The 56,751-nt window shown below is 73.1% G+C and carries 51 protein-coding genes, 1 pseudogene and 1 riboswitch (2 of these 53 cut by a window edge); of the genes and pseudogenes, 23 read left to right on the forward strand and 29 right to left on the reverse strand.

The window, feature by feature from the left end; all coding sequences use genetic code 11:
* The 4 genes from ABT026_RS13460 to ABT026_RS13475 all read right to left on the reverse strand — a co-directional run.
* On the reverse strand, positions 1-242 hold the 5' portion of the coding sequence (locus tag ABT026_RS13460) for a 2-hydroxyacid dehydrogenase (RefSeq protein WP_351114396.1). 775 nt of this gene lie to the left of the window's left edge; only the first 242 of its 1,017 coding nucleotides appear in the window; its start codon is at positions 240-242; its stop codon lies off the left edge, out of view.
* 101 nt (positions 243-343) lie between these two features.
* Entirely contained in the window at positions 344-1,009 is a 666-nt protein-coding gene (locus tag ABT026_RS13465) for a response regulator (RefSeq protein WP_351114397.1), read from the reverse strand.
* 32 nt (positions 1,010-1,041) lie between these two features.
* Positions 1,042-2,238, reverse strand: a complete 1,197-nt coding sequence (gene macS / locus ABT026_RS13470; RefSeq protein WP_351114466.1) for a MacS family sensor histidine kinase — start codon at positions 2,236-2,238, stop codon at positions 1,042-1,044.
* Positions 2,239-2,600: 362 nt separating this feature from the next.
* Complete coding sequence (locus ABT026_RS13475; protein ID WP_502967969.1) at positions 2,601-3,353, reverse strand: lysophospholipid acyltransferase family protein; 753 nt, start codon at positions 3,351-3,353, stop codon at positions 2,601-2,603.
* 174 nt (positions 3,354-3,527) lie between these two features.
* Here ABT026_RS13475 and ABT026_RS13480 point away from each other — a divergent pair, with 174 nt between their 5' ends.
* Together ABT026_RS13480 and ABT026_RS13485 are read left to right on the forward strand one after the other, a co-directional pair.
* The gene (locus tag ABT026_RS13480; protein WP_351114399.1) at positions 3,528-4,334 is read left to right on the forward strand and encodes an alpha/beta hydrolase; all 807 of its coding nucleotides are present in this window, start codon (positions 3,528-3,530) and stop codon (positions 4,332-4,334) included.
* Complete coding sequence (locus ABT026_RS13485) at positions 4,327-4,956, forward strand: hypothetical protein (RefSeq protein WP_351114400.1); 630 nt, start codon at positions 4,327-4,329, stop codon at positions 4,954-4,956. Before ABT026_RS13480 ends, ABT026_RS13485 begins: the two co-directional genes overlap by 8 nt.
* A 135-nt stretch (positions 4,957-5,091) precedes the next feature.
* Here the strand turns inward: ABT026_RS13485 and ABT026_RS13490 are convergent, their stop codons facing one another.
* The gene (locus ABT026_RS13490) at positions 5,092-6,891 is read right to left on the reverse strand and encodes an AMP-dependent synthetase/ligase (RefSeq protein ID WP_351114401.1); all 1,800 of its coding nucleotides are present in this window, start codon (positions 6,889-6,891) and stop codon (positions 5,092-5,094) included.
* 307 nt (positions 6,892-7,198) lie between these two features.
* Here ABT026_RS13490 and ABT026_RS13495 point away from each other — a divergent pair, with 307 nt between their 5' ends.
* The 6 genes from ABT026_RS13495 (at position 7,199) to ABT026_RS13520 (ending at position 12,102) form a co-directional block, all read left to right on the forward strand.
* Positions 7,199-8,017 carry a metallophosphoesterase family protein gene (locus tag ABT026_RS13495; RefSeq protein WP_351114402.1) on the forward strand — a complete coding sequence of 273 codons (819 nt, stop codon included), beginning with the start codon at positions 7,199-7,201 and terminating at the stop codon, positions 8,015-8,017.
* 94 nt (positions 8,018-8,111) lie between these two features.
* A complete protein-coding gene (locus tag ABT026_RS13500; RefSeq protein ID WP_351114403.1) occupies positions 8,112-8,555 on the forward strand; it encodes an SRPBCC family protein in 444 nt (147 codons plus the stop codon).
* 20 nt (positions 8,556-8,575) lie between these two features.
* Complete coding sequence (locus ABT026_RS13505; protein ID WP_351114404.1) at positions 8,576-9,754, forward strand: ArsA family ATPase; 1,179 nt, start codon at positions 8,576-8,578, stop codon at positions 9,752-9,754.
* Positions 9,755-9,839: 85 nt separating this feature from the next.
* Positions 9,840-10,319, forward strand: coding sequence for a DUF5304 domain-containing protein (locus ABT026_RS13510; protein ID WP_351114405.1), 480 nt, complete (start codon positions 9,840-9,842; stop codon positions 10,317-10,319).
* Between the two features lie 53 nt (positions 10,320-10,372).
* Positions 10,373-11,326, forward strand: coding sequence for an ROK family glucokinase (locus tag ABT026_RS13515; RefSeq protein ID WP_351114406.1), 954 nt, complete (start codon positions 10,373-10,375; stop codon positions 11,324-11,326).
* Between the two features lie 11 nt (positions 11,327-11,337).
* A complete protein-coding gene (locus ABT026_RS13520; protein ID WP_351114407.1) occupies positions 11,338-12,102 on the forward strand; it encodes an endonuclease/exonuclease/phosphatase family protein in 765 nt (254 codons plus the stop codon).
* A gap of 9 nt (positions 12,103-12,111) precedes the next feature.
* Here the strand turns inward: ABT026_RS13520 and ABT026_RS13525 are convergent, their stop codons facing one another.
* Positions 12,112-13,437 carry a glycosyltransferase 87 family protein gene (locus tag ABT026_RS13525; protein WP_351114408.1) on the reverse strand — a complete coding sequence of 442 codons (1,326 nt, stop codon included), beginning with the start codon at positions 13,435-13,437 and terminating at the stop codon, positions 12,112-12,114.
* A gap of 44 nt (positions 13,438-13,481) precedes the next feature.
* Between ABT026_RS13525 and ABT026_RS13530 the strand changes: the two genes are divergently transcribed.
* Complete coding sequence (locus tag ABT026_RS13530; protein WP_351114410.1) at positions 13,482-14,624, forward strand: glycosyltransferase family 4 protein; 1,143 nt, start codon at positions 13,482-13,484, stop codon at positions 14,622-14,624.
* Positions 14,625-14,708: 84 nt separating this feature from the next.
* Here the strand turns inward: ABT026_RS13530 and ABT026_RS13535 are convergent, their stop codons facing one another.
* The 5 genes from ABT026_RS13535 to ABT026_RS13555 form a co-directional block, all read right to left on the reverse strand.
* Positions 14,709-15,818: a hypothetical protein gene (locus ABT026_RS13535; RefSeq protein WP_351114411.1), complete on the reverse strand. Its 1,110-nt coding sequence runs from the start codon at positions 15,816-15,818 to the stop codon at positions 14,709-14,711.
* Between the two features lie 97 nt (positions 15,819-15,915).
* Positions 15,916-16,968 carry a C40 family peptidase gene (locus tag ABT026_RS13540; RefSeq protein ID WP_502967966.1) on the reverse strand — a complete coding sequence of 351 codons (1,053 nt, stop codon included), beginning with the start codon at positions 16,966-16,968 and terminating at the stop codon, positions 15,916-15,918.
* Between the two features lie 269 nt (positions 16,969-17,237).
* Positions 17,238-18,257 carry a C40 family peptidase gene (locus ABT026_RS13545; protein ID WP_351114413.1) on the reverse strand — a complete coding sequence of 340 codons (1,020 nt, stop codon included), beginning with the start codon at positions 18,255-18,257 and terminating at the stop codon, positions 17,238-17,240.
* 295 nt (positions 18,258-18,552) lie between these two features.
* Complete coding sequence (locus ABT026_RS13550) at positions 18,553-19,902, reverse strand: NYN domain-containing protein (RefSeq protein WP_351114414.1); 1,350 nt, start codon at positions 19,900-19,902, stop codon at positions 18,553-18,555.
* A gap of 50 nt (positions 19,903-19,952) precedes the next feature.
* A complete protein-coding gene (locus tag ABT026_RS13555) occupies positions 19,953-20,192 on the reverse strand; it encodes a hypothetical protein (protein ID WP_108953804.1) in 240 nt (79 codons plus the stop codon).
* Between the two features lie 193 nt (positions 20,193-20,385).
* On the opposite strand from ABT026_RS13555, the gene ABT026_RS13560 reads away from it, so the two are divergent.
* Positions 20,386-21,117 carry a rhomboid family intramembrane serine protease gene (locus ABT026_RS13560; RefSeq protein ID WP_351114415.1) on the forward strand — a complete coding sequence of 244 codons (732 nt, stop codon included), beginning with the start codon at positions 20,386-20,388 and terminating at the stop codon, positions 21,115-21,117.
* A complete protein-coding gene (locus ABT026_RS13565; RefSeq protein WP_108953802.1) occupies positions 21,114-21,395 on the forward strand; it encodes an Lrp/AsnC family transcriptional regulator in 282 nt (93 codons plus the stop codon). Before ABT026_RS13560 ends, ABT026_RS13565 begins: the two co-directional genes overlap by 4 nt.
* A 137-nt stretch (positions 21,396-21,532) precedes the next feature.
* Here ABT026_RS13565 and ABT026_RS13570 read toward each other — a convergent pair whose 3' ends face one another.
* The 6 genes from ABT026_RS13570 to ctaE all read right to left on the reverse strand — a co-directional run bounded on the left by ABT026_RS13570 (position 21,533) and on the right by ctaE (position 28,970).
* Positions 21,533-22,903, reverse strand: a complete 1,371-nt coding sequence (locus ABT026_RS13570) for an aminotransferase class V-fold PLP-dependent enzyme (protein ID WP_502967970.1) — start codon at positions 22,901-22,903, stop codon at positions 21,533-21,535.
* 393 nt (positions 22,904-23,296) lie between these two features.
* Positions 23,297-23,413, reverse strand: a riboswitch (SAM riboswitch).
* A 96-nt stretch (positions 23,414-23,509) separates the two neighbouring features.
* Positions 23,510-24,574, reverse strand: a complete 1,065-nt coding sequence (gene trpD, locus ABT026_RS13575) for an anthranilate phosphoribosyltransferase (RefSeq protein ID WP_351114416.1) — start codon at positions 24,572-24,574, stop codon at positions 23,510-23,512.
* Between the two features lie 189 nt (positions 24,575-24,763).
* A complete protein-coding gene (gene qcrB / locus ABT026_RS13580; RefSeq protein WP_351114417.1) occupies positions 24,764-26,404 on the reverse strand; it encodes a cytochrome bc1 complex cytochrome b subunit in 1,641 nt (546 codons plus the stop codon).
* Positions 26,401-27,471 (reverse strand): cytochrome bc1 complex Rieske iron-sulfur subunit, encoded by a 1,071-nt coding sequence (gene qcrA, locus ABT026_RS13585; RefSeq protein WP_351114418.1) that lies wholly within the window; start codon positions 27,469-27,471, stop codon positions 26,401-26,403. The genes qcrB and qcrA overlap by 4 nt, the downstream gene beginning before the upstream one ends.
* Positions 27,468-28,277 carry a cytochrome bc1 complex diheme cytochrome c subunit gene (gene qcrC, locus ABT026_RS13590; RefSeq protein ID WP_351114420.1) on the reverse strand — a complete coding sequence of 270 codons (810 nt, stop codon included), beginning with the start codon at positions 28,275-28,277 and terminating at the stop codon, positions 27,468-27,470. The genes qcrA and qcrC overlap by 4 nt, the downstream gene beginning before the upstream one ends.
* A 72-nt stretch (positions 28,278-28,349) precedes the next feature.
* Positions 28,350-28,970, reverse strand: coding sequence for an aa3-type cytochrome oxidase subunit III (ctaE, locus tag ABT026_RS13595; protein ID WP_108953796.1), 621 nt, complete (start codon positions 28,968-28,970; stop codon positions 28,350-28,352).
* A 231-nt stretch (positions 28,971-29,201) separates the two neighbouring features.
* On the opposite strand from ctaE, the gene ABT026_RS13600 reads away from it, so the two are divergent.
* The gene (locus tag ABT026_RS13600) at positions 29,202-29,603 is read left to right on the forward strand and encodes a response regulator (protein WP_351114421.1); all 402 of its coding nucleotides are present in this window, start codon (positions 29,202-29,204) and stop codon (positions 29,601-29,603) included.
* Between the two features lie 95 nt (positions 29,604-29,698).
* Here the strand turns inward: ABT026_RS13600 and ABT026_RS13605 are convergent, their stop codons facing one another.
* The 4 genes from ABT026_RS13605 to ctaC form a co-directional block, all read right to left on the reverse strand.
* Complete coding sequence (locus ABT026_RS13605; protein WP_351114422.1) at positions 29,699-30,967, reverse strand: L,D-transpeptidase; 1,269 nt, start codon at positions 30,965-30,967, stop codon at positions 29,699-29,701.
* 164 nt (positions 30,968-31,131) lie between these two features.
* Positions 31,132-31,530: a cytochrome c oxidase subunit 4 gene (locus ABT026_RS13610; RefSeq protein WP_351114423.1), complete on the reverse strand. Its 399-nt coding sequence runs from the start codon at positions 31,528-31,530 to the stop codon at positions 31,132-31,134.
* Positions 31,527-33,260, reverse strand: a complete 1,734-nt coding sequence (gene ctaD / locus ABT026_RS13615; protein WP_351114424.1) for an aa3-type cytochrome oxidase subunit I — start codon at positions 33,258-33,260, stop codon at positions 31,527-31,529. The genes ABT026_RS13610 and ctaD overlap by 4 nt, the downstream gene beginning before the upstream one ends.
* Complete coding sequence (gene ctaC / locus ABT026_RS13620) at positions 33,257-34,219, reverse strand: aa3-type cytochrome oxidase subunit II (protein WP_351114425.1); 963 nt, start codon at positions 34,217-34,219, stop codon at positions 33,257-33,259. The genes ctaD and ctaC overlap by 4 nt, the downstream gene beginning before the upstream one ends.
* 345 nt (positions 34,220-34,564) lie before the next feature.
* On the opposite strand from ctaC, the gene ABT026_RS13625 reads away from it, so the two are divergent.
* Positions 34,565-35,983 carry a cysteine desulfurase/sulfurtransferase TusA family protein gene (locus ABT026_RS13625; protein ID WP_351114427.1) on the forward strand — a complete coding sequence of 473 codons (1,419 nt, stop codon included), beginning with the start codon at positions 34,565-34,567 and terminating at the stop codon, positions 35,981-35,983.
* Positions 35,984-36,255: 272 nt separating this feature from the next.
* Here the strand turns inward: ABT026_RS13625 and nadA are convergent, their stop codons facing one another.
* A complete protein-coding gene (gene nadA, locus ABT026_RS13630) occupies positions 36,256-37,440 on the reverse strand; it encodes a quinolinate synthase NadA (protein ID WP_351114428.1) in 1,185 nt (394 codons plus the stop codon).
* 303 nt (positions 37,441-37,743) lie between these two features.
* Here nadA and ABT026_RS13635 point away from each other — a divergent pair, with 303 nt between their 5' ends.
* Positions 37,744-38,100: a HesB/IscA family protein gene (locus ABT026_RS13635; protein WP_108953788.1), complete on the forward strand. Its 357-nt coding sequence runs from the start codon at positions 37,744-37,746 to the stop codon at positions 38,098-38,100.
* 81 nt (positions 38,101-38,181) lie between these two features.
* Here the strand turns inward: ABT026_RS13635 and ABT026_RS13640 are convergent, their stop codons facing one another.
* A complete protein-coding gene (locus ABT026_RS13640; protein WP_351114429.1) occupies positions 38,182-39,666 on the reverse strand; it encodes a hypothetical protein in 1,485 nt (494 codons plus the stop codon).
* Positions 39,667-39,842: 176 nt separating this feature from the next.
* On the opposite strand from ABT026_RS13640, the gene ABT026_RS13645 reads away from it, so the two are divergent.
* Positions 39,843-40,817, forward strand: coding sequence for a carbohydrate kinase family protein (locus ABT026_RS13645; protein WP_351114431.1), 975 nt, complete (start codon positions 39,843-39,845; stop codon positions 40,815-40,817).
* Positions 40,818-40,940: 123 nt separating this feature from the next.
* Here the strand turns inward: ABT026_RS13645 and ABT026_RS13650 are convergent, their stop codons facing one another.
* Positions 40,941-44,126 carry an efflux RND transporter permease subunit gene (locus tag ABT026_RS13650; RefSeq protein WP_351114432.1) on the reverse strand — a complete coding sequence of 1,062 codons (3,186 nt, stop codon included), beginning with the start codon at positions 44,124-44,126 and terminating at the stop codon, positions 40,941-40,943.
* A 453-nt stretch (positions 44,127-44,579) separates the two neighbouring features.
* On the reverse strand, positions 44,580-45,860 hold the full coding sequence (gene cobT, locus ABT026_RS13655; protein ID WP_351114433.1) for a nicotinate-nucleotide--dimethylbenzimidazole phosphoribosyltransferase: 1,281 nt from the start codon (positions 45,858-45,860) through the stop codon (positions 44,580-44,582).
* Positions 45,861-46,008: 148 nt separating this feature from the next.
* On the opposite strand from cobT, the gene ABT026_RS13660 reads away from it, so the two are divergent.
* The gene (locus ABT026_RS13660) at positions 46,009-46,557 is read left to right on the forward strand and encodes a methyltransferase domain-containing protein (RefSeq protein ID WP_351114434.1); all 549 of its coding nucleotides are present in this window, start codon (positions 46,009-46,011) and stop codon (positions 46,555-46,557) included.
* A 33-nt stretch (positions 46,558-46,590) separates the two neighbouring features.
* Here the strand turns inward: ABT026_RS13660 and ABT026_RS13665 are convergent, their stop codons facing one another.
* The gene (locus ABT026_RS13665) at positions 46,591-47,799 is read right to left on the reverse strand and encodes a bifunctional adenosylcobinamide kinase/adenosylcobinamide-phosphate guanylyltransferase (RefSeq protein WP_351114435.1); all 1,209 of its coding nucleotides are present in this window, start codon (positions 47,797-47,799) and stop codon (positions 46,591-46,593) included.
* Between the two features lie 204 nt (positions 47,800-48,003).
* On the opposite strand from ABT026_RS13665, the gene ABT026_RS13670 reads away from it, so the two are divergent.
* The gene (locus ABT026_RS13670; RefSeq protein ID WP_351114436.1) at positions 48,004-48,267 is read left to right on the forward strand and encodes a hypothetical protein; all 264 of its coding nucleotides are present in this window, start codon (positions 48,004-48,006) and stop codon (positions 48,265-48,267) included.
* Between the two features lie 52 nt (positions 48,268-48,319).
* Here ABT026_RS13670 and ABT026_RS13675 read toward each other — a convergent pair whose 3' ends face one another.
* The 3 genes and pseudogenes from ABT026_RS13675 to ABT026_RS13685 form a co-directional block, all read right to left on the reverse strand.
* Positions 48,320-49,390, reverse strand: coding sequence for a S1C family serine protease (locus ABT026_RS13675; RefSeq protein WP_351114437.1), 1,071 nt, complete (start codon positions 49,388-49,390; stop codon positions 48,320-48,322).
* A gap of 75 nt (positions 49,391-49,465) precedes the next feature.
* Positions 49,466-50,179 (reverse strand): class I SAM-dependent methyltransferase, encoded by a 714-nt coding sequence (locus ABT026_RS13680; protein WP_351114470.1) that lies wholly within the window; start codon positions 50,177-50,179, stop codon positions 49,466-49,468.
* Positions 50,180-50,292: 113 nt separating this feature from the next.
* Positions 50,293-50,924 (reverse strand): annotated as a pseudogene (locus ABT026_RS13685) (DUF3043 domain-containing protein).
* Between the two features lie 218 nt (positions 50,925-51,142).
* Here ABT026_RS13685 and ABT026_RS13690 point away from each other — a divergent pair.
* The 6 genes from ABT026_RS13690 to sucB form a co-directional block, all read left to right on the forward strand.
* On the forward strand, positions 51,143-51,931 hold the full coding sequence (locus ABT026_RS13690) for a PspA/IM30 family protein (protein WP_351114438.1): 789 nt from the start codon (positions 51,143-51,145) through the stop codon (positions 51,929-51,931).
* A gap of 49 nt (positions 51,932-51,980) precedes the next feature.
* Positions 51,981-52,259, forward strand: a complete 279-nt coding sequence (gene pspAA, locus ABT026_RS13695; protein WP_351114439.1) for a PspA-associated protein PspAA — start codon at positions 51,981-51,983, stop codon at positions 52,257-52,259.
* A 91-nt stretch (positions 52,260-52,350) separates the two neighbouring features.
* Positions 52,351-53,163 (forward strand): adenosylcobinamide-GDP ribazoletransferase, encoded by an 813-nt coding sequence (locus tag ABT026_RS13700; RefSeq protein WP_351114440.1) that lies wholly within the window; start codon positions 52,351-52,353, stop codon positions 53,161-53,163.
* 130 nt (positions 53,164-53,293) lie between these two features.
* A complete protein-coding gene (locus ABT026_RS13705) occupies positions 53,294-54,844 on the forward strand; it encodes a leucyl aminopeptidase (RefSeq protein ID WP_351114441.1) in 1,551 nt (516 codons plus the stop codon).
* Between the two features lie 287 nt (positions 54,845-55,131).
* Positions 55,132-56,520: a dihydrolipoyl dehydrogenase gene (gene lpdA / locus ABT026_RS13710; RefSeq protein ID WP_351114442.1), complete on the forward strand. Its 1,389-nt coding sequence runs from the start codon at positions 55,132-55,134 to the stop codon at positions 56,518-56,520.
* Positions 56,521-56,576: 56 nt separating this feature from the next.
* Positions 56,577-56,751, forward strand: partial view of a 2-oxoglutarate dehydrogenase, E2 component, dihydrolipoamide succinyltransferase gene (gene sucB, locus ABT026_RS13715; RefSeq protein ID WP_351114444.1) — the 5' end (the start) only. The gene runs 1,667 nt beyond the window's last position; the window shows 175 of its 1,842 coding nt (coding positions 1-175); the start codon lies at positions 56,577-56,579; its stop codon lies off the right edge, out of view.

The raw sequence follows: 56,751 nt of genomic DNA on the forward strand, positions 1-56,751 counted from the left end.
GTGGAGCGCTGGGCGATCAGCCGGGTGCCGCCGGCCGCGAGCGCTCCCAGCACCTCGCGGTCCAGCTCCGCGTTGACCGGGCTGACCACCACCTCGTGGTCGAGGGCCAGGGCGGCGGTGTCCGCGTCGAGATTGACGTCCAGACAGCGCAGTTCGTGCCCGAGCGGGCTCACCGCCTCGGCGAAGGCCGCCTCCAGGAGCGGCTTCTCGTCGTACTGGACTCCGAACGCGAGGATCTCCATGCAGCCGACCCTACGAGCCCTCCGCCGCGATCGCGAGCCGCCCAAGGGCCCTTTCGGCCAGGGCCGGCCGGCCCTGGCCACGCTCCGACGCAGCTCCCGGGTCAGTCCTCGTCCAGGCCCGTCTCGATGGCGTAGCGCACCAGCTCCACCCGGTTGTGGAGCTGGAGCTTGCCGAGGGTGTTCTGCACGTGGTTCTGGACGGTCCGGTGGGAGATCACCAGCCGCTCGGCGATCTGCTTGTACGACAGCCCCTTGGCGACCAGGCGCAGCACCTCGGTCTCGCGGTCGGTGAGCCGGGGAGCGGGCGTGGCGGGGGCCGGCTCGGCCGGTCCGGCGGCCAGTCGCCGGAACTCGCCGAGCACCAGTCCGGCCAGGCCGGGGGTGAAGACGGCCTCGCCGACGGCGGTGCGGCGGACCGCGTCGAGCAGTTCCTCGGTGGACGCGGACTTCACCAGGTAGCCGGTGGCGCCGGACTTCACCGCCTCCAGCACGTCGGCGTGCTCGCCGCTGGCCGACAGCACCAGCACCCGCAGCGAGGGGTCGGCGCCGACGAGTTCGCGGCAGACCTCCACACCGGGCTTGAGCGGCAGGTTGAGGTCGAGCACCAGCACGTCGGGCCGCACCGCGCGGGCCCGCCGCACCGCCTGCTCGCCGTCGCCGGCGGTGGCCACCACCTCGAGCCCGGCTCCCGCCAGGTCCCGGGCGACCGCGTCGCGCCACATCGGGTGGTCGTCGACCACCATCACCTTCAACGGGCTCTCCCCCATCGGTTCAGCTCTCCTCGCCTGTTCGCAGGCCCTCAGGCCTTCGGGACCCTCAACTCGACCTCGGCTCCCTGGCCGGGGACCGAGAACAGCTCCGCGGTGCCGCCCAGGTCGCGCAGCCGGCCGCGGATGGACTGGGCGACGCCCAGTCTCCCCTCCCGCTCGGCCGCGTCCAGCCGTCCGGCCGGGATGCCGGGGCCGTCGTCGCGGACGGTGACGATCACCTGGTCCGGTTCGTCCTCCAGCAGGATCCAGGCCCGCGCCTCCTCGCCGGCGTGCGCCCGGACGTTGTCCAGCGCGGCGCCGACCGCGGCGGCCAGTTCACGGGCCACGCCGGCCGGCAGCTCGACCGGGGTGCCGGGCTCGGCGAGGGCGATCCGGGAGCCGGTGGCGTGCCCGGCCAGCAGGGCGCGCACGTCGACGGGGGTGTCCGGGTCCTCCTCGCCGTGGTCCGCGCCCGAGTCCGCGGCACCGCGGGAGCCTCCCGGCAGGGCGCGCGGGGCGGCGTCGCGGGGGCCGGGCAGTCCGCGGGAGATCAGGGCGCGCAGCGCGGACTCCTGCTCCCCGGCCAGCCGCACCAGTTCCACGGTGTCGGCGCCGCCGCCGGTGACGCCGTCGGCCGCCCGCCTGCGGATCATGGCGAGCACCTGGAGCACGCCGTCGTGGATGTCGCGGGCCAGCCGCTCCCGCTCGCGGGTGGCGGCCTCGATCTCCAGGGCGCGGGCCAGGGTCCGCTCGGAGGCGCGGGCCACCTCGACGACGTAGCCGATGGCGATGGCGGCGACCCAGACCAGGACGACGTTGTGCAGGGTGTCGCGGGTGGGCGCGCCACGTTCCACCAGGTTGGCGGCGGCCACCAGGGTGGAGGCGAAGGCCGCCCACCGCCAGCCGCCCTTGACCGCGAAGGCGAGCACCGATCCGGCGGTCCATATCGACGGCAGGGTGGGCCCGCCGGCGTGGATGCGGGCGGCGGAGTCGGCGAGCGGGGTGAGCAGGATGCCGACGACGGCGATCGTCAGGTCGACGCCCAGGAAGGCGCGGGTGCAGCTGCGGGCGTCGGAGACCTTGCGCACGGTGGCCAGGGTCCACCCCGCCAGCACCACGTAGTAGCCGACGGCCAGGCCCGGCCGGACGAACTGGTGGTAGGCGGCGGCGAACAGGCCGACGGCGTACAGCATCGTCAGCACCCGGTAGGCGGTCAGCGCCTGCCAGAGCGGCTGCTCGACCGACATCCTGCCGCGGGATTCCCCCGTCACGTCGTCTCCCCCGTACGACCGGCGCGTCTCCGCCCGGCTCCCCCGTACGACCGGCCAGTCCCTGGCCGGTCTCCCCTGCACCACCGGCCTGCACCTCGGCCGGTCTCTCCGTCCGGCCGTCCTCGGCCGGTCCCCTCCGTGCGGCCCGTCCTCGCCCGGCTCGCCTCCGTGCCGGCCGTCCTCGGCCGGTCCCCTCGTGGACAACCGGCCCGCGGCAGGCGCTGCGCATCCGGTCCGGTCCTCCGGTGCCGGTTGTCCGTGCTCGGCCGGTCTCCCTTGCGTCGGCCCGGCCGTGACCGGTCTCTCCCGCTCCCGGCGCGGGCGGCGCCGGGTACGAGTCAGCTGCCGTCCGCCGCCTTGGTGGAACCGGCGGTCGCCTCCGCGCGCTCGGCCGCCTTCGCGGCCTTGGCGGCCTCCGCCAGCTGCCGCTTGGCGGCGGTGGCGTACATGTCGACGTACTCCTGGCCGGACAGCTTCATCAGCTCGTACATGACCTCGTCGGTCACCGCGCGCAGCACGAAGCGGTCGTTGTCCATGCCCTGGTAGCGGCTGAAGTCCAGCGGCTTGCCGATCCGGATGCCCGGGCGCATCAGCTTGGGCATCGCCCGGCCGGGCGGCTGGATCTTCTCGGTGTCGATCATCGCGACCGGGATGACGGGGGCGCCGGTGGCCAGCGCCACCCGGGCCAGGCCGCCGGGCTTGCCGCGGTAGAGCCGGCCGTCGGGCGAGCGGGTGCCTTCGGGGTAGATGCCGAAGAGGCCGCCGTTCTCGATCACCTTGATGCCGCTGCGGATCGCGGCCTCGCCGGCGCCGCGGCCGCCCTCGCGGTCCACCGGGAGCTGGCCGACGCCCTTCATGAAGGCGGCCGTGAGGCGGCCCTTGACGCCGGGGGTGGTGAAGTACTCCGCCTTGGCGATGAAGGTGACCTTCCGGTCGAGCATCACGGGCAGGAAGATGGAGTCCGAGAAGGACAGGTGGTTGCTCGCGAGGATCGCGGGCCCCTCGGCCGGGACGTTCTCCAGGCCCTCGACCCAAGGCCTGAACGCGACTTTCACCGGTGCCCCGATGATCGCCTTCATTATTTCGTAGATCACCCGACTGCCCTCCTGTGCATCGGGTCCGAACCTTATCCCGAGGCCGCGGCAAACGCTCGACGCCCCTGGCCGGTGCAGGCACGGTCGCGTACGGTGAAGTACCCACTTCAATCCCCGTGCCGTGCGGGTACCCGCTACCCGGCGGCACGACTCAGTCACGAGGAGACCGAAGTGCCGGTCCTTCCCGGAGCCGAGCCGTTCCGCCACGACGGCGGGGAGATCGGCGTCCTGCTCTGTCACGGCTTCACCGGTTCGCCGCAGTCGATGCGTCCCTGGGCGGAGTACCTCGCCGGGCGCGGCCTGACGGTGTCCCTGCCGCTGCTGCCGGGACACGGCACGCGGTGGGAGGACATGCAGGTCACCGGCTGGCAGGACTGGTACGCGGAGGTCGACCACGCGCTGCGGGAGCTGACCGCGCGGTGCGAGAAGGTCTTCGTCTTCGGCCTGTCGATGGGCGGCGCGCTGACCCTGCGGCTGGCCGCGAAGCACGGCGACGCGATCAGCGGTCTGGTGCTGGTCAACCCGCTGAACAAGATCCACGGGGCGGCCGCCCGGGTACTGCCGGTGGTGCGGCACCTGGTGCCCACCACCAAGGGGCTGACCAGCGACATCAAGAAGCAGGGCGTGCTGGAGACCGGCTACACGAAGGTGCCGCTGCACGCCGCGTACTCGCTGGCGGTGTTCCTGCGGATGCTGGACGGCGAGCTGCCTCAGGTGACGCAGCCGCTCCTGCTGCTGCACAGCACGGTCGACCACGTGGTCTCCCCCGCGGACTCGGCGCGCATCCTCGCGCGGGTCTCCTCGGTGGACACCACGGAGATCGTGCTGGAGGACAGCTACCACGTGGCCACGCTGGACAACGACGCCGAGCGGATCTTCGAGGAGAGCGCGGCGTTCGTGGAGCGGCTGACTTCCGGGGCGCGGGGCGAGGGGCCCGGCGATCCGGGCGACCGGGAAGGGACGGCCCCCGTTGGCTGAGGACGGCACCGGGCGGGACCCGGACCAGGAGCAGGACCCCGACCTTCCCGCCTTCGACGAGAAGGCCGCGTGGGAGGCGATCGTCGCCTCCTACGGCGAGGAGCCGCCGGACCCCCCGGGGGTGAGACCGTACCGCCCCGTGCAGGACCTGGCGCTGCCGGAGCCCGATGCCGACGGGACCGGAACCGGGGGTGACGCGGAGCTCGCCGTCGCACCCGCCGGTGCGGAGGGCGACGCGGCCACCGAGCCGGAGCCGGACCCCGAGGCGCGGCCGCTGGGCGGGTCCGTGACGTTCGCGCCTGGTGTGGGCGCCGGGGCCACGGCGACGGCGCCGCCGGCCGGTCCGCGGGACTTCGAGCTCACGGAGCCGGCGGACGAGGACCACTTCGTCCCGCCGGAGCCGCCGCCGCTGCCGGAGGCGGACGCGACGGCCAAGTTCGCCTGGCTCGGGGTGATCGGCGGGCCGGTGTTGCTGCTGCTGGCGGTGCTGCTGGGGTGGCACATGTCGTGGTGGCTCACGACGGTGTGCGTCGGCGGGTTCCTCGGCGGCGCGGCCGCCCTGGTCCTGCGCATGGACCCCGACGCCGACGACGACGACCCCGGCCGCGGCGCCGTCGTCTGACCCCCGGCATCCTCCCGGGACACCTCCGCGCCCCTGCGGGCGGCGGGAGAAACGACGGGAAAGGGGCCCGGACCATGACGGTCCGGGCCCCTTTTCCCTGCGCTCATGCCCTCATGCGCTCACGCGCCCCTGCGGTCAGCGCTGGTAGAGGGCCTCGATCTCGTCGGCGAAGTCCTTCGCGACGACGTTCCGCTTCAGCTTGAGGGACGGCGTGAGGTGCCCCGACTCCTCGGAGAACTGGCCCGGCAGGACGCGGAACTTCCGCACCGACTCCGCCTTGGAGACCGCCGCGTTCCCGTCGTCGACCGCCGACTGGATCACCGCGAGCAGGTCCGCGTCGTCGCGCAGCTCGGCCGGGGTGGTCCCCTCCGGCTTGCCGTGCTCCGCGCACCAGCGGCCGAGGAACTCCTCGTCCAGCGTGACCAGCGCGGCGACGAACGGCCGGCCGTCGCCGACGACCATGCACTCGGCGACCAGGGCGTTGGCCCGGATGCGGTCCTCGATCACCGCGGGGGCGACGTTCTTGCCGCCGGCCGTGACGATGATCTCCTTCTTGCGGCCGGTGATCCGCAGGTAGCCGTCCTCGTCGAGGGTGCCGAGGTCGCCGGTGTGGAACCAGCCGTCCTCCAGCGCATCCGCGGTGGCGGCCTCGTTGTTCCAGTAGCCGGAGAAGATGTGCTCGCCGTGCAGCAGCACCTCGCCGTCGTCGGCGATGCGGACGACCGACCCCGGCAGCGGCTGGCCGACCGTGCCGATCTTCTGCTTGTCCCACGGGTTGAAGGCGGTCGCCGCGGCGGACTCGGTGAGGCCGTAGCCCTCGAGGATGGTGAAGCCGATGCCGCGGAAGAAGTGGCCGAGCCGCTCGCCCAGCGGCGCGCCGCCGGAGACCGCGTACTCGCCGCGGCCGCCGAGGACGGCGCGCAGCTTGGAGTAGACGAGTTTGTCGAAGACCTTGTACTTGACGCGCAGGCCGAAGGACGGGCCCGACGGGTCGTCCAGGGCGCGGCTGTAGGCGATGGCCGTGGCGGCGGCCTTGTCGAAGATCTTGCCCTTGCCGTCGGCCTGTGCCTTGGCGCGGGCCGAGTTGTAGACCTTCTCGAAGACCCGCGGGACGCCGAGTATCAGCGTCGGGCGGAACGAGGCCAGCTCGTCGGTGAGGTTCTTGATGTCCGGGACCAGGCCCAGGCGGATCGGCGCGAGCATCGCCGCGATCTCGACCAGGCGGCCGAAGACGTGGGCGAGCGGGAGGAACAGCAGCACCGAGCAGCGGCCGGTGTCGAACAGCGGGCCGAGGCGCTCGACGGCGTTGCCGGCCTCCGCGAACCAGTTGCGGTGGGTGAGCACGCAGCCCTTGGGGCGGCCGGTGGTGCCGGAGGTGTAGACGATGGTGGCCGGGTCGTCGGCCTTGGCGAAGCGGCCGCGCTCCTCGAGGGTGTCCTCGGAGACGTCCTGGCCGAGCCGGCCGAGCTCCTCGACGGCGCCGTCGTCGAGCTGCCAGACGTGCTTGAGCTCCGGCAGGGCCCCGCGGACCTGCTCCACGGCGGCCGCGTGCAGCGGCGTCTCCACGACCACGGCGGTCGCGCCGGAGTCGCCGAGGATCCACTGGATCTGCTCGGGGGAGCTGGTCTCGTAGACCGGCACGGTGACCGCGCCCGCGCTCCAGATCGCGAAGTCCAGCAGCGTCCACTCGTAGCGGGTGCGGGAGATCAGCGCCACCCGGTCGCCGGGCTGCACGCCCGCGCCGATGAGGCCCTTGGCCGCGGTGTGCACCTCGTCGAGGAACCTCTTGGCCGTGACGTCCTGCCAGGCGCCGGCGTCGTCCTTGCGGGCGATCACCGCGGTGTCCGGGTGCTGCGCGGCGTTTCTGCGGACCAGATCGGTCAGGTTGCCGTCCGCGGGGACTTCGTAGAGAGCCGGAAGGCTGAACTCGCGCAAGACTGCTGCTCCTCATTGGCGCCGACGCCACGACGTTGTGTGAGTGCGACGGTGCGGTCCATGGCTGGGGGCGCGTGCCGGGAAGGGTTCGGACATGGTCCGCCCCTGGACCTGGCACTACGGGACTGTCCGGACGTTACTCCTGGGTATGTTCGCTCCGAAAGAGCGTCCGGCTCCGATGTTCGCCGCGTCACACGACTGGTGTTCCATTGCGCACAGTAGTCCACGCCATTCTTGAGGTGCCAGAGTAACCGCAGGTCCGACCGCCTCTGTTCACGGTTGCACCACACGCCTAGGCTTCGTCGGCATGGCAGCGACACCCCTCGGTGACCGGGTCGGACGCCCCGGCACCCGCAGCACCCGCGTGCACGTGGTGAGCGACGTGCACGGCAACACCCGTGACCTGGCGAGGGCGAAGGACGGCGCGGACGCGCTGGTCTGCCTCGGCGACCTGATCCTGTTCCTGGACTACGCCGACCACTCCCGCGGCATCTTCGGCGACCTGTTCGGCCGCGAGAACGCCGATCGCATCGTCGCGCTGCGCACCGCCCGCCGCTTCGAGGAGGCGCGGGAGTTCCAGGCGGCGCTGTGGGCGACCAAGGACGAGGACCGGTCGGTGCTGATCGAGCGGGCGGTCCGCCGCCAGTACGCCGAGATGTTCGCGGCCATGCCCACCCCGACGTACGCCACCTACGGCAACGTCGACGTCCCCCGGCTGTGGCCCGAGTACGCCCGGGAGGGCACCACCGTCCTGGACGGGCAGCGGGTGGAGATCGGCGGCTGGACCTTCGGCTTCGTCGGAGGCGGCCTGCGCACCCCGATGCGCACGCCCTTCGAGATCGACGACGAGGAGTACGAGGCCAAGCTGGCCGCGCTCGGCGAGGTGGACGTGCTGTGCACGCACATCCCGCCGGAGGTCCCCGACCTGGTCTACGACACGGTGGCGCGCCGCTTCGAGCGCGGCAGCCGTGCCCTGCTGGACGTGATCCGCCGCACACGGCCCCGCTACTCGCTCTTCGGCCACGTCCACCAGCCGCTGCGGCAGCGGATGCGCGTCGGGTCCACCGAGTGCGTGAACGTCGGCCACTTCGCGAGCACCGGCCGGCCCTGGGCCCTGGAGTTCTGAGCCGGCCGCCCCGACGCGGCTCCGGCACGTCCGTCCGCGCGCGGTAGCCTGCAACCGCAGACCTGCCCGGCCCGGATCTGGAGGAGCTACGGCGATGGCGGAACACACCAGCTCGAACATCACGATCGGGGCCGCACCGGCCGCTGTGATGGAGGTGATCGCCGACTTCGCCCGCTACCCCGAGTGGACCGGTGAGGTGAAGGAGGCCGAGGTCGTCGCGACGGACGGCCAGGGCCGCGCGGAGCAGGTCAGGCTGGTGATGGACGCCGGCGCGATCAAGGACGACCAGACCCTGGCCTACACCTGGAAGGGCGCCGACGAGGTGTCCTGGACGCTGGTGAAGTCGCAGATGCTGCGCTCCCTCGACGGCACCTACGCCCTGCGCGACCTGGGCGACGGCTCCACCGAGGTCACCTACACCCTCACCGTGGACGTCAAGATCCCCATGCTGGGCATGATCAAGCGCAAGGCCGAGAAGGTCATCATCGACCGGGCGCTGGCCGGCCTGAAGAAGCGCGTCGAGTCGAAGGCGGCCTAGGACCCGGGCCTCCCCCGCTCATGCGGACCCTGCTGATCACCGGCCCCGGCGGATCCGGCCGGACCACCATGGCCGCCGCCACCGCCCTGCGCGCCGCCCGCGAGGGCGCCCGCACCCTCCTGCTGACCTGCGACGACGCCCTGCCCGCAGGGCTCGTTCCCGGCGACGTGCCCGGCCTCGCCGTGCGCCGGACCGACCCCGCCGAGGGGTTCCGCGACGTGCTCGACGCCCTCCAGGGGCAGGCCGGGGCCGCCTTCGACCTGCTCGGCGCGCGCCCGCTGGAACGCGACGAGATCACCCCGCTGCCCGGCGCCCGCGAGCTCGCCGTCCTGGCGGCCCTGCGCGAGGCGGCGCGCTCCGGCGCCCACGACCTGCTGGTCGCCGACCTCCCCGCCGCCCCCGAGGCGCTGGCCCTGCTCGCGCTGCCCGGCGAGCTGCGCCGCTACCTGCGCCGGCTGCTCCCGCAGGAACGGCAGGCGGCCCGTGCGCTGCGGCCGCTGCTGGGCCGGCTGGCCGGGGTGCCGATGCCCTCGGAGCGCCTGTACGAGTCCGCCGCCCGCTGGGAGGAACAGCTCGCCGAGGTCGAGGACCTGCTGGGGCGGGCCGAGGTGCGGCTGACCGCCGAGCCCGGACCGTCCGCCCTGGAGGCGGTGCGCGCCGCGGTGCTCGGTCTCGCCCTGCACGGCCTGCGCCCCGGGGCGCTGCTGGCCACCCGGGTGGTGCCCGACGCGAGCTCCGACACCTGGCTGACCACGCTCGCCGCCCAGCAGCGCAAGGCCCTCGACGAGTGGGCCGCGGCGGGCCTGCCCGTCCACCCCGTCCCGCACCTGGGCCGTGAGCCGCGCGGCGCCGACGACCTGACCGCCCTCGGCGTGCCGGGCGCCGACGCCACCGCGACGTCTCCCGGGGCCCGGGCGGCCGGGTCCTGGGCCGTCGAGCGGCCGGTGGAGGACCGGACCGCCGAGGACGGCTCCCTGGTCTGGCGGATCCCGCTGCCCGGCGCGGTCCGCGAGGAGCTGGAGCTGGTCCGCCGGGGCGACGAGCTGCTGCTCGCCGCGGGCCGCTTCCGCCGGGCCCTCGCCCTGCCCCCGGCGCTGCGCCGCTGCGCGGTGACCGGGGCGGCGCTGCGCGAGGGCGTGCTCGCCGTGCGGTTCGTCCCGGACCCCGCGGTGTGGCCCCGCCCTTCCGCCGAGCGCTGAACGGCGCGGGGGCGTTGGCGGTACCGTCGAAGGTGTCCGAGCCCCGTCGAGCGGGGCACGACGAGGAACGGGAGAAGGGTCCGGGATGAGCGAGAAGCCAGAGGGACGCACCGGCGACTCCGACGCCTGGGCCGACGCCTGCGCCGAGGACCTGCGGGCCGAGCAGGAACGCCACCGCGAGCGCCGGGGCGCCGGTGAGGCGACGGGGTCGGCCGCCGAGGAGCTGCGCAAGCTGGCCTCCGCGGTCGCCGACCGGCTGGCCTCCTTCCAGGGGCAGGCGCAGCTGCTGGGCGCCGCCGAGCAGGTCGTGCGGCAGGCCAGGGCCGCGGTGGAACCGGTGGTCGAGCGCAACCCGGACGTCTTCCGTCATCTGTCCGCGGCCGGCTCCGAGCTGCTGGCGGCCTACCGCAGCGCCGTGCAGTCCCAGGAACGCCGCTGGACCGCAGGTGAGGAGCCTCCCGCCGGGCGTCCCGGCGGTTCCTCCCGGGCCCCTTCCGCCGACCGTCCCGAGGACGACGGCGAGGACGGCGGGCCCGCCGGAGGGCAGCGGATCGACGTGGACTGATCGCCCTCCGGTACGGTAAGCCCCAGCGGGCACGACCATTTACCGAGGGACACATGGGACTCACCATCGGCGTCGACATCGGCGGCACCAAGATCGCGGCGGGAGTCGTCGACGAGGATGGCAACATCCTCTCGACCTTCAAGGTGCCGACCCCCGACACGGCCGAGGCCATCGTCGACGCCATCGCGTCCGCGGTGGACGGCGCCCGGGCCGGCCATCAGATCGTCGGCGTGGGCATCGGCGCCGCCGGCTACGTCGACCGGCAGCGGGCCACGGTCTATTTCGCGCCCAACATCGACTGGCGTCAGGAGCCGCTCAAGGCGAAGGTGGAGGCCCGCGTGGACCTCCCCGTCGTCGTCGAGAACGACGCGAACGCGGCGGCCTGGGGCGAGTACCGGTTCGGTGCCGGCCGGGACAACCACAACGTCATCTGCATCACCCTGGGCACCGGCCTGGGCGGCGGCATCATCATCGGCGACAAGCTGCGCCGCGGTCACTTCGGCGTGGCCGCCGAGTTCGGCCACATGCGGATGGTGCCGGACGGCCTGCAGTGCGGCTGCGGCAAGCAGGGCTGCTGGGAGCAGTACGCCTCCGGGCGCGCCCTGGTCCGCTACGCGAAGCAGCGCGCCTTGGCCACCCCGGGCAACGCCGAACTGCTGCTCGCCCTGGGCGACGGCACGCCCGAGGGCATCGAGGGCAAGCACATCTCCACCGCCGCCCGTCAGGGCGACCGGGTCTCGGTGGACTCCTACCGGGAGCTGGCCCGCTGGGTCGGCGCGGGCCTGGCCGACCTGGCCTCCCTCTTCGACCCGGAGGCCTTCATCATCGGCGGCGGCCTCTCCGACGAGGGCGAGCTGCTCATGGAGCCGGTCCGCAAGTCCTACCGGCGCTGGCTGGTCGGCGGCACCTGGCGTCCGGTCGCCGAGGTGAACGCGGCGACGCTGGGCGGCAAGGCGGGCCTGGTGGGCGCGGCCGACCTGGCCCGGCAGCCCGCGGCCCCGATGTAGGTCCGCGCACGGTGACGGCCGACGCGCCCGCTCCGCTCCCGGCGTCCCGGACCGAGGCCGACGGGTCGGCCGTGGTCCGGGCGCTGTCCTACAACGTGCGGTCGATGCGCGACGACACGGCGGCGCTGGCCCGGGTGATCCGGGCCTGCGCACCGGACCTCGTGCTGGTGCAGGAGGCCCCCCGGTTCACGGGCTGGCGCGGGCGGCTGGCGCGGCTGGCCCGCGAGTCGGGCCTGGTGGTCCTCTCCGGCGGCGCCCCCGCCGCCGGGCCGGCCCTGCTGTGCTCCCTGCGGACGGCGGTCGAACGCACCGTGGACGTCCTGCTGCCGGTGACGCCGGGCCTGCACCGGCGGGGGTTCGCGACGGCGGTGGTGCGGTTCGGGCCCGCCGCCCGGCTCGGCGTCCTCAGCTGCCACCTCTCCCTGGCGTCCGCCGAGCGGTACGAGCAGGGGGGCATGCTGCTGGAGCGGGTCCGCTCGCTGGGGGTCCCGCACGTCCTGGCGGGCGGCGACCTCAACGAGCGGCCCGGCGGCCGTACCTTCCGCCGGGTCGCGGCCGAGCTGCGGGACTGCCGTCCGGCGGCCCCGTGGGGCGGCGAGTTCACCTCCCCCGCGCACGACCCGGTCCAGCGCATCGACGCCCTCTTCACCACCCCGGGCGTCGAGGTCCTCGGCTGCGGCGTCCCCACGGACCTGCCCGGCCTCGCCCCGTCCGACCTCCGCGCCGCCACCGACCACCTCCCGGTCCTGGCGGCGCTGCGGGTGCCCGCGTCCTGACGGGCGGGCTCAGCCGGTCCGCACGGACTCCCGCGGGGGCTCCGCCTCGCCGGCGGGCCCCTCGGTCTCCCGTTCGGGGGTGTCCGCGCCGCCCACCGTGACCTCCCACAGGCGGTCGGCGGCCATCAGGGTCGCGGCGACCAGCAGCCCGTTGCGCAGGAACAGCAGCACGAGCCCGAGCGGCGTGCTGCCGACGACGTCGCCGAAGTAGAGCGGGAACTCCACCAGCGTCACCCCGCTCGCCGCGACCAGCACCCAGGCGGCCGGCCCCACCCCGCTGCCGCGGAAGGTCACGCACACCGCGGCGACGCCCACCAGCCACACCAGGTACTGGGGGCTGATCACCCGGCTGGTGACGGTGAACATCAGGACCGCCACCAGCCCGGCCAGCGCCGGGACCGCCGGCCCCCACACGATCCGTTCCGAGGACGCCTTCAGCGCCCCGGGCCGGCCCCGCCAGCGCCAGAACAGCAGCCAGCCGAAGACGGCCACGGTGAGCAGCATGGCCCCGCGGCTCACCGTCTCCACGTGCGGGCCGATGAACTCCATGGAGCCGTAGTTGAGCAGGACCTGCCCCTGCCACCCGTACTGCCGGGCGACGTGCAGGACCAGCGCGCCCAGCGACTCGACCTCGGTGCCGCGGTCGCGCTGGAAGGTGAGGAAGGCGAAGGCCCCGGGCATCGCCAGCGCGAACCCGGCCGCCACCACGGCCGCGGTGACCACCGTCCACACCCAGGTGGTCCTGCGGACCACACCGGCCAGCAGCAGCGCGGGCCACACCTTGAGCATCGCGCCGAACCCGATCAGCGCCCCCGCCAGCCGGGGCCGGCGTGCCAGGGCGAGCAGGCCGCCGACGGCGACGACGGTGACCATCACGTCGTAGCGGGCGTACACCGTGGGGCCGAGCAGCGGCACGCCGGCCGTCCACACCCAGGCGCCGTGCCGGGAGCGTCCGCTCCCCCGCCCGGCCCGCAGCAGCAGCGCGAAGCCGACCGCGTCGGCCAGGAAGGCGAGGACGAAGAACGCCTGCGCGTACTCCAGCCAGGGCAGCACGGCCGGGGAGAGGATCGCCAGCGCGGCGGCCGGCGGGTACTGCCAGGTGATGTCCGTCTGGGGGAACGTTCCCTCACCCAGCACCCGGTACCAGTTCTGGTACGTCACGTGGACGTCGGAGGTGACGTCCGGACCGGGCATCACCCACACCTTGAAGACCAACAGGAGCAGCACCGCCCTGGAGGCGAGCCACAGTGCCCACAGGGCGGCCGCCGGGCGGGCCGCCGGGCCGGCGGCGGGGACGGTGGCGGACGGGGGGTGCGTGGGGCCCTTGGTCTGCATGCGGCCATGATTCCCCATGCGCCCGTTGGATAGGGTCGTCCGCGATGCACAAGACGCTGATCGTGACCAATGACTTCCCGCCGCGCCCCGGCGGCATCCAGGCGTTCCTGCACAACATCGCGCTGCGCCTCGATCCGGAGCGGTTCGTGGTGTATGCGTCGACCTGGAAGCGCAGCCGGGAGGGCGTCCAGGCGACCGCCGCCTTCGACGCGGAGCAGCCGTTCCGGGTGGTGCGGGACCGCACCACGATGCTGCTGCCCACGCCCGGCGCCACCCGCAGGGCCGTCGGCCTGCTGCGCGAACACGGCTGCACCTCGGTGTGGTTCGGCGCCGCCGCCCCGCTGGGTCTGATGGCCCCCGCCCTGCGGAAGGCGGGCGCCACCCGGCTGGTCGCCACCACCCACGGCCACGAGGCGGGCTGGGCGCAGCTGCCCGCGGCCCGGCAGCTGCTGCGGCGGATCGGCGAGTCCACCGACGTCATCACCTACCTGGGCGAGTACACGCGCTCGCGGATCGCCGACGCGCTCACGCCCGAGGCCGCCGCCCGGATGGTCCAGCTGCCGCCGGGCGTCGACGAGAAGACCTTCCACCCGAGCTCCGGCGGCGACAGGGTGCGCGCCCGGCTGGGGCTCACCGACCGGCCGGTGGTGGTCTGCGTGTCGCGGCTGGTGCCGCGCAAGGGGCAGGACACGCTGATCCGGGCGATGCCGCGCATCCTGGCCGCCGAGCCGGACGCGGTGCTGCTGGTGGTCGGCGGCGGCCCGTACGAGAAGGACCTGCGGGGGCTCGCCCGGGAGACCGGGGTGGAGCGCTCGGTGGTCTTCACCGGCTCCGTGCCGTGGTCGGAGCTGCCGGCCCACTACGGGGCGGGCGACGTGTTCGCCATGCCGTGCCGGACCCGGCGGGGCGGGCTCGACGTCGAGGGCCTGGGCATCGTCTACCTGGAGGCGTCCGCGACGGGCCTCCCGGTGGTGGCCGGCGACTCCGGCGGCGCGCCGGACGCGGTCCTCGACGGGGAGACCGGCTGGGTGGTCCCCGGCGGCTCGCCCGGGGACGCCGCGGAACGCATCGTCACGCTGCTCGGTGACGCGGAGCTGCGCCGCCGGATGGGTGAGCGGGGCCGCGCCTGGGTCGAGGAGCGGTGGCGCTGGGACCTCCTCGCCGACCGCCTCCGCGACCTGCTCTGACCGCGGTGCGGCCGGGACGGGGCGCGGTGCGGCCACGGCGGGACCGCCACCGCGCGCCTGGCCGCCGTCCGGGCCCCGGTGCGCTCAGCCGCCCAGGTCGCGGCGCAGCGCGTCCCGCCAGAGGGCGGTGAAGCCGTCGCGGTCGACGTCCAGGACGCGGCGGAGGGCGGCCTCCTCGCCGTCGGTCCCGGCGGCCTCGTAGAGGTCGCGGACGGCCTCGTCGCCCCAGCGGTCGGCGACCAGGCGGCAGGCCAGCCAGGCGCCCTCGTAGGCCCGGCCGACCGTCCCCGCGTCGCCGCCGAAGGCGAAGTCGCCGTCGGCGGGCAGCCGTCGCGGGACGTCGCCGTCGCGGACCGCCCGGGCGAGGGCGGGCGCGGTGCGGGCGGGGTCCTGCCGGGAGGTCCGGTAGGCGGTCCAGTCGGCGCAGCCCTCCGAGAGCCACATCGGGGTGCGTGGGGTGGTACGGGCGCGCAGCGCGACGTGCGCGGTCTCGTGGGTGAGGACCACCTGCCGCGCCTCCTCGCCGAGCGCCTGCCACGCCTCGGGGTTGACCACGACCCGCGGCGCCTCGCCCGGGGTGGTGACGGCGGCGGTGTCGCGGTAGGTCCCGGTGGGCGCGCCGAGCAGGCGGGCCATCGCGTCGGTGGAGTCCGGGACGACGATCACGGGCCGCACCCCGGTGTCCCAGGCGGCCCGCACGGCGCGTGCGGCGGCGTCCCCGGGTCCGGTCCAAGCGCCGGGGTCGGCCGGGCCGGAGGCGACCACCAGGGTGCGCGCGGTGACGGCGGTGCGCAGGGCGGCGCCCTGGTCCCAGAGCTGTTCGGGCTCCCCGGGGGCGGGCCGGTCCGCGGTGACCCGCCAGGAGCCGTCCGCGTCCCGCGCGAGGGTGAGGACGCGGCGCGCGGTGGCGGCCCGGGCGTCCCGCTCCAGCCGGTAGCGCAGTTCGGCCTTGACGGTGGCGCCGTCCTCCCCCTGCCGCCCGGTCACCCGGTAGCGCCAGGCGGCGAGCGGGAGGGCGTGCTGGGGCTTCCACAGGGCGGGGGCGCCGGTGGCCGTGAAGGCGGCGCGGTCCCCGTCGAGCAGGGCCCGCGCCCGGCGGTCGAGCAGGGCCTGCGCGTCGGGCGGGGCGGCGGCGCACGCCGCGAGCAGCGCCCCGAGCGCGACGGCGGCGGCGAGCGCCCGGTTCCTCTTCACCCGCCCGATCGTAGGCGGCCTCCCGCCCCGGCCTCACGACCCGCCCCCTCGCCCAGGCGATCGGGGCCGGCCCGCCGGTACAGGGGCGGCCCCGCGGTCAGGGGCGGGTGACGGAGGCGATGGGCAGCATGCCGACCGGGTCGTAGCGGACCGCGGCGCCCGGGCGCGGGGCGTGGATGACCTGGCCGTTGCCCGCGTAGAGGGCGACATGGCTGGCGTCGGACCGGTACGTCACCAGGTCCCCCGGCCGCGCCTGCGAGAGCGGCACCTGCTGTCCCGCCGTCCGCTGCGCCTGCGAGGTCCGCGGCAGGGAGACTCCGGCCCGGCCCCAGGCCCACTGGGTGAGTCCGCTGCAGTCGAAGGCGGTCGGTCCGTTCGCGCCCCAGACGTAGGGCCGCCCCAGCGCGGCGCGCGCCGCCGCCAGCGCCGCCGCGGCACGCCCGGAGACCGTCGTGTCCTCGCCGAGCGGCGGCAGGTCGCGCCCGGAGCGGGCGGCCCGGTCCCAGGCGGCGCGTTCGTCCTCGGGCAGCGTCTGGAGCAGCTGCCGGGCCCGTCTCAGCTTCCCCTCCACCACCCGTTTCTGGGCGGTCACGTCCTTGCGCACCCGCTCGAGTTCGGCGAGGTCCGCGACGGCCTCCGCGCGCTGCTGGCCGAGTTCGCGCAGCGCACCGCGCAGCCGGGTGAGCTTGCCGGCCTGGCGGGAGCCGATCCGGTCGAGCACCGCGGCCTTGTCGAGGTAGTCGTCGGGGTCGGAGGAGAACAGCAGGGCCAGCGAGGGGTCCATGCCGCCGGAGCGGTACTCGGCGCCGGCCAGCGAACCCAGCTGCTCGCGCAGTTCGTTGACCCTCTCCTGCTGCCGGGCCATCCGGTCCTGGGCCTGGTCGACCTCCCCGCGCAGCCGCTCGGCGCGCTCGTCCGCGTGGTTGAAGGCCTCGGTGGCCTGTTCGGCCTCGGTGTACAGCCGGTCCAGCTCGGAGCGGGCGCCCTGGGGCCCGTCCGGCGTGCCGGGAGCGGCGGCGGCCTGGGGGGCGACCCCGAAGGCGGCGGCGACCGAGAGGACGGCGGCGGTGAGTTGGGCGGCGCCGGGCGCCGAGGAGGCGCGGCCCGCGGAGGCGGAGCGGCGCGGTGCGAGGCGGCGGTGACAACCCACGGAGGACCGCACTCCCTTCGAGGCCGGCGGAGCGCGGGCCTCACGGCTGACGGACCGTCACCGGCTGTGACGGGACCGATTCCCACGGTGTCGGGGGAAACGCGCCAGACACTAGCCCCGTCGCCGGGTCCCCTTCAAAGACCGTGGGGTCCGAACATGCCCGCGCCCCGCCTCTGACGCAGGTCATTGGCGGGGCGCACGGTCGACACGAGTCGCCCGGTTTCATCCGAGCGGGTGACGGCGAGGGGGTTTCGGACGGTGGGCGGGGATCAGACCCGCACGCCGAACTGGAACGGCATGTTGTTGATCGACTCGTAGCGCACGACGGTGCCGGTGCGCGGCGCGTGGAGCACCTGGCCGTTGCCGGCGTAAAGGCCGACGTGGTGCAGGTCGCTGTAGAAGATCACCAGGTCGCCGACCTGGAGCTGGTCCATCGACAGGCGGGTGCCGTAGCTCGCCTGCGCCTGGGAGGTGCGCGGCAGGCCGACGCCGGCCTGGCCGTAGGCCCACGAGGTGAGGCCGGAGCAGTCGAAGGTGGTCGGACCGGTGGCGCCGTAGACGTACTGCGAGCCGATCTTGGTCTGCGCGGCGGCGAAGGCGGCCGAGGCGCGACCCGAGGCGGCCTTTCCTCCGGTGAGGCCGGCCGACTTCGCGGCGTCCGCGGCCTCCTCCTGGACCATCTTGGCCCGCTCGGCGGCGGTGAGGGAGTTGAGCAGCTTCTGGGCCTCGGCCAGCTTGGCCTGGACCTCCTTGCGCTTCTTGCCCAGCTCCTCGCGCGTCTCGGCGAGGTCGTCCAGCTTGGTGGCGGCCTCCTGGCGCTGCTGGGTGAGCTCGCGCTGCTTGTCCTGGATCTCGGCCAGGGCCTCCACCTGCTGGTTGCTCAGCTGGTCGAGGGTGGACGCCTTGTCGAGGTAGTCGTCCGGGTCGGCGGAGAGGAAGAGCTGCATCGAGGAGTCGATGGTGCCGCTGCGGTACTGCGCCGCGGCGGCCATGCCGATCGCGTCGCGGAGCTCGTTGAGGTCGTCCTGGCCGCGGGCCACGTTGTCCTGGAGAGCGTCGATCTCCTTCTCGAGCTTCTCCTGCTTCTCCTTGGCCCCGTTGTACTTCTCGGTGGCCTGCTCCGCCTGCTCGTGGAGCTTGTCGACCTTCTCCTTCACCTCGCCCTTGCTGGGCTTGGCGGGCGCGGCCTGGGCGGAGTTGCCGCCGAGGACGACGGCGGCTGCCGCTGCGGTGGTCAGCACGGTGACACGTGCGCGGCTCGGCTGCTTGGGTCGACGGTGGGACGCCACGTGGGCGGTCTCCTTCTGCCATCAGCCGCCTGCCGGAGAGCACACCTGGCGGGCGGTGAGCCTCCGCCGTCACTCCCTCTGAGCGATCACCCGAGCGAAGGTTCGATGGCTAAACCTAGTGACCTTCTTGTGATCAGTTCAAATCCTCGTACGTAAAATCTCGCCACCGCCTGCGAAGTTTCACCGCAACTCACCTGCGGTGATGCCCGGATGACTGTGCGTCGCGGCCGAAAACGGTCAACGGCCCCATAGGCGCCGGGAAGCGACAGAAGGGACGGGGGTGCCGCGGTGGGCCTCAGCCGCGGTTGAAGCGCTTGAGGAGCACCGCGGAGGCGACCGGCCGGGCCCCGGCGCGGGCCACCCCGTCGGCGACCTCGCGGTCGGTGGAGACGACCACCACCGGACGGCCCGACGGCTCGGCGCGCACCAGCTGGCGGATCAGCTCGTCGGCGGTGACCCCCGGTTTGGAGAACAGCACCCGCACCCCGCGCGGGGGCGCCAGCAGCACCGGCGCGACCAGTTCGGCGCCGTCGAAGACGCAGGTGACCTCGCAGTTGGTCTGCGCGGCCAGGGCGGACAACTGGCCCAGCAGCCGCAGGCGCTGCTGTTCCAGCGGCATCTGCGGATAGCCGGTCTTGGTGACGTTGTAGCCGTCCACGACCAGATGGGCCTGGGGCAGCGCGAGCAGCTGGTCCAGGATGGCGGGGTCGTCCTCGGAGAGCGCCCGGGCGGCGATGTCCTTGGGCGTCATCCGGCCCGGCTCCACGGCGTCGACCGTCTCGGCCGGCCACACCGACACGGGCGGCAGGGCGAGTTCGCGGCGCAGCCCCTGGGCGGCCTCCAGCACGGTGTCCAGCAGCAGTCGGGCGCGCATGTCCTCGATGCTGCGGCCCTCCCGGACCGCCTTGCGGCCGGCCTCCAGGGCCGCCTCGGTCTCGCCGAGCCGGGCCTTGAGCCGTCTGCTCTCGCTCTCCGCCGCGGACAGCTGGGCCTGGGTCTGCGCCCGCACCTCGTCGAGTTCGCCGCGGAGTTTGCGCTGCGCGGCCTCACCGCGCTTGACGTCGCTGAGGGCCGAACGCAGCTTGCGGTGCAGCGACTCGGCCTCCTTGCGCGCCGCATCGAGCTCGGCGCGCAGCCGCTCGGTCTCGGTGCGGACCTGTTCCCTGGCGGCGGCGGCCTCGGCGCGCAGCCGCTCCAGCTCGGCCCGGGTCTCCTCGTCGGCCCGCTCCGCCTCGACGCGCTGCGCCTCCTCGCCGGCGGCGGTCACCAGCTTGACCCAGCCGGACGGGCGCAGCACGTACGCGGCGGCGGCGACGTCGAGCGGGTCCGCGGCCGGCGGCGGGGCGCCCGTCTCCAGGGCGGCGGCCAGCTCCGGCTGGGCCTCGCGGAACTTCTCCCCGACGCGCTGCCGGAACTGGCTCTCGGCCTCCAGCGCCGCCGCCATCGCGTTGCCCGCGAACTTGGCGCGCCGGCTCGGCGTGAAGCGGGCGTACTGCCGCAGCTGCGCGGGGAGTTCGGCCACGGTCAGGGAGCCGAACGCGTCCGCGGCGATCTGGACGACCCGGCGCCGCACGCCGTCGGGCAGCGGACGGTCGAGCACCTCAGCGGCGCCGTCGTCCGGCCTCCCGCCTCCGTCACCGGCCATCCGTCACACCTCGCCTGTCGTCCGTCGTCCTAGGAGCCCGGGCCGCTCCGTCAGGAGCCGGCGCCGGGCCTGTCCACCAGTTCCACCTTGTCCACCGCGTTGCACCAGCGGCAGCGGACCGACTCGATGGTCTCACTGACCACCTCGCGTTCCTCCACCGTGGGCGCGCCCGCGAGGTCGAGGTGGACGTACTCGACGACCTTGGAGGAGCGGGTGACGTCGAAGCGGGTGAGGTTGCCGCAGAGCGTGCACCGCCAGCGGGTCGTCTCGGTGGGGAGGGGAACCGTCATCGCGGGCTACGCCTCTTTCTCGTCCGGGGCCGTCGCGGCGCCCGTGGCGGGCGCCGGAGTCCGTGCGTGTACCTGTGTGTACCGGTGGATCCTGTGCGTGGTAACCCTACGGCCATTCGCGGGCCGGTCGCTCGCGTGTCCACGGCGGCGAGGCGACGCCCGCCCGCCGCATCCGGTACGTCACACTTCGTGCATGATCCGCGACTGGAGCACGGCGTTCGCCGCGGCGGTCCGGAGCCGGCCGGCGCCCGTCACCCATGGACTGACGGCGCTGTGCGTGCTGCTCTTCCTGATCGGACCCGCCTCCGGCCTCAACCCCCTGTACGGGACCGGCGAGGAGCTGGTCGCGGCGCAGCGGGCCTGTTTCCGGCGCTGGGGGGTGGTGCCCGCCGAACTGCTCGCCGGGGACCCGGACGCGCTGGTGACGCCGCTGACCGCGTTGTTCGTGCACGGCGGGTGGCTGCATCTGCTGGGCAACCTGCTCTTCCTCCAGGTCTTCGGCGTGATGACCGAACAGCGCATGGGCAGCGTGCGGTTCGCGCTCTTCTACCTGGGCTGCGGCAGCCTGGCGCTGGTCGGGTACGCGCTCGCCGACCCCACCTCCGGGCAGTCCCTGGTGGGGGCGTCCGGCGCGGTGTCCGCGGTGCTCGGGGCGTTCCTGCAGCTCTTCCCCCGCGCGCGGGTCACCAGTCTGCTGCCGTTCCTCTTCTTCCTGCCGGTGCGGCTGCCCGCCTGGGTGGTGCTGCCGTTCTGGGCGGGCCTTCAGTGGCTGGGCGCGGAGCGCGCCGGGGAGGGGCCCGGGGTGGCGTACCTGGCGCACCTGGTGGGCTTCGGGCTGGGGTTCGCCGCCGCTCGGACCGCCTTCCGGGGGACGACTACAGTGAATCCACCAGCGACGGCCACCCAGGGAGAGAACCAACCGTGATCACCGCGATCGTGCTCATCAAGACCAGCGTGGACCGGATCCCCGAGATCGCGCAGGACATCGCCTCCCTGGAATCCGTCAGCGAGGTCTTCTCGGTGACCGGCACCTACGACCTGATCGCCATGGTGCGGGTGCGCGAGCACGACGACCTGGCGGAGGTCATCCCCGGGCGGATCAGCAAGATCCCCGGCGTCCTGGGCACCGACACCCACGTCGCGTTCCGCACGTACTCGCAGCACGACCTGGAGGCCGCGTTCGCCATCGGCCTCGACTCCTGACCACAGCCGGAACCGGGACCGGCGCCGAGACCGCCACCGGGACCTGACGGACGCCCCCGGCGGCCCGGGGGCGGGACGCCCCGCCCCCGAGCGGACCCCGGCAGGCCGCCCCGGCCGCGCGCCGCGCGAGGCGGCCGTCAGGGGGTCTCGGCGGTCAGCTCCGCCAGCGCGCCGAGCAGCCGGTCCACGTGCTCGACCGGCGTGCCCACGCCGAAGCTCGCCCGGACGGCGTCCAGCGGCGAGGCGCCGCCCGTCCCGCACTCGGCGGCCGCGTCGGGACCCTCCCCGAGGAGGCGGCGCACCAGCGGGTGGGCGCAGAACAGCCCGGCGCGCACGCCGATGCCGTAGGACGAGGCCAGCCGGTCGGCGAGGCCGGCTCCGTCGAGGCCGTCCACCACGAAGGACACCACGCCCACCCGGGCCGCGTCGTCGCCGAACAGCGAGAGCACCCGCACCCGGGGCAGGGCGGCCAGGCCCTCGCGGAGCCGTCCGAGCAGGGCCTCCTCGCGGGCCGTGAGCACGGCGAGGTCCGCCTCGGCGAGCGCCCGGCAGGCGGAGGCCAGGGCGTGCACGCCGACCACGTTGGGCGAGCCGGCCTCGTGGCGGGCCGGGCCCGTGTGCCACTCGACGTCCAGGCCGCCGTCCTCCCGCCGCAGCACCCGGCGGCTGGCGCCGCCGCCCGCCAGGTAGGGCTCGGCGGCGTCCAGCCAGTCGGTCCGCCCGGCCAGCACGCCCGCGCCGAACGGGGCGTACAGCTTGTGCCCGGAGAAGGCCACCCAGTCGACGTCCAGCTCGCGCACCGACACCGGCCGGTGCGGCGCCAGCTGGGCCGCGTCCAGCACGATGCGCGCGCCGTGGGCGTGCGCGGCGGCGGCGAGTTCGCGCACCGGCCACAGCTCGCCGGTGACGTTGGACGCGCCGGTCACGCAGACCAGCGCGGGGCCGTCGTCCTCGCGCGCGGCGAGCGCCTCCTCCAGCCGGGCCACCGCCTCGGCGGGGGACGCGGGGGCGTCCAGGAAGGTCACCTGGGCGCCGCGCCAGGGCAGCAGCGCCGCGTGGTGCTCGGTCTCGAAGACGTAGACGCGGCAGCCGTCCGGCAGGGCGGAGGCCAGCAGGTTGAGGGAGTCGGTGGTGGCGCGGGTGAAGACGACCTGGTCGTCCTCACGGCAGTCGAGGAACCGGGCGACGCACTCGCGGGCGTCCTCGAAGAGCTCGGTGGACAGCTGGGACAGGTGTCCCGCGCCGCGGTGGACGCTGCCGTAGAACGGCACGTACTCGGCGACCTCGTCCCACACCTGCCGCAGCACCGGGGCGCTGGCGGCCTGGTCGAGCGCGACGTACGGCACGCGCCGGCCGTCGGCCAGCGGGACGGTGACGTCCAGGCCCAGCACCGGCAGCGGCTCGGGGAGCCCGGCGAGCTCACCGGCGGGCGCGGCGCAGGCGGCGGCGTCGGCGGCGGTCGCGGCGCCGGTGCTCGCGGAAGCGGTGGCGGTGGCGGTCCCGGTCACGGTGGCCGCGGAGCCGGAGGCCGTGGCGCCGGCGGAGGCCGCACGGACGGCGGCCGCCGAGCGGGCGGCGGAGACGGAGCGGCGGGCGGGGCGGACGGCGGTGGAAGCAGACACGACGAACTCCTGTGAGCCAGTGCGCGGTCCCCGACGGGCGGCGGCACGCGAGCGGCAGCCGGGTCGCCGGTGGACGGCGTCCCGGCCGGCTCGGCGGCGGCACGGGCCGACGGGCGCGGACACGGAAGGAAAGGGGGAAGGACGCGGCTCGAAGGCCTGCCCGACGGGGCGCACCGCGGAAGGCGGCGTGAAAAGGGGAGCGCCCCGGGCGGTCAGGCCCGTCGCATTCGTCGGCTCATGAGTATCTCCTCGGCGACCAGGACCCCTGACGTCGCGAGAGGTCCGCGCTTGCCATGGACCTTGCTGTCCACGGCCTGGTCCTCACCCGGGGCACCCCGCCACGGACGGAGGGTTGCCGGACAGCCGGCCGGGGCCTGATGGCTGTCACTCGTGACCTGCTCCGCATCCTGCCACAGCGCGCCCACGCACGCGAGGCGCGGTCCGGCATACGGACCGCGCCTCGTACAGCTGTGCCCAACCGCCCTGCTGGGCTCAGGCGTTGCTGGCCATGACCCACCGCTCCAGGGTCTGCCGGGCGGCGCCGGAGTCGAGGGAGCGCGCGGCCCGGTCCATGCCGGCCCGGATCTGCTCGGCGAGCGTCCCCTCCCCCGGCTCCAGCGCGACCAGCGCGGCCGCGGAGTTCAGCAGGACGGCGTCGCGCACCGGACCCTGCTCGCCGGCCAGCAGGCGGCGGGCGACGTCCGCGTTGTGCGACGGGTCGCCGCCGCGCAGCGCCTCGATCGGGGAGTACTCGACGCCCACGTCACGGGGGTCGAAGAGCTCCTCGCGGACCTGCCCGTCGCGCACCACCCACACCCGGGAGGGCCCGGTGACGGTGAGCTCGTCCAGGCCGTCCTCGCCGCGGAAGAGCAGCGCGCTGTTGCCCGCCTCGGCGAAGACGCCCGCCATGATGGGCGCCATCCGCAGGTCGGCCACCCCGATGGCCTGTGCCTTGACGCGGGCCGGGTTGGTGAGCGGGCCGAGGAAGTTGAAGGTGGTGCGGATCCCCAACTGCCCGCGCGCGGGGGCCACGTGGCGCAGCGCCGGGTGGAACTTCACCGCGAAGCAGAAGGTGATGCCGGCCTCCTCGGCGACCTCGGCCACCCGCTGCGGGGTCAGCTCCAGGTTGACGCCCAGCTTCTCCAGCACGTCGGAGGCTCCGCTGGCGGAGGAGGCCGCCCGGTTGCCGTGCTTGACGACCTTCACCCCGGCGCCCGCCACCACGATCGCGGACATGGTGGAGATGTTGACGGTCTTGGCGCCGTCGCCGCCGGTGCCCACGATGTCCACGGCCGGGCCGGCCACGTCGATCACCCGGGCGTGGGCGTACATCGCCCGCACCAGGCCGGTGATCTCCTCGACGGTCTCGCCCTTGGCTCTCAGTGCGACCGCGAAGCCCGCGATCTGGGCGTCGGTGGCCTCGCCGCGCATGATGCGGTCCAGCGCCCAGAAGGTGTCCTCGGCGCTCTGGTCGCGGCCCTCCAGCAGACCGTTGAGGACGGCCGGCCAGGAACGGCCCGCCGCGTTGTCGCCTCCAGCGGGGGTCACAGCGCTCATCTGCCGCTCCTGATCGTCTCGGTCCGGCGGCCCGCCCGGGCCGCGGGTTCACGTGGCGCCCCGGTCCACGGGGCGCTTCCCACCCTATCGATCCCGGGAACGGCGAAGAGCCCCGTCCGGGTGACGGACGGGGCTCCTGCCGTGGCGATCAGTTGATCAGTCGGCGACCGGGGTGGCGGACCCGGTCACTCAGTGGTGACCGTGGCCGGCCTCGATCTCCTTGAACTCCTCCAGCGTGGGCTTCTCGATCTGGTTGCCCTCGCCGTAGTACGCGCGGCTCAGCTTGGCGCGCACCTTCTCCGACGCCTTCACCTTGCGCTCGACGCCGTTCTCGTCGACCGCCGGGCCGATCTCGGCCGGCTTGTACTGCTCGTGCGCGGTGAGGGTGTGCAGCTGCTCCTGCGAGAGGGGCTCGTGCACCTCGATGAACTCACCGTGCGGCAGGCGCTTGATGATGCCGGTCTCGCGGCCGTGCAGCACCTTCTCCTTGTCCCGGCGCTGAAGGCCGAGGCAGATGCGCTTGGTCGCGATGAACACCAGCACCGGCACCACGAACATGCCGATCCGGACGAACCAGGTGATCGCGTTGATCGACAGGTGGAAGTGGGTCGCCCACAGGTCGTTGCCACCGCCGACGAGGAGCACGAAGTACAGCGCGATCCAGGCGGCGCCGAACGCGGTGCGCGTCGGGGCGTTGCGCGGGCGGTCCAGGATGTGGTGCTCACGCTTGTCGCCGGTGATCCAGGACTCGATGAACGGGTAGACCGCGATCGCGACCAGGACCAGACCGAAGACCATCAGCGGGATGAACACGCCCAGGACCAGCGTGTGGCCCCAGAAGTTGATCTCCCAGCCCGGCATGATGCGGATCAGGCCCTCGGAGAAGCCCATGTACCAGTCGGGCTGCGCGTTGGTGGACACCTGGTCCGGCCGGTAGGGGCCGATCGCCCAGATCGGGTTGATCGTGGCGATCGCGGAGATGACCGCGACCACACCGAACACCAGGAAGAAGAAGCCGCCGGCCTTCGCCATGTACACCGGCAGGAGCGGCATGCCCACGACGTTCTTCTCGGTCCGGCCGGGACCCGCGAACTGGGTGTGCTTGTGGTAGAAGACCAGGATCAGGTGCGCCACCATCAGGCCCAGCATGATGCCCGGCAGCAGCAGGATGTGGATCGAGTAGAAGCGGGCGATGATGTCGTCGCCCGGGAACTCGCCGCCGAAGAGGAACATCGACAGGTACGTGCCGACGATCGGCACGGACAGGATCGCACCCTGCATGAAGCGGATACCGGTGCCGGAGAGCAGGTCGTCCGGGAGCGAGTAACCGGTGAAACCGGTGAACATGCCCAGGGCGAACAGCAGGAAGCCGAACAGCCAGTTGACCTCACGCGGCTTGCGGAACGCGCCGGTGAAGAACACGCGCATCATGTGGACGAACATGCCGGCCAGGAAGACCAGCGCCGCCCAGTGGTGGATCTGCCGGATGAGCAGACCGCCGCGCACCTCGAACGAGATGTTCACCGTCGACTCGAACGCCTGGGACATCAGCTGTCCCTGAAGCGGCACGTACGAACCGTGGTACTCGACCTCGGCCATCGACGGGTGGAAGAACAGCGTCAGGTACACACCCGTGAGGATGATGATGATGAAGCTGTACATGCACACTTCGCCCAACATGAACGACCAGTGGTCGGGGAAGATCTTGCGCATGTTGGCCTTGGCCAGGGAGTAGATCCCCAGCCGGCCGTCGGCCCAGTCGGCTACGCGCTCGCCGGCCGGGGCCTTCCCGCGGGAGCGGGAGGACTCGTTGCTGGCTGCATTACTCATGATTCTCCGCGCTCCCAGAAGGCCGGACCGACGGGCTCCGCGAAGTCGCCGAGCGCCTCGAGGTAGCCCTCGTCGTTCACGCCGATGCGGAGCTGCGGCAGGGCGTGACCGGCGGGACCGAAGATGACTCGGGCGCCGTCGGCGAGGTCGAAGGTGGACTGGTGGCAGGGGCACAGCACGTGGTGCGTCTGCTGCTCGTACAGGGAGATCGGGCAGCCCACGTGGGTGCAGATCTTGGAGTACGCCACGATGCCCTCGTGCGACCACTCGAGTTCGCGCTTGTCCTTGATGTCGTTCGGCTCGAGCCGGACGAGCATCAGGGCCGCCTTGGCGATCTCCTTCTGGAAGTCGTGGTCGTGCTCGTGCAGACCTTCCGGCATGGCGAAGGTCAGGGAGCCCACCGCGATGTCCGAGGGACGCAGCGGCTCGTCGGTGTTCATGTTGACGAGCAGCTTGCCCTTGGACCACATGGTGTGGCGCAGCTTGGTGCCCGGCAGCGGGCCGAGCTCGCGCAGCAGCACGACGCCGGAGAGCGGGACCAGGGTCAGCGCGCCCAGCAGCGTGTTGCGCATGAGCTTGCGCCGGCCGAAGCCGATGCCCGACTCGGTGACGCCCTCGCGGAAGTCGGAGAACACCTGCTCGCGGACCTCCGGGGAGGCCTCGATCGGGTGACGCTCGGCGGCGACCTCGACGTCGGACATCAGGGTGCGGGCCCAGTGGACCGCGCCCGCGCCGATCGCGAAGAGCGCGACGCCCAGCGTCAGGCCCAGCGAGAAGTTCAGCGCGCTGATGTGGCCGATCGGGAAGACGTAGATCGTCTTGTCCACCGGCAGGGCGACGAAGGCGGCGATGAAGCCGACGGTCGCGAGCATCGACAGGGTGAAGAGAGCGGCGACGATGCGCTCGGAGCGCTTCGCGGCCTTCTCGTCGACGTCCTGGATGCGGTGCTCGTGGGGCGGGAGCCCCGGGTCGGCGAACGGGTTGTCCTTGTCCGCCACCCCCAGCGCACCGTGTGCGTGGGCCTGCTTCTGCGGCAGGTTGTCTTCGGAAATGTCGTGGCTACTCATGACTTCTTGGCCTTTGCGGTCCGAGCGGCGACCCAGATGGCGACGGCGACCAGGGCGCCGAGACCGAACACCCAGCCGAACAGGCCCTCGGCGACGGGACCGAAGCCACCGATCTTGAGACCGCCCGGGCTCACGGTGTCCTCGCCGTTGACCGCCTGGAGGTACGCGATGATGTCCTTCTTCTCCTGCTCGGGCATCGTCGTGTCCGGGAAGGAGGGCATGTTCTGCGGGCCGGTCAGCATCGCCTGGTAGATGTGCTTGGCGGGCACGTCCGAGAGGTCCGGCGCGTACTTGCCGTGGGTCAGGGCGCCGCCCTCACCGGTGAAGTTGTGGCACTGGGCGCAGTTGGTGCGGTAGAGCTGACCGCCCCGGGCGACGTCCGCGCCCGCGGGGTCGTACTGCTCGGTGGTCGGAACCGCCGGGCCGGCGCCCAGGGACGCGACGTACGCCGCGAGCTGGTCGATCTCGGCCTGGTCGTACTGGGCCGGCTTGTCGGGGATCTGCGCGCCCGGCTGCTGCGCGGGCATGCGGCCGGTGCCGACCTGGAAGTCGACGGCGGCGGCGCCGACGCCGACCAGGCTAGGACCGTCGGAGGTGCCCTGACCGCCGGTGCCGTGGCAGCTTGCGCAGCCCACGGTGTAGAGCTTCTTGCCCTCGTCGATGGCGAGGGACTGGGCTGTTTCTTCGGCCTGCGCCTCGCCCGCGGGCGCGAACGCGGCGTACAGCCCCCCCGTGGCCGCCAGCGCGAGGATGAGGACGACGATCGCCGCCAGCGGATGGCGTCGTCGTGCGGAGAGCTTTTTCACGGATTACCCCGGTGTCAGGATCTTCTGCGTCGATGCTTCTGGAATGGGAGCGGCCGGGTACGGCCCGCCCGACTACTTGATCATGTAGATCGTGGCGAAGAGGCCGATCCAGACGACATCGACGAAGTGCCAGTAGTAGGACACGACGATCGCGGCCGTCGCCTGCTCGTGGGTGAACCGCCGGGCCGCGTAGGTACGGCCCAGGACGAACAGGAAGGCGATGAGGCCGCCTGTCACGTGAAGTCCGTGGAAGCCGGTGGTCAGGTAGAACACGGACCCGTACGGGTCGGACGAGAGCGTCAGGCCCTCGTGCGCCACCAGGGCCGAGTACTCGTAGACCTGACCGCCGACGAAGATCGCACCCATGATGAAGGTGACGATGAACCACGAACGGAGCTTCTTCACGTCGCCCCGCTCGGCGGCGAAGACGCCGAGCTGACAGGTGAGCGAGGAGAGCACCAGGATCGTGGTGTTGACCGCCGAGAACGGGAAGTTCAGCAGGTCGGCCATTTCCGTCCAGTGATCGGTACCCGTAACCGATCGCAGGGTGAAGTACATCGCGAAGAGGGCCGCGAAGAACATCAGCTCGGAACTCAACCAGATGATGGTTCCGACGCTGGTGAGGTTCGGCCTGTTGACCGACGGGTGCGCGTGCCCGGTTTCTACTGTCGTTGCTGTCGCCACGACCGACATTATGTCGGTCGCTTATCCCGCCCTCACTCCCGGGGGTGCCGTTCGGAGTGTCTGGGCCCCGGGACTGGGCCGTACGGCCCGGTCGTGGGGGCCGTACGGCCCGGTCGCACGGTCCGGCGCGGCGCGCGCGAGCCGTCGCGAACACGTGTGAAGAGCGGTGCCGCGAGGGGGTGGTGAGGAGTAGCATCCGCGGCATCGGTACCCGACGTTCCCAATCTTGCGGAGGCACGGATGCAGGCGACCGCGACGGTGCTGCTCTACAGCGACGACGCCAACACCCGGGAGCAGGTCCGGCTCGCCGCCGGACGCCGGCCGGCCGCGGACGTGCCGCTCGTGGAGTTCGTCGAGTGCGCCACCCCGGAGGCGGTGGTGCGTGAGCTGGACAGCGGCGGGATCGACGTCTGCGTCCTGGACGGCGAGGCCGTCCCGATGGGCGGGATGGGCGTCTGCCGCCAGATCAAGGACGAGATCTTCCGCTGCCCGCCGGTGCTGCTGCTGATGGCCCGCCCGCAGGACGCCTGGCTGGCCACCTGGAGCCGGGCGGACGCGGCGGTCACCATGCCGGTCGACCCGGTGGAGCTGGCGGACGCGCTGGCCGGTCTGCTGCGCCGCCGGGCGGCCCTGGCGGGCTGAGGGCCCTCACGACGTCCGAGGAAGGGGCGGCCCGGCCGTGACGGCCGGGCCGCCCCTTCCGGCGTCCCTCGGTCCCCCCTGGCCCCGCGCGCCCGTCAGAGCGACTGCGGGGACAGCCGCGCCCGGTCGGCGGGCGTGGGGGCGCCGGCCGAACCGCCGACCGCGGAGCCGGACTTCCACTTGTCCCAGTCCAGGTTCCAGTCGCCGAAGCCGTTGCCGAACGTCTCCATCATGTCGCCGTCGGAGTTGACCACCTCGACCACGTCGCCCTCCTTGACGTTGTCGAAGAACCACTCGGCGTTCTCGGTGCTCATGCCGGTGCAGCCGTGGCTGACGTTGGCGACGCCCTGCGAGCCGACCGACCAGGGCGCGGCGTGCACGTACTCGCCGCTCCAGGTCACCCGGGTGGCGAAGTGCACCGGCAGGTCGTACGACTCGGCGCTGCCCTCGGCGATGCCGACGCTGGTGCCGCGCATGCGTACGAAGCGCTCCTTGGCGAGCACCACCTTGACGCCGTTGCGGGTGTCGAAACCGGGCTTGCCGGTGGTCACCGGGAGGCTCTTGATCTCCTCGCCGTTCTTGTAGACGGTCATCCGGTGGGAGCCGGCGTCGGTGAGGGCCACCACCTTGTCGCCGATGGTGAGCTCCAGCGGCTCGCCGCGGCCGCCCCACAGCCGGTCGCCGACCTTCACGCCCTCCAGGTTGCTGCGCACCTGGACGGTGGCGTGGGCGGGCCAGTACTCCCTGGGGCGGAAGTGGAGTTCCTTGTCGTCCACCCAGTGCCAGGAGCCCGCCACGGCGGGCGTGGACTCCACCCGCAGGGCGCGCTCCACCACGGCCCGCTGGGCGGGGCTCTTCACCGGGGTGTTCAGCTCGGCCGTGACGGGCTGCCCGACGCCGTAGGTGCCGGTCTTGGGCCCGAACTTCACGTTCAGGAGGTGCTTGGCGGTCGGCTTGCCGGTGGCGAAGTTCAGCACCTTGCGTCCGGGCGCGCCGTCCTCGTCCACGGTGCTCACCCGCACCGTGTAGCGGGCGTTGCCGGCCAGCGGTGTGGTGCTGTGCCAGCGGCGGCCGTCCGCGGAGAGTTCACCGGCCAGGTACCGGCCGGTCGCGTCGACGGCGGTGACGTCGGTGATGCGGCCCTCGAAGGAGTCGGCGGTCAGCTCGACGGGTTTGTCGGGGTCCGCCTTCCGGCCGCTGCCTATGGGTCCCTTGAGGACGATGCCGTTGGCCGCCTGGTAGGCCTCCGGGGCGGCGAGGGGCTGTTCGGAGGAACCGCAAGCTGCGCTGGTGACCGAGAGAGCGGTGGCCAGCAGGGCGCCGGCTGCGGTTCGGGGGCGGTTGCGCGCGGTCGTGTGGTTCATGCCACCACGCTAGGGAGCGGCGCGGTCACGGGCAGCGCGTGATGCGCCGTCCGGGTGACGGCCGGCGGCCGGGCGTGGCGCGGCACGACGGGGCCCCGGGTCTCCGTGCGGAGACCCGGGGCGCCGGGGGTGTTCAGCGAGGTGCGCCTCCGGGGAGGCGGGGCTCACTGGGTGCGGTTCTCACCGCGGTAGTACTCGAACACCCAGCCGAAGAGGCCGACCACGATGAACGGCGCGGAGAAGAAGATCAGCCACCAGCCGACCGCGATCGACAGGAAGGCGAACGCGCCGCCCAGGCCCAGCAGCAGCGGCTGCCAGCTGTGCGGGGAGAAGAAGCCGAGCTCGCCGGCCTCGTCCGCGACGTCGGCCTCCTTGTTGTCCTGCGCCAGGGTGTCGATCCGCCGGGCCGTGAAGGCCAGGTAGTAACCGACCATGAGGCACAGGCCGAAGGCCAGGAAGAGCGCCGTGGTGCCCGCGGGCTCCATCGACCACAGACCGTAGACGACAGCCACGGCCAGGATGAAGACGCTCAGCCAGATGAACATCTTGCCCTGGATCTTCACTTGCCGGCCTCCTTTCCACCAGCGAGAGAGGCGGACTCGACATCGCGGTTCTCGAGTTCGTCGTAGGCCGCGAGGTCGGGGTGGTGCAGGTCGAACGCCGGGGATTCACTGCGGATCCGCGGCAGGGTGAGGAAGTTGTGCCGCGGCGGCGGGCAGGAGGTCGCCCACTCCAGCGAACGGCCGTAGCCCCACGGGTCGTCCACGCCGACCGGCTTGCCGTACTTGGCGGTCTTCCAGACGTTGTAGATGAACGGCAGGAAGGAGAGGCCGAGGACGAACGAGCCGATGGTGGACACCGTGTTGAGGGCGGTGAAGCCGTCGGCGGCCAGGTAGTCCGCGTAACGACGCGGCATGCCCTCGGCGCCCAGCCAGTGCTGCACCAGGAAGGTGCCGTGGAAGCCCACGAACAGCGTCCAGAAGGTGATCTTGCCCAGACGCTCGTCGAGCATCTTGCCGGTGAACTTCGGCCACCAGAAGTGGAAGCCGGCGAACATCGCGAACACCACGGTGCCGAACACCACGTAGTGGAAGTGCGCCACCACGAAGTAGGAGTCGGAGATGTGGAAGTCCAGCGGCGGCGAGGCCAGGATCACGCCGGTGAGACCACCGAAGAGGAAGGTGACCAGGAAGCCGACCGACCAGAGCATCGGCGTCTCGAAGGACAGCGAGCCCTTCCACATGGTGCCGACCCAGTTGAAGAACTTCACACCGGTCGGGACCGCGATCAGGAAGGTCATGAAGGAGAAGAACGGCAGCAACACGCCGCCGGTCACATACATGTGGTGCGCCCACACCGTCACGGAGAGACCCGCGATCGCGATGGTCGCGCCGACCAGACCCATGTAGCCGAAGATCGGCTTGCGGGAGAAGACCGGGATGATCTCGGAGACGATGCCGAAGAACGGCAGCGCGATGATGTACACCTCGGGATGGCCGAAGAACCAGAAGAGGTGCTGCCACAACAGGGCGCCGCCGTTGGCGGCGTCGAAGATGTGGGTGCCGAACTTCCGGTCGGCCTCCAGCGCGAAGAGCGCGGCGGCGAGGACCGGGAAGGCGAGCAGGACCAGGACACCGGTCAGCAGCACGTTCCACGTGAAGATCGGCATGCGGAACATGGTCATGCCCGGCGCACGCATGCAGATGATCGTGGTGATGAAGTTGACCGAGCCGAGGATGGTGCCGAAGCCGGAGAAGGCCAGACCCATGATCCACAGGTCACCGCCGAGACCCGGCGAGTGGATGGCGTCGGACAGCGGGCTGTAGGCGAACCAGCCGAAGTCCGCCGCGCCCTGCGGCGTGAGGAAGCCGCCGACCGCGATCGACGAGCCGAACAGGTAGAGCCAGTAGGCGAACATGTTCAGCCGCGGGAACGCCACGTCGGGCGCGCCGATCTGCAGCGGCATGATCCAGTTCGCGAAACCGGCGAACAGCGGCGTCGCGAACATCAGCAGCATGATCGTGCCGTGCATCGTGAACGCCTGGTTGAACTGCTCGTTCGAGATCAGCTGCGTGCCCGGGCGCGCCAGCTCGGCGCGCATGAGCAGCGCCATCAGGCCGCCGATCAGGAAGAACACGAACGAGGTGACCAGGTACATCGTGCCGATGGTCTTGTGGTCGGTGGTGGTGAGCCACTTGACCACGACATTGCCCGGCTTCTTGGTCCGGACCGGCAGCTCGTCCTCGTAGTGCGAGCCCGGCGCGGCACCCTGGGGTTGGTTGAGGATGCTCACAGTACGTTCGTCTCCCGGTTCTTCTCGTGGCTCGTCTGAGCGATGCCAGCGGGAACGTAACCGGTCTGCCCCTTCTCAGCGAGGTCCTTGAGGTGCTGCTCGTAGCGCTCGGGGGAGACGACCTTCACGTTGAACAGCATGCGGGAGTGGTCGACGCCGCAGAGCTCGGCGCACTTGCCCCGGAAGGTGCCCTCCTCGTTCGGAGTCACCTCGAAGACGTTGGTGTGTCCCGGGATCACGTCCTGCTTCATCAGGAACGGGAGGGTCCAGAACGAGTGGATGACGTCACGCGAGGTGAGAACGAAGCGGACCTTCTGGCCCTTGGGGAGCCAGAGCGTCGGACCGGGGTTGCCGGTCTGCGGGTTCCGGGTGGCCGGGATGCCGAAGTCGTTGACGCCGCCGGCGTTGTCCGGGAACGCCTTCCGGAACTTGTTCGGAATGGCGTCCAGGGCCTTGTCGGTCTTGGCGTCACCGGTCACACCGGGGACGTCCTCGATGTAGTTGAAGCCCCAGCTCCACTGGTAGCCGACGACGTTGACCGTCACGTCGGGCTTGTCCGCGGTCTCGAGGAGCTTGGCCTCGTCGCGGGCGGTGAAGTAGAAGAACACCGAGACGATGATGAGCGGGACGACCGTGTACAGCGCCTCGAGAGGCATGTTGTACCGGGTCTGCGGAGGTACTTCCACCTTGGTGCGGCTGCGCCGGTGGTAGAACGCGCTCCACAGGATCAGTCCCCACACGAGCACGCCGACGGCGAGCGCCGAGGCCCACGTGCCCTGCCACAGGAAGAGGGTCCGCTCGGCCTCTTCGGTGGTCGGGGTGGGCATGCCCAGGCGAGGGAAGTCCCTCCAAGTTGTGCAACCAGTCGCGGTCGCCAGGACCAGGCCCGCAGTCAGTGCCTGCAGCAGCTTCCGCCGCATCGGGCGCCGCGGCGAGCGGTCGGAGCCGTTGGGACTCACGTAGCGCCTTCCCGAGAGTCTCGCCCGCGCTGGTTGGCTGCGGCCTTAACGCTGGTCGGTCGCCGTCCTGCGTCGGGCAGGGGTTTGGATGTTTATGCGGACCAAACCCTACTGGACGCTTTTTGGGGTCGCGCGAGGAGGGTCCCCCAACGCGCCGCCCGACACCCCGAAGGGGTGGCGACGTGGACGGATGTCGTGTCACCGCGCCCGTGACGGCGCGTCGTTTTCACCCGTTTGACGGTCTCTCGCCCGGGTGCGGCGCGGGCCTGCGGTCGGCTCGGCGGCCGTCCGGCCGGACCGTCCGGCCTCGCGAATCAGGGCCGAACGGCCCGGTAGCGTTCGGGCGTGCCGTACTTCGACGCCGCCTCCGCGGTCCCCCTCCATCCCGTCGCCCGCCAGGCGCTTCTCGCATCGCTCGACGAGGGGTGGGCCGATCCGGCGCGCCTCCACCGGGAGGGCCGCCGGGCCCGGATGCTGCTGGACGCCGCGCGCGAGGCCGCCGCCGACGCGGTGGGCTGCCGCCCGGACGAGCTGACCTTCACCACCTCCGGGACCCGCGCCGTGCACACCGGCGTGGCGGGCGCGCTGGCCGGGCGGCGGCGGGCCGGACATCACCTGATCGTGTCAGCGGTCGAGCACTCCTGCGTGCTGCACGCCGCCGAGTCGCACGAGGCGGGCGGCGGCGAGGTGACCCGCGTGGGGGTGGACCGGGGCGGACGCGTCGACGCGTCCGCGTTCGCGGCGGCCCTGCGGAAGGACACCGCGCTGGCGTGTCTGCAGTCCGCCAACCACGAGGTGGGCACCCTCCAGCCGGTGGCCGAGGTGGCCGAGGCCTGCCAGGAGGCCGGGGTTCCGCTCCTGGTGGACGCCGCGCAGTCGCTGGCCTGGGGGCCGGCGGAGGGGGCCTGGTCGCTGCTGGCGGCGAGCGCGCACAAGTGGGGCGGGCCGGCCGGGGTCGGGCTGCTGGCGGTGCGCAAGGGGGTGCGGTTCTCGGTTCCGGGGCCGTCGGACGAGCGGGAGTCGGGGCGGTCCCCGGGGTTCGAGGACATCCCGGCGGTGGTCGCCGCGGCGGCCTCGCTGCGGGCGGTGCGGGCCGAGGCCGCCGCCGAGGCGGCGCGGCTGCGGGAGCTCACGGAGCGGATCCGGGCGCGCGTCCCGGAGTTGGTACCGGACGTGGAGGTGGTGGGCGACCCGGTGCGGCGGCTGCCGGGGATCGTGACCTTCTCCTGTCTCTACGTCGACGGGGAGGCGCTGCTGCACGATCTGGACCGGGCGGGCTTCTCCGTCTCCTCCGGTTCCTCCTGCACGAGCAGCACGCTGGTGCCCAGTCATGTGCTGAAGGCGATGGGGGTGCTGAGCGAGGGGAACGTGCGGGTGTCCTTGCCGCCGGGGGCCGCGGGGGCGGACGTGGAGGACTTCCTCGACGTGCTGCCCGGGGCGGTGTCGCGGGTCCGGGCGCAGCTGGGGGCGCCGGCGGGGGGCGGGGCGGTCGACGTCTCCGCCGGCGGGGCGGGTTCCGCGGCCTCGGACGAGGACGCGGAACTGATCGTCGACACGCTGGGGCGGCGGTGCCCGATCCCGGTGATCGAGCTGGCCAAGGTGATCGGCGACGTGCCGGTGGGGGGCCTGGTGCGGGTGCTCTCCGACGACGAGGCGGCGCGGCTGGACGTCCCGGCGTGGTGCGAGATGCGGGGGCAGACGTACCTGGGTGAGTCCCCCTGGCCGGCGGGCGGCACGGCCTACCTCGTCCGCCGCGAACAGTGACGGCGGGGGCTTCCGCCACCCGGGCGTGAGGTCCCCGCGACGGTACCGGCGGGCGGGTGCAGGTGCTTGCGCGACGTTGACGTGACGTCGCGTGCCATCGCACCGCCTGCGCCCGCCCGTGCCGCCCCCTGGGCGGCCCAGCCGCCCGCAGGGCAGTCAGGCGCAGGAGCGGCGCGATCGCGCGTGACCTCACTTCGACGACACGCAGGCGCCCGCGCCGCGCCCACCCCGTGCATGCGAACCGCGCCCGCACCGCCCCGGGGAGCGAACCGTTAGGGAAGGGCCAGCATGCGCTCGAGGGCCAGCTTCGCGTAGGTCTCGGTCTCCCGGTCGACCTGGATGCGGTTGACCAGCTTCCCCTCCGCGAGGGACTCCAGCGCCCACACCAGGTGCGGCAGGTCGATCCGGTTCATCGTCGAGCAGAAGCACACCGTGCGGTCGAGGAAGACGACTTCCTTGCCCTCGGGGGCGAATCGGTTCGCCAGCCGCCGCACCAGGTTCAGCTCCGTGCCGATGGCCCACTTGGACCCGGCCGGCGCCGCCTCCAGCGCCTTGATGATGTACTCCGTCGACCCCACCTGGTCCGCCGCCGCGACGACCTCGTGCCGGCATTCGGGGTGCACCAGCACGTTGACGCCGGGGATCCGCTCCCGCACGTCGTTGACCGAGTCCAGGCTGAACCGCCCGTGCACCGAGCAGTGCCCGCGCCACAGGATCATCTTCGCCGCGCGCAGCTCCTCGGCGGTGAGTCCGCCGTTCGGCTTGTGCGGGTTGTAGACGACGCAGTCCTCCAGCGACATCCCCATGTCCCGCACCGCGGTGTTGCGCCCCAGGTGCTGGTCGGGGAGGAACAGCACCTTGTCGCCCTGGTCGAACGCCCACTCCAGCGCGCGCTTCGCGTTGGACGAGGTGCAGATCAGACCACCGTGCCGGCCGGTGAAGGCCTTGATGTCGGCGGAGGAGTTCATGTACGAGACGGGGACGACCTGCTCGGCCACACCCGCCTCGGTCAGCACGTCCCAGCACTCGGCGACCTGCTCGGCCGTCGCCATGTCGGCCATCGAGCAGCCGGCGGCGAGGTCGGGCAGCACGACCTTCTGGTCGTCGTTGGTCAGGATGTCGGCCGACTCGGCCATGAAGTGCACGCCGCAGAAGACGATGTACTCGGCCTCCGGGCGCGCCGCGGCGTCGCGGGCGAGCTTGAAGGAGTCGCCGGTGACGTCGGCGAACTGGATGACCTCGTCACGCTGGTAGTGGTGGCCGAGGACGAAGACCTTGTCCCCGAGCTTCTCCTTGGCCGCGCGGGCGCGCTCCACCAGGTCCGGGTCGGACGGCGACGGCAGGTCGCCGGGGCACTCGACGCCCCGCTCGCTCCGCGGGTCGGCCTCACGGCCGAGGAGGAGCAGCGCGAGCGGAGTCGGCTGGACGTCGAGCTCCTGGGGCTGGGCGGTGGTCACTACACGCACCCTTTCTGTTCTGCGGGTTTCCCCGGACGGGGAGACAGGTCGAACCTTTTCGTCGAAATGACGTTATCTATAATAACCGCTGCCGCCCGCTTTCCGGCAGGCCGATTGCGTCGATGTGACGTGAATCCCGGTCGGGCCCGGCGGCCCGGTGGGCGCTGTGAAGCGCCCCGGGCGTGTGCGAGCATGAGGGAAGGACGAGAGCGTTGCCTGTCCGTCCGGGCCGCGCGGAATGAATCCGCGGCCGGGCGGGTTGAATCGTCGGCAAGCAGTCTCCGTACAACCCGGGAGAGATAGATGTCCGTATCGGACGAGAAGACCACCGTCACCGACGGCATCGTCCTGAGCGACGCCGCCGCGGCCAAGGTCAAGGCCCTGCTCGACCAGGAAGGCCGCGACGACCTCGCGCTGCGCGTCGCCGTCCAGCCCGGTGGCTGCTCGGGTCTGCGGTACCAGCTGTTCTTCGACGAGCGCTCGCTCGACGGCGACGTGGTCAAGGACTTCGACGGCGTGAAGGTCGTCACCGACCGCATGAGCGCCCCGTACCTGGGCGGCGCGTCCATCGACTTCGTCGACACCATCGAGAAGCAGGGCTTCACGATCGACAACCCGAACGCCACGGGCTCCTGCGCCTGCGGCGACTCGTTCAACTGAGCCGGTCACCCCGGCTCGGCACCGAGGGCGGCGCCTCCCTGACGGAGGCGCCGCCCTCGGGCGTTTCCGGGGTGGAACGCGTCAGCGCGCCGTCGGGTACGGGTCCTTCTCCTTGGCCACGGGATGCCCCTCGGAGTCGACCACCGCGCGGTCGCCCAGCGGCCGTTCGAGCTCGACGGTCCGGTGGTGGGTCTTCGCGATCATGATGCAGACGCGGTCCGGCCACGGCTTGTCGAGGACGGTGACCTCGACCCGGCCCTCCTTCTCCTCGGTGCGGACCGTGAAGTCGGAGCAGACACCGGCCTCGAAGGCCACCGTGAGGCGGCCGTCCTCGGCGCGGTAGCCGGTGACCCGGGCCTGGCCGGCGGCCGTGCCGTCGTCCGGTCCGGTGGGGCGGGGGCTGGGACGCTCGGCCGGCGGCTCCTCCCCCGTGGTGAGGTGGGCGGGGTCGACGGCGGGGTGGGACAGGCGCAGCAGGTCGCCCCGGTCGGGGAGCCGCACCTCGAACATCCAGGACGGCACCAGCGTCTGCCGGCCGTCCACGAAGTGCGCGGCCAGGCCGAACTCGGCGCTCTCGACGGTGGCGGTGCGCCGCTTGAGAGGCGCCTCGGGGGTGCACGGGTGGGCCGGCGGCACGGCGGAGGGGCGGCCCGCGGGAGCTTCCTCCCCCTTGTCCCCGCCGGGCTCCGCGGGCACGGCGCTGGCGCAGCCGGGCTCCGGGGCCCGGCCGATCCCGGAGCTCAGCCGGTCGAGGTCCTTCAGCGCGGCCTCGGCGTCCACCAGCGGGTACGAGTCGCCGCGGACCGGGTCGGCGAGCATGCCGGCGCCCGAGGTCACCCGGGAGTCGGGTCCCACCCGCAGGGCGGTGGTCCAGCCGTGGGTGGGCAGCCCGCCGACGACGGGGTCGGCGTCGACGGTGCGCTCGGCGCCCAGGGTGCCGCCCGCGTCCACCCGGGCGTCGCCCTGTCCGGCGGCCTCGAGCACGGGGGCGGCGGCCTTCTCCGCCTTCGCTTCGTCCACCGGGGTCTTCGCGCCCGACGGGTCGCGGTGGAACGTCCAGGAGGCGGGGGCCTTCCGGTCGACGGTCAGCTCCTCCCCCGCCTTCCACACCGTGCCCTCCTGGCGCGGCGTGCTCTCCAGTCCGAGCGCCTCGGCGAGCGCGGCCACCCGCTCACGGGGGACCTGGCCCTCGGGCAGGTACACGGGGGCGGTGTCCGGGCCGTCGGGCAGCTCGCCGGCGGCACGGAAGGTCAGGCCCTGCGGCACGGCGCCGTAGCCGTCGAGCACCAGGGGCTCGGGCTTCGGCGGGTCGGCGGGCGAGGCGGCGGCCGGGCCGCCCGTGGAGGACGCGGCGTACGTGCCGACGCCCGCCACGGCCAGCACCGCCGCCGCCACCGCGGCCACCGCGAGCCGCCGGCGCGGCGGGTCGTGCCGCGGTCCGGGCGCGGCGTCGCCGTGCTCGGAGGCCCCGTCGTGGGCAGCCCCGCCGTGGGGAGCCGTTCCGTCGTGCGGGTCGTGGTCGCGGCCGTCGTCCGGGCCGCCGGCCGGCAGCGCGTCGTCCTTCACCTCGTTGCTCCTCTTCCTCAAAGGCCCTCGGAGGCCGTGCCCCTCATCAGGAGTCCCCGATGGGACGTGCGCGGGGAGGACCCGGTTCCCCCCGAAGGGGCACTCGGGACGAACCGGCCGCCCGAGCCGCCTACCATCGGTAGGTCACCAAGCCGCCAGCCAGGAGAGAACCCGCCGTGCGCATCGCAGTCACCGGCTCCATCGCCACCGACCACCTCATGACCTTCCCGGGCCGGTTCGCCGACCAGCTCGTCGCGGACCAGCTGCACACGGTCTCGCTCTCCTTCCTGGTCGACCAGCTCGACGTCCGCCGCGGCGGCGTCGGCGCCAACATCGCGTTCGGCATGGGCCAGCTGGGCACCGGTCCGGTCCTGGTCGGCGCGGCCGGCTCCGACTTCGACGAGTACCGCGCCTGGCTCGACCGGCACGGCGTCGACACGGCTTCCGTGCGCATCTCCGAGACGCTGCACACCGCGCGCTTCGTGTGCACCACGGACGCCGACCACAACCAGATCGGCTCCTTCTACACGGGCGCGATGAGCGAGGCCCGTCTGATCGAGCTGAAGACCGTCGCCGACCGGGTGGGCGGCCTCGACCTGGTCCTCATCGGCGCCGACGACCCGGAGGCGATGCTCCGCCACACGGAGGAGTGCCGCGCCCGGGGCATCGCGTTCGCCGCGGACTTCTCGCAGCAGATCGCGCGGATGGACGGCGAGGAGATCCGCATCCTGCTGGACGGGGCGACGTACCTCTTCTCCAACGAGTACGAGAAGGGCCTCATCGAGTCCAAGACGGGCTGGTCCGACGAGGAGATCCTCGCCAAGGTCGGCCACCGGGTGACCACGCTGGGCTCGCGCGGCGTGCGCGTGGAGCGTCACGGCGAGAACCCGATCGAGGTCTGCGTGCCGAAGGAGACCCGCAAGGCCGACCCGACCGGTGTCGGCGACGCCTTCCGCGCCGGTTTCCTCTCCGGTCTCGCGTGGGGCGTCTCGCTGGAGCGCGCGGCGCAGATCGGCTGCATGCTGGCGACGCTGGTCATCGAGACCGTGGGCACCCAGGAGTACCAGCTGCACCGGGCCCACTTCATGGAGCGCTTCGCCGAGGCGTACGGCGAGGAGGCCGCCTCCGAGGTCCGCAAGAACCTCGGCTGACGCTCGGACCGCGGCCCGAACGATCGCCGCGGTCCGAGCGATCGCCGCGGTCCGGTCGCTCAGTGACACACGGGGAAGGCCCCCGGCGCCAGTGGCGCCGGGGGCCTTCCGTGTCGCGGTGCGTCAGGCCCGGACGGGCTCGGGCTCCGCGGCGGGGGCGGGCGTGTCGCCGCCGCCGTCGCCGGGGGCCTGCTCCGCCCGCTTCGCGGCCCGCTTGGCCGCACGGCGCTCCTTGCGGAGCTCCAGCATGGCGTACAGCGTCGGCACCAGCAGCAGCGTGAGCAGCGTCGAGGTGATCAGACCGCCGATCACCACGACCGCCAGCGGCTGGGCGATGAACCCGCCGTGGCCGGTGACGCCCAGCGCCATCGGGACGAGGGCGAAGATGGTCGCCAGCGCGGTCATCAGGATGGGCCGCAGACGGTGCCGGCCTCCCTCGATCACCGCCTCGACGACTCCGTAGCCCTGCTCCCGGTACTGGTTGATCAGGTCGATCAGCACGATGGCGTTGGTGACCACGATGCCGATCAGCATCAGCATGCCGATCATCGCCGGGACGCCCATCGGGGTGCCGGTGGCGATCAGCAGGCCCAGCGCGCCGGTGGCGGCGAACGGGACGGACACCAGCAGGATCAGCGGCTGCGCCAGCGACCGGAAGGTGCCCACCAGCAGGATGAACACGATGGCGATGGCGGCGAGCATGGCCAGGAAGAGGTTCATCTGCGCCTCCTCCTGCTGGTCGACGACGCCGCCGATCTCGGCGGTGGCGCCCTTGGGCAGCTCGAGCTCGTCGAGCACCTTGGCCAGCTCGATGCCGACGGCGCCGGTGTCGTCGGTGGTCGGGCGCGCGGTGACGTTCACGGCGCGCTGACCGTCGATGCGGGTCAGCGAGACCGGACCGTCGACCAGCTTGATGTCGGCGACCTGGGAGAGCTTGACCTTGCCCAGACGCAGGCTCTTCAGCTCGGCCACCGTGTCGGCCGGCTTGGCGGCCTTGATGACGACGTCACGCTCGGCCTGGTCCAGCGTGGCCTTGCCGACCGTGTTGCCGCGGACGGCCTGGGCGACGATCCCGCCGAGGGCCTGGTCGGTGAACCCGGCGGCCGCGGCCTTCTCGTTGGCGCGGACCTGGATCCGCGGCACCGACTGCGCGAGGTCGTTGGTGACCTCGGTGACGTCGTCCATGCCCTTGACCGCGTCGGTGACCTCGGCGGCCGCGTCGGCCAGCACGTCACGGTCGGCGGCCTTGACGACCACCGCGAGGTTCTGGCTGCCGAGACCCATCTGGGCCCCGCCGATCTCGGTCTCGCCGACGCCGTCCAGGCCGGCCAGGCTCTTCTCGATCTTCTTCTGGACGTCCTCGAAGGAGGCGTCGTCCTCGATCATCACCTGGAAGCTGGCCTGGTTGGTGCCGGTGCCGCCGCCGAAGGCCGCCATCCAGCCGGAGCTGCCGACGGTGACCTGCTGGTTCTTGACGCCCTCGACGCCCTCGATCGCCTTCTCCACCGTGGCCGCGGCCTTGTCGGTGGCGGCCAGGCTGGTGCCCGGCTCGAGCTTCTGGGTGACCGAGATGACGTCCTGGTCGCTCTGGTCGAACAGGTTGACCTTGAGCAGCGGGGTCATGGCCAGGGTGCCGACGAACACGGCGACCGCGATCAGCACGCTGGTGAGGCGGCGACGGGTGGCGAACTTCAGCACGGGCACGTACAGGCGCTGCAGGCGGCTGCGGCGCTCGGCCTCCTCCGCCTTGAGGCGGGCCTGCGCGGCGTCGTCCGGGCTGCCCTTGGGTGCGCGCAGGAACCAGTAGGACAGGACCGGGACCACGGTCAGCGACACCAGCAGCGAGGCCAGCAGGGCGACCGTGACGGTGATGCTGAAGTCGCTGAACATCTCGCCGACCATGCCGCCGACGAGGCCGATCGGCAGGAAGACCGCGACGGTGGTGAGCGTGGAGGAGGTGACCGCGCCGGCGACCTCGCGGACCGCCTTGAGGATGGCCTCCTTGCGCTCCTCGCCGTAGCCGAGGTGCCGCTTGATGTTCTCCAGCACCACGATCGAGTCGTCGACGACCCGGCCGATGGCGATGGTGAGACCGCCCAGCGTCAGCATGTTGAGCGAGATGTCGCGGGTCCACAGGAAGATCAGCGTGAGGACCACGGACAGCGGGATGGAGACCGCGGTGACCAGGGTCGAGCGGACCGAGGTCAGGAAGACCAGGATGATCACGACGGCGAACAGCAGGCCGAGCGCGCCCTCGGTGGTGAGGCCGGAGATCGCCTGGGCGACGGCCGGGCCCTGGTCGCTGACGACGGTGATCTCGGCGTTCTTGCCGACCGACGCGCGCAGGTCGTCGAGCTTGTCCTCGACGGCGTCCGAGATGGTGACGGCGCTGCCGTCACGGTCCATGGTGACCATCACGGACAGGCTGGGCTTGCCGTTGGTCCGGGTGATGGAGTCGGTCGCGGCCGGCTTCTCCTCGACCTCGGCGACCGAGGAGAGCTTGACCGCCTTGGCGCCGCCCTGACCGGCGGCACCCGGGGCTCCGGCCGCCGCGCCGGCGCCCTGCGCCTGGCCGACGATCCGCAGGTCCTTGATCTGCTGGAGAGAGGTGTAGCCGCCGCCGACCTGGACGGTGCGGTTGGCGCCGTCCTCGTCGAAGGCGCCGGCCGGGACGGTCGCGCCGCCCGCTTGGAGCGCCTGGGCCAGCGAGTCGGCGCTCAGCCCGGCGCGCGCCATCTTGGCGTCGTTGGGGGTGATCGTCACCTGCATGTCGCGCACGCCGTTGACCGAAGCCTGGGAGACGCCCTCGATCTTCTCCAGCTCGGGCAGCACGGCGGTGTCGAGGCGGTCGGCCAGCGCCTGCTGGTCCATGTCCGCGGTGACGGAGAGGACCACGGCGGGCATGTCGTCGGAGCTGCCGGCGATCACCTGCGGGTCGACGCCCTCGGGCAGCATGTTCCGCGACCGGTTGATGGCCTGCTGGATGTCGGCGACCAGCTGCTTGGTGTCCGGGCCGTAGTCGAAGGAGGCCATGATCACGGCGCTGCCCTCGCTCGCCGTGGAGGTCAGGCTCTCGACACCGTCGACGGCCTTGATGCCGTTCTCCAGGGGCTCGACGACCTGCTTCTCCACCACGTCCGGGGACGCGCCCTGGTACGGCGCGATGACCGAGACCATGGGCAGTTCGATGGAGGGGAACAGCTGCTGCTTGAGCTGCGGGATCGCGATCACTCCGAAGAGGAGCGCGATGAGCGACATCAGCCCTATCAGGGCCCGCTGCGCGAGGCTGAATTTCGACAGCCAGGACATAAGGGTCAGGGTCTCTCTACGAGGTGAGGGCACGGTGCGTGGGGGCGCCGGCATGGGGCGGGACCGCCGCCGCATACATCCTCACCCATGGCCCGTCAGGACCTGGTAACCCCCTGGTCCTATTTGACGAGCGTCACATCCTCCTAGGGGCGGACATCCCCACCGCCGTCCACGGGGAGGGCAGGGGCGTCCGCCGCGCCGGCCGACGGCGGCACGGCACCGGGGGACCCTACGTGCCCCGCCGCACCGGGGGGCGCTGCCCTTCGGCGCGGTCCTGCCGCCTCGCGGGGCGGTGCCGCCAGGGTCGCCCACCCGGCCGGGCGGCCCCGGCGGGTCCCGCCGCCCCGTCTCGCGCTGCCCTTCGGCGGGGTGCCGCCGCCTCGCGGGGCACTCGTCGCCCGCCGGCGGGTCGGCAGCCCCTGCCCACCCTCCGGGTTCCGGGCTCCTGCCGGCTCAGCCGGCGTTGCGCTCCGCGGGCCCGGAGGCGTCGGCCGGCGCTACCGGCCCGGCGGGGTCGGCCGGCGTTACCGGCCCGGCGGGGGCGGTGGGCGTCACGGGCTCCGCGGGCGGCCCGGCGGCGTCGGCCGGGGTGACGGGCTCGGCGGGCGCGGCTGCCTCGGGGGCTCCGGCGGACGCCGCGGCCTCCGCGGACCCCGCGGGCTCCCCAGGCTCGGCCGGGGTGGGGGACTCGCCGATCTCCGGCAGCTCGGCGGCGAGCGCGGCGGCGGCCCGCACCAGCGGGAGTGCCAGCAGCGCGCCCACGCCCTCGCCGACGGTCACCCCGTGGTCCAGCAGCGGCTCGAGCGCCATCCGGTCCAGCGCCTTCGCCTGGGCGGGCTCGCCGCTGCTGTGGCCGGCCAGCCACCAGTCGGGCGCGCGGAAGGCGGCCCGCTGCGCGACCAGGGCGGCGGCGGCCGAGACCACCCCGTCCAGGATCACGGGGGTGCGACGCACCGCGCACTGGAGCAGGAAGCCGGTCATCGCGGCCAGGTCGGCCCCGCCCACCGCGGCCAGCAGCTTCAGCTGGTCGCCGAGGACCGGTCGCGCCCGCCGCAGCGAGTCGCGGATCGCGGCGCACTTGCGCATCCACGCCAGGTCGTCGATCCCGGCGCCCCCACGGCCGGTGACCACCGAGGCGTCGGTCCCGCAGAGGGCGGCGACCAGGACCGCGGCGGGCGTCGTGCCGCCGACGCTGAGGTCGCCCAGGACGATGAGGTCGGTGCCGGCGTCGGCCTCCTCGTCGGCGATCTCCATGCCCACGCGGAACGCCGTCTCGGCCTCCTCCGCGGTGAGCGCGTCCTCGATGTCGATCCGGCCGCTGCCGGCGCGCACCCGACGGGCGGTCACCTCGGCGGGCAGCGCCTCCGGTTCGCAGTCCAGGCCCACATCCACGATCCGCAGCGGGACACCCTCGCGGCGGGCGAGGACGGCGACGGGACTCACGCCCTCCAGGACGTCGCGCACCAGCCAGGAAGCCGTGCCGGCCGGGCGTCCGGAGACGTCGAGCGCGGCCACGCCGTGGTCGGCGGCGAACAGCACGACCTTGGGCCGGTCCAGGGGGCGCACCGGCACCGTGTGCTGGGCGGCCGCGAGCCACTCCCCCAGTTCGTCCAGACGTCCCAGCGACCCGGCCGGAACGGCCAGCCGCTCCCGGCGCGCCTCCGCGTCACGGCGCACGCTGCCGTGGGGACGCTGGATCCGGTCGGTGAAGTCGTCGAGATTAAGCGAGCTCATTGGCGGAACAGTACCGGCCCGTCGGGGCGGCGTCGTTGCACCCGGGAGCGGGACGTCCTACGTTCCGGTTTGCCCGCTTTCGTGTCCGGGGATCTCCCGTGGTGTTCCCCGTCCTTCCGTCCGTCGTCGCCCGAGGTGAGGAGCCGCCGTGGCCGAGGTCGCCGTGCCGCAGTCGCAGGAGCCGGTGGGACCGGGCGGCCGGGGCGGGCCGCTCCCCGGGCAGGCGCCGGACGACCGGCCGCCGGGGCGGCTCGAGCGGCTGCGCCACCGCCTCGCCGCGCGGGCGGTGCTCGCGGTCGTGCCGGAGCCGGAGAGCTGGCTGGACGTCGACTGCGGGTACGGGCACTTCTGCGCGGCGGCGCGGGCGTGGTTCCCGTACACCTCGTTCGACGGGCTGGACGCCGGGGCGCGGGTGGAGGCGGCCTGGCGGGCGGGGCGGGTGGAGGAGGCGCACCGGGGGGTGCCGGGGGACCCCGCGGTCACCCTCCGCCTGAGGGGGCGTTACGACGTGGTGAGCCTGCGCGGCAGGCGGCTCCGGCCCGCCGAGCTGCGCGCCCTGCGGCCGCTCCTCCGCCCTGGCGGCCACCTCCTGGCCGACCCCTCCCCCGAGACCCCGGCCGCCCTCACCGCCACCGGCTACCTCCCCCTCCCCCGCACCGCTCCCTGGCACCCTCTCCTCGCCCGCCTGCCGGGCTGACGCGCGGGGCCTGTCCGCCCCGGGGGCGGAGGGCTAGAAGGAGCCGCGGAGGGGCAGGGCCTGGCCGGCCACGACGAGGAGGACGTGTTCGCACTCCGCGGCGACCGCCGCGTTCAGCCGCCCCAGCTCGTCCCGGTACCGCCGCCCCGACGCCGTCGCCGGCACGATCCCGGAGCCGACCTCGTTGGAGACCGTCACCACCGTCCGCCGCGTCGCCCGCAACGCCTCCGCCAGCCCGGTCACCCGCGCCCGCAGCTCCCGCTGGCCGCCGCCCGCCCATTCCGCGTCGTCCCACGCGCCGACCGCGTCCATCGCGTCGGTGAGCCACAGCGCCAGACAGTCGATCAGCAGCGGCGGCCCGTCGTGGTCCTCGAGCAGCGGGCCGAGGTCGCAGGTCTCCAGCGTCCGCCAGGACGCCGGCCGCCGGTCCCGGTGCAGCCGGACCCGTTCCGCCCACTCGGAGTCGCCGCCCCGCGTCCCGCCGGTGGCCACGTACACCACCTCGGGGAACGCCTCGAGCCGCCGCTCCGCCTCGACCGACTTGCCGGACCGCGCGCCGCCCAGCACCAGGGTGCGCCGCGGCACGTCGGGCACGTTCTCGTACGTCCCCACCGTCAGCGTCTCTCCGTCCGGCACCGCCCTCGCCCCCGCCGCGGCCAGCCGGCGCCGCAGTTCGGCGCCGGGCGGCACGTCGTGGTCGACGTGCACCGCGATCACGTCCGTGGTGGGCCCGACCGCGCCCGTCTCCCGCAGCCGGCCCAGCGCGTCCGGGCGGCCGCTCACGTCGGCCAGCACCATCTCGTACGGCTCGGTGCTCTCCTCGAGCCCGGCCGGCGCGCACCCCGGCGGCAGGTACAGCAGCCGGTGGCCGTCGGGCCCCGTCACCGCGTAGCCGGTGCCCGGGGCGTCCATGGCCAGCGCCCGCACCCGGTGCCCGGTGAGCAGCGCGAGTTCCCGCCCGTCCGGCACCCGCCCGGGCTGCGGCAGCCCCGGCGGCACCTCGACGGCGGGGCCGTCGTGCGGATGGGTGAGCAGCACCTGCCGCACGCCGTTCAGCGAGTGCCCCGAACGGGCGGCGGCGAAGGCCGCCCCGGGGATCAGGTCGAGCAGCAGCGTGCCGTCCACGAGCAGCGAGGTCGCGGCCCGGGCGTCCGGGCCGAGGGCGACGGCGCAGGCGGCGCAGGGGCAGCCGGGGCGGGGCAGCCCGCTGGGGGCTCCGGTGCCGAGCAGAGTGACGTCCACGTACCGATTGTCCCGTCCGCCGCGCGGACCGCGCGCCCGCCACCGTCTGTTCGGCGGCGCGGCGTCCTCCGCGGGGTGCGTGCCGCGCCCGGTGGGGCCGCCGATGTTGCAGGAGCCGCGCGACCGGGAACGATCAGGACCTGGGCACCCCCTAAGCTCCTGACGACGGCATCACAAGCCGGACCCGCAACCCTGGAGGCGCACGTGGTGGCATGGATTTGGCGGTTCGAGAAGGCCGACGGCACCGAGGTCGACCCCGCGGTGGAGCCGGAGGAGTTCACCACGCAGGGCGACGCGGAGTCCTGGCTGGGCGAGCACTGGCGGGACCTGCTGGAGGGCGGCGCCGAGCAGGTGCGGCTCTTCGAGGACGAGGCGGAGATCTACGGCCCGATGAGCCTGCGCGCCGAGGACGCCGAGGACGCCGGGGACGGCGCCGACGCCGCGAGCACCGAGAACGCCGGGACCTGACGGCCCGGCAGGACGGCCGGGGGCGGCCCGTCGGCCCCCGGCCGCCCGCGCGTCACTGCTCGCCCAGCGTCACCCGCGCCGTGCGGTCGTCGCCGTTCCGCCGGTAGGCGACGGTCACCTCGTCGCCCGGCTGCATGGTGGCCAGCGTCTCGGTGAGCGAGGTGATGGTGGTGATCTGACGCTTGCCCAGCCGGGTGATGACGTCCCCGGCCCGCAGTCCCGCGTCGGCCGCGGCCCCGCCGCTCGTCACCTCGACGATCGCCACGCCGGTGGCCCGGTTGTTCCGGTCGACCACGGTGCGGCCGGTGATGCCGAGCGCGGCCCGCCCCGTGTGGGTGACCCGCCCCTGGTCGATGATCTGGTCGGCCACCGTGCGCACCATGGACGACGGGATGGCGAAGCCGATGCCCGCCGCCGCCTCGCCGCCGCCCAGGCTCGGGTCGGAGGCGGCCAGGGTGGGGATGCCGATGACCTTCCCGTCCAGGTCGACCAGTGCTCCCCCGCTGTTGCCGGGGTTGATGGCGGCGGAGGTCTGGATCATGTTGGGGATGGTCGCGCCGGTGCCGCCCCCGTCCGCGGTCTCGCTGACGGTCCGTCCGGTGGCGGAGACGATGCCCTGGGTGACGCTGGAGGACAGCCCCAGCGGCGAGCCCATGGCCATCACGATCTGCCCGACCTGCACCTCGGAGGAGTCGCCCAGCTCCGCAGGCCGCAGTCCCTCGGGCATCCGTTCCAGCTTGATCACCGCGAGGTCCTGCTCGGGGAAGGACGACACCAGCCGCGCGGTCAGCGGCGCGCCGGCCTGGGCGGTGGTCACCCGGAACCGCTCCTCGTCCCCGACAACATGGGCGTTGGTGACGATGTGCCCCTGGTCGTCGTAGACGATGCCGGAGCCGAGGTCGCCGGATGCCTGCACCTGCACGACGGAGGGCAGGGCGTCGCGGACGACCTGGATGTAGCCCTCCTCCAGGTCCCGTGGGGCGGTCGGCGCGTGCGGGGCGCGCGCCTCCTGTCCCCGGCCCGGCGCGGTGTGCGGGGCGGCCGCCTGGCAGGCGGGCAGGACGGCGAGGGCGAGGCAGCAGGCGAGTGCGGTCCCGGCGCGGCGCGTGGCGGATGCGTCCATGCCTGCGAGTCTCGCCGCCCCGCCCCGCCGCGGCCCGTCCTGTACCCCCGAACGGGCCCCGGTGGCGAGCGGGGGTCAGGTGGTCGGGAGGCCTCGGGAGCCGCAGAGGTGGAGCAGGGCCGCCACCCGGCGGTAGGGGTCGGTGCGGCCGGCGCGCTCCTCGGCGGCGAGGAGGTCGTCGAGCTCGGAGGGCGCGCCGGCGCCGTCGGGCGCGAGGTCGGTGAAGACCCGGACGCCGTACCAGGACCGCAGCGGCGCGCCGATGCCGGCCAGCGACTCGGTGAGCGCGTCGAGCCGGTCGGCGCGGGCGTTCACGCCGAGCCGGTTGCGGTAGCCCACGGTGTCGAAGGCGGCGACCGCGCCGGCCCAGTCGCCGGCCAGGCCGGGCCGCATGGCGAGCGCGTCGCCGTTGCGCACCAGCAGCGAGAGCAGCCCGCCGGGGGCCAGCATCCGGCCGAGGCCCGCGAGCAGCGCGTCCGGGTCCTCGACGTACATCAGCACGCCGTGGCAGAGCACGACGTCGAAGGCGCCCGGCAGGAAGTGGACGCCGGTCTCCTGACCGTCGCCCTCCACCAGGCGGACCCGCTCGCGGATTCCGGCGGGCTCGCCCTCCAGGGCCCGGCGCGCGGCCTCGATCATCACGGGGTCGCGCTCGACGCCGGTGACCTGGTGCCCGGCGCGGGCGAGCCGCAGCGCCTGGGTGCCCTGGCCCATGCCGACGTCCAGCACGCGCAGCCGCTTGCCGACCGGGAAGTGGGCGATGATCTGCTCGTCCAGCTGACGCGCCACCAGTTCCTGGCGGACGACGTCACGCAGCCCGCCCAGCTTGCCCAGCCAGGCGCGGGCCGCGTCGGAGTCGAAGGGGGTCGCCTGCCGCGGCACCCCGGCGGATCCGGTGGTGGTCAGGGCCGCTCCCCGCGCTTGACCTGGGGCTTGGGCAGCCGGAGCCGGCGCATCTGGAGCGAGCGCATCAGCGCGTAGGCGACGGCGCCGCGGCGGTTCTGGTCCGGGAACTTCTCGGCGAGCCGCTTGCGCAGGCGCAGGCCCGTCGCCAGCGAGTCCAGGACGATCATCACGATGATCGCCAGCCAGAGCAGCATGCCGATGAACTGGATCTGCTCGTTCCTGATGATCGTCAGGACCAGGATGATCACGGCCATGGGCAGGAAGAACTCGGCCACGCACCAGCGGGAGTCGATGTAGTCCCGGGCGAAACGACGCACCGGGCCCTTGTCGCGCACCGGCAGGTACCGCTCGTCGCCGGAGGCGAGCGCCTGGCGCTGGCGCTCCATGGCGGACCGGCGCTCCTCGCGCTGTCGCTTCGCCGCCTCCTTGCGGTTGGTCGGCGTGTGGGCGACGCTGCGGCGCTGGGACTGGGCCGCGCTCCGCTTGGGAGTCGGCCTGCCCTTCGGGGCCTGCGGGTCACGGGGCTGTTTGGCCTGGCTCACCGGCGACTGCGCGGCGTCCTTGGCCTTCTCGGCGTTGGCACGGCTTCGGAACACAAAACCCAAGGGTACGGGGTGGCGCCAGGCATGGACCACCGCCCCGGTGGGAACGATCCCGCAACGGCCCGCGTCCTGACACCCGGGGGGATGATCTCCTCCTTGGGCCGGACCGGACGCGTCCGCGGTCGTCCTCGCGGAGGACCGGATCGCCCGCCGGACAGTGCGGTAATGGAGGCACAGCCCGTACCGTGGGTTGTGTCGGCAGTAGCTGGAGCTGGAAGTCGTCAGAAGGGGGCGCGCGAAGCCCATGAGCGGTGTCATGAAGCGTATGGGGATGATCTTCCGCGCGAAGGCGAACAAGGCCCTGGACCGGGCCGAGGACCCTCGCGAAACCCTCGACTACTCGTACCAGAAGCAGCTCGAGCTGCTGCAGAAGGTGCGGCGCGGGGTCGCCGACGTGGCGACCTCCCGCAAGCGTCTGGAACTCCAGCTCAACCAGCTGCGGTCGCAGTCGGGGAAGCTGGAGGAGCAGGGGCGCAAGGCGCTGGCGCTGGGCCGTGAGGATCTGGCCCGCGAGGCGCTGACCCGGCGTGCCGCGCTGCAGCAGCAGGTGACGGACCTGGAGACGCAGCACAGCACCCTGCAGGGCGAGGAGGAGAAGCTCACTCTCGCGGCCCAGCGGCTGCAGGCGAAGGTGGACGCCTTCCGCACCAAGAAGGAGACCATCAAGGCCACCTACACGGCGGCCCAGGCGCAGACCCGGATCGGCGAGGCGTTCAGCGGCATCTCCGAGGAGATGGGCGACGTCGGCCTGGCCATCCAGCGTGCCGAGGACAAGACCGCGCAGCTTCAGGCGCGGGCCGGCGCGATCGACGAGCTGCTCGCCTCGGGCGCGCTCGAGGACCCGTCCGGCATGGCCAAGGACGACATCCAGGCCGAGCTGGACCGGCTCTCCGGTGGTACGGATGTGGAGCTGGAGCTTCAGCGGATGAAGGCCGAGCTGTCGGGTCCCGCCGAGCAGCAGCAGGCCATCGAGGGCGGCGCCCAGGCGCAGGAGCAGGCGCAGGACTCCCCTCGGTTCCACAAGGAGCAGTAGCCCCGTAGCAGGGCCGCAGTGGCCCCGACCGCTTTCAGGGAGGCCCGGGATGATCGTTCGGATCATGGGTGAGGGTCAGGTCCGGCTGTCCGACAGCCATCTGGCCGAACTCTCCGCGCTGGACGACGAACTGTCGTCCGAGATGGAGCAGGGCGACGGCCCCGGCTTCCGCCGGACGCTGCGTGCCCTGCTCGACAAGGTCCGCGAGCTGGGGGAGCCGCTGCCGAACGACTCCCTGGAGCCCTCCGAGCTGATCCTCCCGGCCCCGGACGCCACCCTGGACGAGGTCCGCGCCCTCCTCACCGACGAGGGCCTCATCCCGGGCTGAGCCGGACGCGGCCCCCGACCTGCCGTCCCCGCCAGTGCCGCCCCCGCCCCGCCGCGTGGCCGCGGGCGCGGGGCGGGTAGCGTCACGCCGCATGTCCGACCCCACCCCCTCGCGCCCCGCCGGCCGCCCCGGCCTTCTCGACGGGCCCCGGTTCGCCCTCGGCACCCTCACCACGCTGCCGGTGCGGGTGCGCCGCTGGGACCGGGCGGCGGCGCGTCACGGCATGCTCTGGGCCCCGTCGGCCGGACTGGCCGTCGGCGGCGCGGCCGCGCTGGCCGGGGTGGCGGGAACCGCCGTGGGCCTCTCCCCCGCGCTCGCCGCGGTCGTGGCCGTCGCCGTTCCCGCGCTCCTGACCCGGGCGCTGCACCTGGACGGTCTCGCCGACACCGCCGACGGTCTGGGCAGCGCCAAGCCCGCCGACGAGGCGCTGCGGATCATGAAGCGCTCCGACATCGGCCCGTTCGGCGTGGTCACCCTGCTGCTGGCGCTGGGGGCGCAGGTCGCGGCGCTGGCCGAGGCCTTCGCCCGCTCCCCCGCCCAGGGCGCCCTGGCGGCGCTGCTCTCCGCCGTGACCGCGCGCCTCGCGCTGACCCTGGGCGCTCGCGTGGGTGTGCCCGCGGCCCGGCCGGAGGGACTGGGCGCCGCGGTCGCCGGGACGGTGCCGCGGACGGCGGCCCTCGCACTGGCCGTCGCGCTCACCCTCGCCGCGGCCGCCGCCGGGCTGCTGCTCGACGGCCGGATCGAGGCGCTGCGCGCCGCCGCGGCCGTACTGCTGGGGTGTCTGGCGGCGGAGACGCTGCTGCGCCGCTGTGTACGCCGCTTCTCCGGGGTAACGGGAGACGTGCTGGGCGCGCTGGCGGAGACCGCGACGACCGTCTCGCTGCTGGTGCTGTGCGTGGGGTGACCCTGCCTGGGCCGACCAGGGCGCGGGGCCGCGCGTAGGCTCCTCCCAGAAGCCCAGGGCCCGGCCGAGCCCATCCTCTCGGCCCTGCGGAAGCAACCCACACTCTCAACGGAAGCGAGACATCACCACCGTGACTGATCTTTCCCTCAGCACCGCCGCGGTCGCCGGCCTGCGCGCCGACGCGATCGTCGTCGGTGTCGCCAAGGGCGCGCAGCCGGACGGCGGCCCTGTCGTGGCCTCGGGCGCCGAGGCCGTCGCCGAGGCGTACGACGGTTCCCTGGCCGGCCTGCTGGAGACCCTGGGCGCCTCGGGCGCCGAGGGCGAGGTGACCAAGCTGCCCGCCCCGGCCGGATTCAAGGCCCCGCTCGTGGTGGCCGTCGGCCTGGGCGCGCAGCCGGAGAAGGACGAGGTCTGGGACTCCGAGGCGCTGCGCCGCGCCGCCGGCGTCGCCGCCCGCGCGCTGACCGGCGTCGCCAAGGCCGCGTTCGCGCTGCCGCTGGAGGACGCGGAGGCGGCCGGCGCGGTCGCCGAGGGCGTGCTGCTGGGCGCGTACTCCTACGACGCCTACAAGGAGTCCGGCAAGGACGCCAAGGGCGCCAAGGGCTCCAAGGCCGCGAAGAAGGGCCCGCTGGGCGAGGCGGTGCTGCTCGGCGGCAAGCCGCGCGACCGCGCCTTCAAGGCGGCCGTGGAGCGCGGTGTCGCTCTGGCCGAGGAGATGAACCACGCCCGCGACCTGATCAACATGCCGCCGAACGACCTGTTCCCGGCGACCTTCGCGGAGATCGCGCAGAAGGCCGCCAAGGAGCACGGTCTCAAGGTGACCGTGCTGGACGAGAAGGCGCTCACCAAGGGCGGCTACGGCGGCATCCTCGGCGTCGGCAACGGCTCCACCCGTCCGCCGCGGCTGGTGAAGCTGTCGTACACCTCGTCGAAGGCGAAGAAGCACCTGGCCTTCGTCGGCAAGGGCATCACCTACGACTCGGGCGGCATCTCCCTGAAGCCGGCCGGCCACAACGAGACCATGAAGTGCGACATGTCCGGCGCCGCCGCGGTCCTGTCCGCCGTGGTGACGGCCGCGCGGCTCGGTCTCGAGGTGAACGTCACCGGCTGGCTCTGCCTGGCGGAGAACATGCCGTCCGGCTCCGCCACCCGTCCGGGTGACGTGCTGCGGATGTACAGCGGCAAGACCGTCGAGGTCCTCAACACCGACGCCGAGGGCCGCCTGGTCCTGGCCGACGGCCTGTGGGCGGCCTCGCAGGAGAAGCCCGACGCGATCGTCGACGTGGCGACGCTGACCGGCGCGATGATGGTCGCCCTGGGTTCGCGGACCTTCGGCATCATGGCCAACGACGACGGCTTCCGCGCGCTGGTGCACGACGCGGCCGAGGAGAGCGGCGAGGACGCCTGGCAGATGCCGCTGCCGGAGCACCTGCGCGCCGGCATGGACTCCGCCACGGCCGACATCGCCAACATGGGCGAGCGGATGGGCGGCGGCCTGGTGGCCGGTCTGTTCCTGCGCGAGTTCGTGGGCGAGGGCATCACCTGGGCGCACGTGGACCTCGCCGGTCCGGCCTTCAACGAGGGCAAGCCGTTCGGCTACACGCCGAAGGGCGGCACCGGCTCCGGTGTGCGCACGCTGGTGCGTCTGGCCGAGCGCGCCGCCGAGGGCGACGTGCTCTGAGTCACGCGAACCACCGGGGGTGGGGAGGGGTTCCGCGGCGCGGGACCCCTCCCCACCCCCTTGCGCGTCCGGTTCCGGGGTAGGTCCGGGGTGTACGGAACCCCGCCCGCCGAGGACTGTGCCGTGTCTCACAACACGGCCCCGCGTCCGGTTGGGCTCCGACAAGTGCAAAGATGGACCCTTGGCAGGACAGGGCCCCACCCGGGCCGAAGCACTTAGAGCGGCCGTGACCAGCCGCCGACCGGTCGGACGAGACCGGCGTGGCGCACATGCATGGAGGACGTGACGTGGCGAACGACGCCAGCACCGTTTTCGACCTAGTGATCCTCGGCGGCGGTAGCGGCGGGTACGCCGCGGCGCTGCGCGGGGCTCAGCTGGGCCTTGACGTCGCCCTGATCGAGAAGGACAAGGTCGGCGGCACCTGCCTGCACAAGGGTTGCATCCCGACCAAGGCTCTCCTCCACGCCGGCGAGATCGCCGACCAGGCGCGGGAGAGCGAGCAGTTCGGTGTCAAGGCGACCTTCGAGGGCATCGACGTCCCGGCCGTCATGAAGTACAAGGACGAGGTCATCTCGGGCCTGTACAAGGGTCTGCAGGGCCTGGTCGCCTCCCGCAAGGTGACCTACATCGAGGGCGAGGGCCGTCTCTCCTCCCCGACCTCGGTGGACGTGAACGGACAGCGGATCCAGGGCCGCCACGTCCTGCTGGCGACCGGCTCCGTGCCGAAGTCGCTGCCGGGTCTGGAGATCGACGGCAACCGGATCATCTCCTCGGACCACGCGCTGGTCCTGGACCGCGTGCCGCAGTCCGCGATCATCCTGGGCGGCGGCGTCATCGGCGTCGAGTTCGCCTCGGCGTGGAAGTCGTTCGGCTCCGAGGTCACGATCATCGAGGGCATGAAGCACCTCGTGCCGGTCGAGGACGAGAACAGCTCCAAGCTGCTCGAGCGCGCCTTCCGCAAGCGCGGCATCAAGTTCAACCTGGGCACCTTCTTCCAGAAGGCGGAGTACACCCAGAACGGCGTCAAGGTCACCCTGGCGGACGGCAAGGAGTTCGAGGCCGAGGTCCTCCTCGTCGCCGTCGGCCGTGGCCCGGTCTCGCAGGGCCTGGGCTACGAGGAGCAGGGCGTCGCGATGGACCGCGGCTACGTCCTGGTCGACGAGTACATGCGCACCAACGTCCCGACCATCTCCGCGGTCGGCGACCTGGTGCCCACCCTCCAGCTCGCGCACGTCGGCTTCGCCGAGGGCATCCTGGTGGCGGAGCGTCTGGCCGGCCTCAAGGCCGTCCCGGTCGACTACGACGGTGTGCCGCGCGTGACGTACTGCCACCCGGAGGTCGCCTCCGTCGGCATCACCGAGGCCAAGGCCAAGGAGATCTACGGCGCGGACAAGGTCGTCGCTCTGAAGTACAACCTGGCGGGCAACGGCAAGAGCAAGATCCTCAAGACCGCGGGCGAGATCAAGCTCGTCCAGGTGAAGGACGGCGCCGTGGTCGGCGTCCACATGGTGGGCGACCGCATGGGCGAGCAGGTCGGCGAGGCCCAGCTGATCTACAACTGGGAGGCGCTGCCGGCCGAGGTCGCGCAGCTCATCCACGCTCACCCGACGCAGAACGAGGCGCTGGGCGAGGCCCACCTCGCGCTGGCCGGCAAGCCGCTGCACGCGCACGACTGATCACCGCCGGGCGACCGAACAGACTTCCGTACTTCCGTTAAGGAGCAACCGAAACCATGGCGGTTTCCGTAACCCTTCCGGCGCTCGGCGAGAGCGTCACCGAGGGCACCGTCACCCGTTGGCTGAAGGCCGAGGGTGAGAAGGTCGAGGCCGACGAGCCGCTGCTCGAGGTCTCGACCGACAAGGTCGACACCGAGATCCCCTCGCCCGTGTCCGGCATCCTGTCCGCCA

Origin of the sequence: Streptomyces sp. NPDC002734, from assembly GCF_040295685.1 — a bacterium.
Taxonomy (GTDB): Bacteria; Actinomycetota; Actinomycetes; order Streptomycetales; family Streptomycetaceae; genus Streptomyces.

What these genes read in the sequence shown, in the direction of transcription:
- ABT026_RS13465 (WP_351114397.1), bottom strand. Translation starts at nt 1,009, where the DNA reads ATGGGGGAGAGCCCGTTGAAGGTGATGGTGGTCGACGACCACCCGATG.
- macS (WP_351114466.1), bottom strand. Translation starts at nt 2,238, where the DNA reads ATGTCGGTCGAGCAGCCGCTCTGGCAGGCGCTGACCGCCTACCGGGTG.
- ABT026_RS13495 (WP_351114402.1), top strand. Translation starts at nt 7,199, where the DNA reads ATGGCAGCGACACCCCTCGGTGACCGGGTCGGACGCCCCGGCACCCGC.
- ABT026_RS13500 (WP_351114403.1), top strand. Translation starts at nt 8,112, where the DNA reads ATGGCGGAACACACCAGCTCGAACATCACGATCGGGGCCGCACCGGCC.
- ABT026_RS13505 (WP_351114404.1), top strand. Translation starts at nt 8,576, where the DNA reads ATGCGGACCCTGCTGATCACCGGCCCCGGCGGATCCGGCCGGACCACC.
- ABT026_RS13510 (WP_351114405.1), top strand. Translation starts at nt 9,840, where the DNA reads ATGAGCGAGAAGCCAGAGGGACGCACCGGCGACTCCGACGCCTGGGCC.
- ABT026_RS13515 (WP_351114406.1), top strand. Translation starts at nt 10,373, where the DNA reads ATGGGACTCACCATCGGCGTCGACATCGGCGGCACCAAGATCGCGGCG.
- ABT026_RS13525 (WP_351114408.1), bottom strand. Translation starts at nt 13,437, where the DNA reads ATGCAGACCAAGGGCCCCACGCACCCCCCGTCCGCCACCGTCCCCGCC.
- ABT026_RS13530 (WP_351114410.1), top strand. Translation starts at nt 13,482, where the DNA reads ATGCACAAGACGCTGATCGTGACCAATGACTTCCCGCCGCGCCCCGGC.
- ABT026_RS13550 (WP_351114414.1), bottom strand. Translation starts at nt 19,902, where the DNA reads ATGGCCGGTGACGGAGGCGGGAGGCCGGACGACGGCGCCGCTGAGGTG.
- ABT026_RS13555 (WP_108953804.1), bottom strand. Translation starts at nt 20,192, where the DNA reads ATGACGGTTCCCCTCCCCACCGAGACGACCCGCTGGCGGTGCACGCTC.
- ABT026_RS13560 (WP_351114415.1), top strand. Translation starts at nt 20,386, where the DNA reads ATGATCCGCGACTGGAGCACGGCGTTCGCCGCGGCGGTCCGGAGCCGG.
- trpD (WP_351114416.1), bottom strand. Translation starts at nt 24,574, where the DNA reads ATGAGCGCTGTGACCCCCGCTGGAGGCGACAACGCGGCGGGCCGTTCC.
- qcrB (WP_351114417.1), bottom strand. Translation starts at nt 26,404, where the DNA reads ATGAGTAATGCAGCCAGCAACGAGTCCTCCCGCTCCCGCGGGAAGGCC.
- qcrA (WP_351114418.1), bottom strand. Translation starts at nt 27,471, where the DNA reads ATGAGTAGCCACGACATTTCCGAAGACAACCTGCCGCAGAAGCAGGCC.
- ctaE (WP_108953796.1), bottom strand. Translation starts at nt 28,970, where the DNA reads ATGTCGGTCGTGGCGACAGCAACGACAGTAGAAACCGGGCACGCGCAC.
- ABT026_RS13600 (WP_351114421.1), top strand. Translation starts at nt 29,202, where the DNA reads ATGCAGGCGACCGCGACGGTGCTGCTCTACAGCGACGACGCCAACACC.
- ABT026_RS13605 (WP_351114422.1), bottom strand. Translation starts at nt 30,967, where the DNA reads ATGAACCACACGACCGCGCGCAACCGCCCCCGAACCGCAGCCGGCGCC.
- ABT026_RS13635 (WP_108953788.1), top strand. Translation starts at nt 37,744, where the DNA reads ATGTCCGTATCGGACGAGAAGACCACCGTCACCGACGGCATCGTCCTG.
- ABT026_RS13650 (WP_351114432.1), bottom strand. Translation starts at nt 44,126, where the DNA reads ATGTCCTGGCTGTCGAAATTCAGCCTCGCGCAGCGGGCCCTGATAGGG.
- cobT (WP_351114433.1), bottom strand. Translation starts at nt 45,860, where the DNA reads ATGAGCTCGCTTAATCTCGACGACTTCACCGACCGGATCCAGCGTCCC.
- ABT026_RS13675 (WP_351114437.1), bottom strand. Translation starts at nt 49,390, where the DNA reads ATGGACGCATCCGCCACGCGCCGCGCCGGGACCGCACTCGCCTGCTGC.
- ABT026_RS13690 (WP_351114438.1), top strand. Translation starts at nt 51,143, where the DNA reads ATGAGCGGTGTCATGAAGCGTATGGGGATGATCTTCCGCGCGAAGGCG.
- pspAA (WP_351114439.1), top strand. Translation starts at nt 51,981, where the DNA reads ATGATCGTTCGGATCATGGGTGAGGGTCAGGTCCGGCTGTCCGACAGC.
- ABT026_RS13700 (WP_351114440.1), top strand. Translation starts at nt 52,351, where the DNA reads ATGTCCGACCCCACCCCCTCGCGCCCCGCCGGCCGCCCCGGCCTTCTC.